This is a genomic window from Filifactor villosus, assembly GCF_042652965.1.
GTDB lineage: Bacteria > Bacillota > Clostridia > Peptostreptococcales > Filifactoraceae > Filifactor > Filifactor villosus.
Genome location: NZ_JBHSHL010000021.1, coordinates 1 through 50,120 on the forward strand (window position 1 = coordinate 1; position 50,120 = coordinate 50,120).

Genomic DNA, 50,120 nt, shown 5'->3' on the forward strand with positions numbered 1-50,120 from the left:
CTCCTCTGTTTTATACGAGTATCTCATATTTTTTACGTTTTGTAAAGTATTGCGTAGACACGCTCTAGGAAGCTCCTCTTCTTTTTTTGAGAAAGGACCTGTTCCATATCAAAACATACACAACTGGTTGGTTTCAGGCAGTCCCGCCAGGCACCCGTGGTTCAAAAGCGTTTCAACAACGGTCTTACTCGCCTTCGTCCTCTTACGAAAGTCCTCCAACGAGATAAATTCCGCTTTCTTTGCCTCTTCCTGTATCTTTTCGGCGACCGTCATCCCAAGACCTTGGATACTCATCAGTGGAGGAAGTATCATCCCGTCCTCCAAATGGAACTTCTGTGCATGAGAATGATAGATATCCACCTTCTTGAGTTTCACTCCCCTTCGGTACATTTCGTAGGCGAGCTCCAATACCGTCATCATATCTTTCTCCTTGGTCGTAAGAGTATTCTCTTCCTTCTTCAGTTCCAAGAACTTCTTCAACACCGCCTCTTCTCCGCCTGAGATCAATTCGATATCGAAGTCTGCGACCTTAGTCGTAAAGGTCGCGGCATAGAAGGCTTCCTTCTGATAGACTTTAAAGTAGGCGATCCGAAACGACATCATAACGTAGGCGGCAGCGTGTGCCTTGGGAAACATATACTTGATCTTTTTGCAGGAGTTGATGTACCAGGAGGGCACGTTGTTTTCAAACATCGCCTCTTCCCATTCATCGGTGATACCCTTGCCTTTACGAACGCTCTCCATGATCTTAAAGGACATCTTCGATGGCAGTCCCTTTTGGATAAGGTAGTTCATAATGTCATCCCTTGTGGAAATCACTTCCTTGAGGGTAGCAACATTGCCTCTGACAAGGTCTTGGGCGTTATTGACCCAAACGTCGGTCCCATGGGAGAGCCCCGAGATACGGACCAGCTCCGCCAAGGTGTGAGGCTGCGTATCCATAAGCATCTGTCGTACAAATCTGGTCCCGAACTCCGGGATACCGAGACTTCCCGTTTCACAATCGATCTTGGACAGGTCGCAGCCCAAGGCTTCCGTAGAGGTAAAGATAGACATCGTTCTCTGATCATCCAAAGGAAGCTCGGTCGCCACAAGCCCCGTCATATCTTCCAAGTGTCGAATGATCGAAGGGCCGTCGTGTCCGAGAATGTCGAGTTTCAATATCCTTCCGCTGATGGAGTGATAGTCGAAGTGGGTCGTGATGACACCGCTCTTGGAATCATTGGCGGGATATTGTATCGGCGTAAAATCATAGATATCCTTATTTTTCGGGCATACCATTACTCCTCCGGGATGCTGACCCGATGTTCTTTTAATCCCTGTACATCCCAATTGGAGTTTTTGAAGCTGTGCACTTCCTGCACGGATTCCGTTCTCTTCGAGATACTTTGCAACATAACCGAAGGCCGTCTTTTCAGCGATGGTTCCGATCGTTCCTGCACGGAAGACATAGCCTTCCCCGAACAACTCTTCCACATATCTGTGCGCATTAGGCTGGTACTCTCCCGCAAAGTTAAGGTCGATATCGGGCTCCTTGTCCCCCTCAAAACCCAAGAAGACTTCGAAGGGGATGTCAAACCCTTCTTTGGTCAACTTGTGACCGCATTTGGGACAAGACTTGTCGGGCATATCTGCCCCCGAACCTATGGAACCATCCAGGAGAAACTCGGAATACTTACATTCTTCATTAGGACAAATATAGTGAGGAGGTAGAGGGTTTACCTCCGTGATATCGCTCATCGTCGCTGCAAAGGAGGAGCCTACCGAACCTCTGGAACCTACGAGATATCCGTCCCTCAAAGATTTTGTGACCAACTTTTGAGCTATGATGTACATCACCGCATATCCGTTTCCTATGATGGAGTTGAGCTCTCTTTCCAGCCTCTTCTCCACCAGTTCGGGCAAGTTCTCTCCATATATCCTCTTCGCCTTCTCATAACACATATTGCGCAGATCCTCTTTGGCTCCTTCGATCTCGGGAGGAAAGGTGCCATCAGGAACGGGAAGCAAATCCTCGATCATATCCGCAACCAGATGGGTATTGTCTATGACAACCTGTTTTGCGACCTCTTCACCCAAGTAGGAAAACTCATCCAACATCTCCCTTGTCGTTCGGTAGTACAGGGCCTTGTCTATATGTTCATCCTTCTTCTTTTGACCGTGCCTCAAGATATGGCGATAGATTCCATCCTCTTCATCCAAATAATGAACATTTCCCACAGCAACTGTAGGAAGCCCCGCCTCGGATGCCGCCTCCCATATCCTCTTGTTGATTTTTTCCAAGAGCTGAGTAGGAAGATCATACCTCGCACTGAAGAAACTTCGGTAAGTACTCGTCGGCATAATTTCGGCGAAATCATAGAACTGAAGTAACTTCTCGACGATCTGTGTCGAAGTCCCTCTCTGGAACTCATCTCTCACTGCCGAGAATACCTCTCCGGATTCTCCTCCGGTTCCCAAGAGAAGACCTTGCCTATATTTCAGAAGCTCGCTCTTAAGGATTCTTGGAACTCGGTAGAAATGTTTGATGTGTGAAAAAGATACAAGGCGATACAAATTTTTTAGTCCCGTCAGATCCTTTGCAAACATCGTAATAGAAGTATCTCTTATCGCCTGAATATTCGTCTTGGTTATCTTCTCGTTGACCTGACTTAAACGCTCTACTCCCCTGTCTTCCAGCATCGATACAAACTTCAGGAAGATCTGAGCAGTAGCTTCGGCATCGTCGACTGCCCTATGGTGATTCTCAAGGGAGATTCCGAGTTTTTTCGCTACCACATCGAGCTTGTGACGCTTCAGATCCGTAAGCAAGGCTCTGGAAAGTTCTACCGTATCAACGGCAATATGATCGTAGTCCAGACCTTGATTTTTGCATTTCTCTCGAATAAAGGAAGTATCAAAGTCGCTGTTGTGAGCGACAAAAACGCAACCTTTGCTAAACTCCATAAACTTGGGCAGAACAATCTCTATGGGGTCCTTATCGTAGACCATAGTGTTCGTGATTCCTGTAAGTTCGGTAATAACCGGAGGAATGTCCCTATTGGGATTGATCAATTCACTGAAATGATCAACGATCTGTTTTTCTTTGATCTTGACCGCTCCTATTTCTATAATGGAGTCCTCCGTGCTCGAAAAACCGGTCGTCTCTATATCAAAGACAACGAACTCCTGGTCCATATCCTCTTCATTTACTTCCTTCAAAACCTGCGCCATATCATCGACCAGGTGAGCCTCCAAACCGTAGAGTACCTTTACTCCCGACTTTTTGGCCTCATCCATCGCATCGGGGAAGGCTTGAACCACACCGTCATCCGTGATCCCTATCGCCTTATGCCCCCACTGTGCAGCCTTTTTGATGAGATCCTTGACATTGACGATGCCTTCCATACTCGTCATCGTCGTGTGAGCATGCAGCTCGATCCGCTTGATTTCTTCCTCATCCATTCTCAATTCTTCTTTGGCAAGAGAAATGTCGTTTACAAGGCAGATATCTTCCTTCGCGTAAGTATCGTATTCCATCCTGCCCCTGAGCTTGATATAGTCTCCTTTTTTGAGCGCAAAGTCCTCATTGGAGACAAAGGCCTTACAGGACAAAGCACTTGTTTTGTCCTTAATGTTGAAGGTATAGATATACTTGTTTGACTTTGTAATCCTCTTGTCGAGAGAAAACACCCTTCCTTGCGTGACAAAGATATCTCCCTCACCTTTGATGTATTCTATCGACAGAGACTCGCCCGCTATCTTCCTACCCAAAATGATATCGCCCTTAGACTGTTCTTTTTTTACACTCGGTTTTTTGTCCTTCTCTCCTGTAGGAACATCCATAGATTTGATCAGAGAATCGAGATTTTCCTCCCTCTGCTTTTCAAAAAAACTCATGTCCTCCATCTCTTCAGCAAGGTGGAACACAAAGTTTTTTTCTCTACCCGTTTGACTCTTTACCCTATCACGAAGGAGCAGCGGCACTCCCATCTTCTCTATACTTTTGTGGATCAGCGGATTTGCTATCTCACAGAAATAGGTCTCATCCTCCTGCCTGTATACAAAACCCTCTCCTCCTTTGAGCCCTTTGAGACCCGGGCATAGAGAAAGAAGAAAGTTCCATATCTCTTGTGCATAGTTGGTCCAAAAATCCTCCGTCAAGAGATCTTCTTCGTATTCCAATCGAAGATGCAGCGTCAAATTTCTCCCTTCCGCCTGAAAAGAATCTTCGATCTCTTTGACTTCAGAATCGGAAAACAAACGACCTGCCTTCATAAACAACACGAGCTGTGAACTCTGCCTGATATATTCCATTTTGATCGGCTTTAAATACTCTTCATCAAACCCTATCTTTATAGCCATCCCGTGCATCAGTCCTTCCATTTAGAAGAGGGCCGAATACCGGCCCCTTCTCATATCCTGTCTATTTCCTTCAACAGTTCCGCTTCTATTTCACTCTCTTTGATCTTGCGGATGATCTCTCCTTTTTTGAAGAGGATTGCTTCTCCCACTCCGCCCGCGATACCGATATCGGCCTCCCTGGCCTCTCCCGGTCCGTTGACTGCACAACCCATAATGGCGAGGGTGATCGGTTTTCGGATCCCTTTGACGGCTTTTTCCACCCTTTCCGCCAGAGGGATCAAGTCTATCTTCGTCCGTCCGCAGGTAGGACAGGAGATGATCTTGATCTCCTTGTCATACAGATTCAACGATTTCAGGATATCCTTGGCGATGACGATCTCTTCCACGGGACTTGCTGTCAAAGATACTCGGATCGTATCTCCGATTCCCTTCATCAAGAGATGACCGATCCCGATCGAAGACTTCACCGCTCCGCTCCTCGCTCCTCCGGATTCGGTAATCCCCAGGTGAAGAGGATAGTCCGAAACCTCGGAAAATCTTTCGTAGGCCGCGATTGTACGAAAAATGTCGCTGGCCTTGAGCGAAACCACGATGTCTTCAAAGTCGAGTCGTTCAAGGATCCGTATATGCTCCATTGCACTTTCGACCATCCTATCTTCGAACGAAAGATCCTGTTTTCTGATCTTCGGATCAAGGGAACCTCCGTTCACCCCGATACGAATGGGAAGTCGATTTTGCTTTGCCTTTTTTACCACAGCCTCGACCCGATCCTCTCCCCCGATATTACCGGGATTGATCCTTAGCGCGTCAATCCCGTTCTCTATCGAAAGAAGAGCTAAGCGGTAATCAAAGTGGATGTCGGCGACCAAGGGGAGGTTTGTCTTTTTTTTGATCTCCCTGATCGCCTCCGCCGCCTGTGTGTTGGGAACTGCCAAACGCACAATCTGACAACCTTCCTCTTCCAATTCTCTGATCTGAGACACCGTCGCCTCTACATCCTCGGTGGCGGTATTGGTCATCGATTGAATGACTATGGGCTCCATTCCTCCCAGCTTCACTCCTCCGACATTGACCATCTTTGTTTTCTTTCGTTCTATCATTCTTTTCTATCTCCTAAAACTCCTGTAAAAATTCTTCTTTTCCAAGGCTGTGTCAGATGCGGGCAACAAAGATCCACACCTTCTGTCTAAGAACGTATCATCAATCTCATCGCATCTTTATAGGTCAAAAATATCATCAGTCCCATCAGAAACACAAAGCCCGCCATATTGATACGGTTCTCCCATTCCACCGGGATCCTCTTTCCTCTTCGAAGCAACTCTACAAGCGAAAAGATGATGCGACTTCCATCCAAAGCGGGGATCGGAAGAAGGTTGATGATCGCAAGGTTCAAACTGATCACTCCTGCCACAAACAAAAGTTCTGCCGCTCCCTCTTTTGCCGAATCGGAGACGATGCGAACAATGCCTATCGGGCCGGACAATTCCTGAGTGCCCGCTCTTCCCGAAAACAGTTTCTTCACAAACAAAAGCATCTCCCCGGAAACCCTCCACGTAAGCTCAAAGCCGTTGGAGACTGCCTTACTGAAATTTCTTGTAACCGCAGGAGTAATTCCTATCAAGACCCTTCCGTCTTTTTCGATCGGCTCGATCAGAAGAATCTTTTCCTGTTCTTCTCCCTTCGAGATCACCTTAAACTCAATCGGCGTACCGGTTTCGGACTTCGATATTTGTGTAATGACCTCCTGCCAACTACCGACTTCCACCGAGTTGACTTCAACAATGGTATCCCCCGACTTCAAGCCTGCCGCCTGTGCAGGATATCCATCTATCACCTCATTGATCCGATTGACGGGAGTACCTAAAATCCCCGCCCACAAAATAAACAGAAGAAGTGCCAAAAGGATATTCATCGCCGGTCCGGCAAGTGCTACCGCAATTTTTTGAAGGGGTTTTTTGTTGAGAAAGTCTTCTTCCGGGCAAGTCTCCTCCTCATCCTCCAACGGACTCATACGAACATACCCTCCCATAGGGATAAGATTCAACGAGTACTTCGTATCATGGTACATCTTTTTGTAAAGAGAAGGCCCCATCCCGACCGCAAACTCATATACACGCACTTTGTTTTTCTTTGCCACAATAAAATGCCCTAATTCATGAAAAAACACTAAACCTCCGAACACAAGCATTGCTGCAATGATATTCGTTATACTCATACTGCATGACCTCCATTTTTATCTGTTCTTATTATAGTTTACTCTTCAATAACTTCTTGTGTATTTTGAATGAATTTTGAAAAGGAAGCATCCTTTCTCCTCTACTATAATACCCGAATAAAGCAGAATCACACATACCCCTGTTCATTTTATTTTGGCAAAGAAAAATCAACTCGAACTCATTCCTCAACATCCCGTAGTGCTGTTAGCATGTAAAACTGTTGTCACATCTGCTTTTTAACCACAAAATTTCGTTTCCTCTTCTACAAAGTACAAATTTCCGATATCAACAATGTGATCGATCCGGGTATAAAGCAGGCAACAGAAGTATCCTTCTTATAAAAGTTCTTGGATCAATCGAATAAGAAAGAAGGCATAATAAGTAAGGGGAGCCGTAAACAACACACTGTCTACCCGATCCAAAACTCCTCCGTGCCCCGGTATCAGTTTCCCATAATCCTTTACTTTGAAATGTCTCTTCATCGTTGAAGCAAAAAGATCCCCGAGCTGGGATGCCACACTCCCCAAAAGAGCAAGGATCACGATGCCAACGTAGTGAGAGTCTTCTCCGAAGTATTTTTCAAACAGGAGGCAACACAGGACTGCCCCCACAACTCCTCCGACCGCTCCTTCAACCGTTTTCTTCGGACTCACCGAGGGAATCAGCTTATGTTTTCCAAACGCTCTTCCCACAAAATAAGCAAACGTGTCCGTGATATAGGCCAAGAGAAAGACCAGCCACACATAGTTTCCCTGCTGCATTCTCAGAGAGTAGATATAGCTTAGGGAGATCGGGATATAAAGGTAGGCCATGACACTGAGAGCCAGTTCTTCCGAAGATAGTTTTCCTCGGATTGCATAGGCCGTGCCGATTACGATCAAAATAGGCGTAAGGTGAAACAGAAGCCCGTGTTTGTAGTAGATGAGAATGTAGGTCAGGACAGTTACCACATAGACCGTAATCTTTATAAGCTTATAACCGCCGGTCTCGAAGACCCGAAACAGTTCAAATAAAGATGCCAATGAGATAGCCAACAGGAAGAACAGTAGTGCGAGGTGTCCTGTTTGAACACAGAAAAGCAACAAGGGTATTAAGACCAACGCCGAAGCAATACGAACAAACATAAGCAATCCTCCTCATTTATTTTGCCGCACCGAACCTTCTGTCTCTATTTTGGTAGTCCCAAATCGCTTGATGAAGATCCGAGATTTTAAAGTCCGGCCAATTGATGCTCGCATACCAAAACTCGCTATAGGCCGCTTCCCACATCAGGAAGTTCGACAACCTCTGTTCTCCGCTCGGTCTGATAATCAGATCCGGATCGGGAAGAAAGGCCGTATCCATAAACTGTCTCAAAAATTCTTCGTCGACATCCTCCAAGTCGATCCCTCGCTGTCTCTCCATCTCGATGATTCTTCGGATGGCATTGGAGATATCCCGCCTGCTTCCATAGTTCAAAGCAAGGTTAAGTACAAGCCCCGTGTTGTTCCGAGTCAATTCTTTAGACTCCAAAAGTTTTTGATAGGCCTTGACAGGGAGTTTATCGATCTCTCCTATCGTAGTGAGTCTAACGTTTTTTTCGTGGAGTTTTTGCAATTCCCTGCTCAGGTATTCCACCAACAAGTTCATAATACCGCTGACCTCAAGCGCCGACCTCTTCCAGTTCTCCGTGGAAAACGCATAGGCAGTGAGATATTTTATGCCCAAACGATCACATTCCTCCGCTATGGTCCTGAGTGTTTCAACCCCTTGTTTGTGCCCGAAGTTTCTGGGCATATTCCTCTTCTTGGCCCATCTTCCGTTTCCGTCCATAATGATACCTATATGTTTGGGCATCTTCGTTTTATCGAGTTCCATCTCTATCCTGTCTCCCCCGTTTTCCCTCTATACGAAAGAAGTAGTTTCTTACATCACTGTGTAAGAAACTACTTGCCTCAATGTTCTTTAATTTTCGTCAAAAAATAACTCACAAGAATCACCGGTGTCGAAGCTTCACGTACGGCTATCACATACGGTTCTTTAAGCAGATCCTTGTCCTTAAATCCCTTTGTTTCTTTCACTTCATAGATAATGCCTTCACTATCCAAGAGAAACTTCGCTTCTTCCAGCGACCTACCTATCAATGTGTTATAGTTCATCTATACTTCCATGATTTCTTTTTCTTTTTTTGCGATGATGGCATCGACTTCTTTCACGCAGTTGTCAAGCATTTTTTGAACTTCATCCAGTGCTTTTTTGGAATCGTCCTCACTGAGCTCTCCTTCTTTTTCCATCTTCTTGATCTTATCGTTCGCCTCGCGTCTCTCGTTTCGAAGAGCGACCTTGGACTGCTCGCCCGTCTTGGTAGCCAGCTTTACCAGTTCTTTTCTTCTCTCCTCGGTCAACTGAGGAATGTTGATACGAATGACCTCTCCGTCATTGGATGGATTCAGACCCAAATCGGAGGTCAAGATCGCTTTTTCGATATCCTTAAGTACCGTCTTATCCCAAGGTTGGATCATAATGGTCCTGGGATCGGGAGAAGAGACCCCCGCCATCTGTTTCAGCGGTGTTGTCGTTCCGTAGTAATCCACACTTACCTTGTCCAACATCGCCGGATTTGCTCTGCCTGCACGAATAACACTCAACTCTTCTTTCAAAACGGAAAGAGTTTTGCCCATTTTTTCTTCAAATTGAACATGTACATCCAGTTTCATCTTCTTATTCTCCCTTCACAATCGTTCCGATATCCTCACCGTTTACAACGCGCAATATATTATTCGGATCCTCTAAAGAAAATACCCTGATCGGTATATTGTTATCCATACATAGAGATGTGGCGGTTGAATCCATAACTTTAAGGTTTCGACTCAGCACATCCAAATAGGTCAAACGATCAAACTTGACAGCACTCGGATCCTCGGAAGGATCTTTGTCATAGACTCCGTCAACCTTCTTTGCCAAAAGAATGATCTCAGCATCGACCTCGGCAGCTCGAAGCGCTGCAGCCGTATCGGTTGAAAAATAAGGATTTCCCGTTCCGGCTCCAAAGATCACAACTCTCCCCTTCTCCAAATGCCGCATAGCACGAAGCCTTATGTAAGTCTCCGTGATCGCCTTCATTTCAATTGCCGTTTGCACCCGGGTATCGACACCGACATCTTCCAAGGCGGAACGCATTGCCAGCGAGTTGATCACCGTTGCAAGCATTCCCATATGATCGGCAGTCGTCCTGTCCATGCCCTCTCCGGTCCGTCCCCGAAAAATGTTTCCTCCTCCGACAACGATGGCGGCCTGAACCCCCCTGTCACTGATCTTTTTTATGGCCTGTGCAATGTCAGAGACCACTCCATTGTCAATTCCGAAGCCCTTCTTGCCTGCAAGCGCCTCACCACTCAATTTCAGCAATACTCTTTTGTACTGTGGTGCTTCCATATTTTCCCCTCCACTTTGTATATCTGATGAATTCGTATCATCTCTGTACTTATTATATCGTAAATCGCTTTATGAAACAATATGAAGACCCAATTATTCAAGCTGAAAGTTCTCGCTTTGTACTTATGTAAGGATCAGTCCTTATTTTCATCCGTCAAATAGCCTTCGCTGAGATATCTCTCAAACTTTCTCTTTGAGCGTTGCAGAGCATTGTCTATGGTCTTGATGTTATAGCCTAATATGGTTGCGGTTTCTTGATAAGAGACCCCTTGCAGATACATGGTGATTACCTTCTTCTCCAAAGGAGTCAGAAGTTCTTCAATCATTTTTTTTACGATCTCCGACTTTTCCTTATGCAAGATGATCTCCTCCGGATCCGAAAACACATCGTTCGCAACCAGATCCATCAAAGTCATCTCCGAGTCCTCTTCAAAAACAGGTTTATTCAAGGAAATATACGAATTTAACGGGATATGTTTCTGTCTTGTGCTTCCCTTTACCGCCGTAATCAACTGGCGATTTACACACAGTTCCGCAAAATATCGAAAAAGGATGTTCTTGTCCTTATCAAAGTCCCTGATCGCCTTATGAAGACCTATCATCCCCTCCTGAACAAGGTCCTCCTTGTCCGCTCCTGCAATAAAGTACGTCTTTGCCCTGTTGAAGACCAAGGCCCTGTATTTTTTGAAAATGTATTCGATGACTATCTCATCCCCCTGTTGGGCAAGGGTGACAAGGTAGACTTCCACCGTTTCCTGTTCAAGAATATCACGCTTCAACACTGCCTCGTTCTCCAACAAACCGCAGTCCTTGAGCCTTGTTTCGAGATATTCCGTTGTCCTTCTGTCCATAGGAACTCCTTTTTACCTTTAAGTGCAAGGTTCTTCCACCCTACTGATTCTTTCTCATTCTATTTAATTTCTCCATTACACTTTCATCGACAATCGCATCTAAGGTGCTTTTCTTATCTTTTTTGGAAGCGAGTTCACAGCGGACTTCTTTTTTTGCCTTCATCATATCAAGCTCCAATTCTCTGGCGGTCATCCTGCCCGCACCCTTGCCCAATATATGTTGCTGCTCTGCCATGTCATTGGTTACGACCTTCAGTACATAGTGGCGTTTGTTTTTGTATTCGGAGATAAACTTTTCAATAAAGGAGTCCGCTGTTTGGTTTTCCTTGGTGAAAATAATATTCAGCCTACCCCTGACCTCATGGCGCTGTTCCTTCGTCCGCACATTGTAGGCGTCATAGACGACATAACCTTCCATATTGTGATAGGAAAGATATTCTTCCAACTTAAAGTTCAATTCTTCCCTGGCAGCACCCAGATTCACTTTCGACATATCGCTCAGAGACTTCCAGGCATTGATGATGTTATAGCCGTCTACCACCAAAACATAACGTTTTTTTATCTGTGTCTTCATGATCGTTCTCTCTGCTTACTCGCTTCAAACATAACAACCGAACCTGCTACGGAAGCATTGAGCGAGTTTATCTCTCCTTTCATGGGGATCGAAAGGATGAAATCGCACTTCTCCTTCACCAAACGTCCCAGACCTCTTCCCTCATTGCCCACAACGAGGGCGATGTTTCCGCTCATTTGCACCTGATGATAGACCTGACCTTCCATATCCAGACCGTAGATCCAATAGTTATGCTTCTTGAGTTCTTCCATCGTCTGTGCCAAATTGGTGACCCTTGCCACCTTCATATAGTTCACTGCCCCCGCCGAGGTCTTGACTACCGTCGTATTCACCGCAGCCGCCCTGCGCTTGGGAATAATAACGGCATCTGCCCCCGCACACTCGGCGCTGCGAATAAGAGCACCCAGGTTGTGAGGATCTTCGATCTCATCCAAGATCAACAACATTCCCGGTTTTCCGCTTTTCTCAATCTCCGAGAGTACCTGCTGAAGATCCGCATATCCGTACTCTGCGCTCTGCGCGATCACTCCCTGATGATTTTTGAGTTCGCTCAACCTGTCCAGACTCTGTTTGTCCACATACTTTATCACGCAATCGGTATCCTTTGCCATGGCGATGAGTTTCTTGATCCCGGCATCCTTGCTGTCCTTCCATACAAAGAGGGTATCGATACCAACCTTGTTTTTTAACGCTTCCAAAACGGCATTTTTACCTTCTATATTCATCTTCTTCCTCTTTCTTTAGCTCTATTTTTCTTTTCATTATCTCATAAAAGACATTTTTTATCAATCACGACAGGATACGAAAATCTAAGAAGATACCGCATAATTGGAAAAATCAGAATAAAACCAATTCTATACAAAGGATGAAGTTCTTAAAAATATTGATAAGAAAGACTTTCGTATCTTATAAAACCGGATGAAAATCAAAAACTTGCCTTTATGCGGTGTTTCCCTAAAAGGAATACGAGGTCTTTTTAAAGCTTTCCCCTACCTTCCTTCCGAGTAAGGAAGAAGGGGCAAACGATATAAGATCATTAGTATTTCAGCTTTGTACATCTTCGTAAATCGCCATATATCCAAAACTGCAATCCACATCAACTTTTTGACCTTTTTCCAAATTGTACGGAAAATTTGTAGTTTTTCGATTTAAAACAAATTTCTTCTTGACAAGGTGTATAAGTTGTACTATAATAACTCTCAAATCAAAATTTTTAGAAAATTCAAGGACGCAGAGAGTAGATCATAACCTTTATTTCAGCGAGTTGATCCAGAGTGTGAGTTCAACAATGAAGTATGTTCGAAGAGAGCTGCCGAGGAGGATATCGGAAAAATCAAGTATGATATCTCGTAAGATATGCGTTAAATTCTTTGAGTGAACGGCAACCTGCCGTTAATTAGAGTGGTAACGCGGATATCTTCGTCTCTTTGAGAGACGGAGTTTTTTTATTTTGACTGTTATGTTGCTATCGACATAATATATAATTTATATTTACAAAGGAGAGTGTTTTTTATGTTGTTTAAGTATCATTTTATTATGGAAGAATTGGAAAAAAACTTCTCAGATGTGGAAAACTCTTTTATGAGCCACCTTCAAGAGTTTACCTTCATCGATTCGGTCGACTATGACGGAGAATTTATCACTCTCTTGGTTTCCGAAAAGAACAAAAAGGACGCTGAACAAAAGGAATCCGAACTCAATGCAAAGATGAAGTCTCTCATGAAGTCCTATTGCGCCGCTTAAGTCATGAATACTGTTATCCGATCAAAACCTGGAAATGTACCGCCTGTGATGAAGAAAGTATTTTGGTATTTTGGAGTACAAACGATGGAACTAAATAAGTTTATGCGGATAATAAAATAGTATGAAATTCTAACAGAGCGAGCCGAGGAGCACAAATCTTATGTGAACCGTAAATCTACGGTCGGAAAGGAGTCGATATGGACGAATACAGGAGGCGGATGAACCATCTTGCCCGTCAAATTACCGGTAACTAAAAAACCGCAATGTCACAAGAGACCATTGCGGTTTTTTATTGATTCTGTTCTTCCATAGCAATATGGATATATCCGTTTTTTGACCATGAAAAATTGTTTTATCTTCTATAGCTCACAGATTGTTTATATCCACAATTCAAAGGAATACCCGTATGAGTATTTTGACAGTCACATTGTTTCTATTGACGGGACTTTGATCTAATCACAATATCGTCCTCAATACGAATATCGAGTTCTCTCTAAACATCCGACTCCAACATCACTTCTGAACGTATTTCCCTCTTGTAAAAATCACAGTGAGCATAAACAGCGGCAAAGACATCATTCTGCCGATCCTCCAAGGTTCTTTGATTAGTCGGTAGAACCACTCCAAGCCGTATTTTCTATAGAACTGTGGAGCTCTCTGCACCTCTCCCGAAAGAACGTCGAAACTTCCTCCAACGCCCATGAGAAGACCCGCATGAAGCCTATCCTTGTAGGTGTCGATAAAATACTCCTGTCCCGGTGCTCCCAAAGCGACAAAGAGAAGATCCGGTTTGGCTTCAGCCACCTGAGACACGGTGTTCTCCTCTTCCTGATGTCCCTTATTTCCCGTATGAATACCCTTAAAATAACCGTGCCCGGTTCCCACGATCTTCAGGGCAGGGTACTGAGATTGCACCTTATCCGCCGCCTTCTGTGCAATCCCCGGCTTACCGCCTAAGAAATAAACCGTCTTGTCATTGTCGCTTGCCCATCGAAGGAGATTCTGCATCAGATCGATGCCTGTTACCCTCTCTTTCAACGGTCTCTTCAAAATCTTCGAAGCAAGGACGAGGCCGATCCCGTCAGGAACAACGAGGTCCGCCCCCTCTATAATGGAAAAGAGTGCGGCGTTATCCTTCGCCTTCATGACAATCTCGCTGTTGGGCGTTATGACAACAAAGGCCTTCTTTCCTTGCACCCCTTGTTGAGCAAGTCTGCATGCAGTCTGCATATCAACACGGTCAACCCTTACTCCCAATACATTCATCGCTTCCATCTCACACCTACTTCATCAATAATTCTTTCAATCGAACATTTGACACATCGGCCACTTCTCTCAAGGCTTGCCTTTGGGTGCGAATATGTTCTTTTTCCTTTGACAGATTCTGTGTCTTATAAAGGATCCTCTCGTATAAATCCTCGGAGGTAACGTGTTCCACAGAAACAACATCCTTGCTATCGATCTCCTGCAAAAAACTGTCCACCTTCGGATCATAAGAGATTCCGATCGGCACCGCTCCCATCAAGGTCGAAAAAATCAAACCGTGCAACCGCATTGCTACAACAATATCCATATTTCCCATAAAAGAGAGATACTCATCGACATACAGATCCTGAGTAATGACATACACCTGCTTCTTTTTCTCCAAATTTGAATGGATCTTTGAAATCAGCTTCATATCCTCGTTGAAGTGGAAGGGAAGAAGGAAGATATTGTATGTCCCGGTCTCCAAAAGCTTCTCGATCAAAAGACCGATCTCCTTCTCGATATGAGCATCCCTATCCTTCCATGTCCTCAGAGAGATCGCAAGATTGGTACGACCTTCAACCACACCCATATCGGACAGAAGCTTCTTTCCTCTTTCCTTGGAGGGAGGTGTCATCCCGAGCACCGTATCGGCGGTAACGAGGATGTCTCGATTAATGCCGATGTCTTCAAGGGTCTTTTTCGAATTTTTGTCTCTCACATTGATAAGATCGACCTTGCTTAGGATTCTTTTCACCCAAGTCTTGTTTGCCTCCTTATTGACAGGACCGATCCCCTGCGAATAGATCATCGTCTTCTTCTTATACACGCTCTTTGCAAGACTCAACAAGCCCAAATAGTAGAGGAGGGAACGTGAAGAAGTGACATCCTGCAGAAGACTTCCTCCACCGCTAACAAAAAGATCCATATCCTTCATCTCCTTGCCGATTTTGACAGGATCCATCCTGTTGATAGCCTTGACAGGGTAGCCTTCGTACTTTTTCTGTGTAAATTCCGGATTTGAAGATAAAACAACGATCTCAGGAGCTTCGACCTCACGAAGGATACCGTCGATCAATCCCTTTAATATCGCTTCATCTCCCATATTGTTAAATCCGAAATAACCTGATAAAAGAAGTTTATTCATATGCGTTCCTTTCCCGCTTTTTCTTCCTGTAGCGAAGCTTTAACAACGTCGAACATACGAACACCAAGATTCCTCCGGTGAACAGAGAAACGAGGTATTCGCCTCCAACCCTCCCGATCGACAAGTAGATGGGGGTTCTGATATGTGAGAATGTATTTTGAATGTTGCTCTGACCGACAGCTACAGCAATAGCCAAAATCGCATACAGACCTTGCCACTTTCGATATCTCGCCAAATACACAAACAAAATCACCGCCGGGAAACCCAGCATAATCGACTTGGTCCTGGGGCGTGCGATAAATACATTCTCCATAAAATTCCTCATCAGGAGTTCCAAAGTTGCGGGCTTCACTTCACTCGTATTGCCTGAGCGTGCCATAAAGACAAGGCCTGCTGCTCCGAGTATCCCCAACAGAAGGACCTGCCATATCTTAATGTTTTTGTTGAGAAGTCTCTTTGTATCGTCCAAATTTAGACGATGGTCACTCATCTCCTTGATCTGACCGAACCCGAAATAAGCCATATAGATGATCAGTGTCAAAAGGATCGGCGTCAACTGCGATATCTTCACTCCTTTAAACGTAAGGATGTCCAGCATATACTCACTGTTTGACAAAAGAGCCACCTCGAAAAAGGCTCCCAATATGCTCAAAAGCACCGAAATACTAAGCACCTTTACTCCTGTGATATAAGCGGCGAGAGGTTTTATCCCCCTATTCTCATCAAAGATCCCTCTTGCACTTGCAATCACATAGGTCGTAGCCAAAGAGGCAACACCTATTGTTCCAAGTAAGGCCCAAAGCGGGGTAAGTGCTCCCAGTCCCCTATCCAGAACAAAGGGCAAAGTTCCAACTGCCATCCCGAGCCCCTGAAGGATATACAGTCCCGTCCTTTTTATAGGTACGATATTTTGGAACAGAATCAGGAAGATTGCCACGATCGCCCACACAACGGGCAGTTTTTTCAGAGGATTTACCGCCCAGTTTCTCAGCGATTCCACCTTGCCTCCGATTCGAATCGAATGTTTGTTGAGTCTGGACTGTAAGCTCGGCACCAAGTTTTCGTAGGCGGATACATCCGTCACATACCTTCCCTCCGGCATCAAAAAAGGCTTGAGATAAATCAGACGGATATTTCGGTCGATAATGCCTCTATAGTAGGTGTTTACAATCTCTTCTCCGTTATGATGAAAGGGGATCTCGTAATCGTAGCGTTTTTGAATGTAATCCCAGGTGGTAAACACCTTAATCGCTCTGTAGTGCACATCTTTCGTCAGCGAGTTCTGTCCCTTCGCTTTGAGATTTTTGCCTTTAACATTACTCTCCACCAAACCGATGTACATCTCATACTGCTTGAGTTTTTCATACATATAAGGTCCTTCATCATAACCGAGGAACTCGTCTCCCGAAAATACAATGACATTGCCTGCTTCTTTATATTCTTCAGGCAATTTGTCAATATATGAAAAATAACGATCCACCGTCTTCTTGGCATCCTGATATTCATGGTTGTAGGTAGGTCTTAAAAGGGGGACCATCCCCGCATCCAACACCTTCTGTATCTTCTCTTCACTGAAACCCAGTCCCAATGTCTCCAACTTCAAACCGTCCCAAATTTTGGAAAACGCTTCCTTATTTGCCCTTGTATCGGCAATGTTCGTCATCGTATGGATGTAATCCTTAGGAACTCCATGAATAACCAGCGTGTTTGAACCTCGCCATTCAATGACCCGGGTTTCTTTCAATGTTCTTTCCAACCCCCTCTTGATAAACTCCAGATCCTTAGTATCACCTTCGACGATAAGGTCCAAGCCTTCCAGACGAGTCCCGATATGACAGTGCGGATTGCCTCGAAGGCTCTGTATCGTTTCCTCTTGGATTGCCACACTCCTGATTCCCGCCTCTCTCATCCTCTTAAGATACTCTTCAAAGCTCATATCTGAATCCAGAGACATATGGAAGAAATCTTGATAGTCCGCCGTAATTTGAACATTTTTAAAATCGTTCTCCAGACCAAAACGTTCATATCCTATCCATAGGGATGTCAGCATCCCCAATACAATAAAACACATCAATATTCTGTCAAGTTTCATACTCGTTTTCCTTTCCGGTACAATATTGTATTACTTTAAGATACAGTATTGTTCTGTTTGCACCTTGCATTTGAAACACAAAACAACTTATGTAGAATGTATCCTTTCCTATCGAAACCCTTGTATACCCTTCCCCTGCACAAAAACAGGGGCTTCTTATGATGCTCGAAAGACAGGTTCTGAATCTCGTCCTCAAGCACTACCGAACGGCAAAACATAGAGAGCGAGGAATATCCGCGTGTCACTAGACAGACACAACCCTTATTTTTTGCCCGTTGTCCGGCCGGGAAATCCTAATTAAGAAGTTCGCCTACATCATCAGGTTATCGATAACAATTTATTATAGCACAAAACCTACCTATTATTTGTTCCAAGTTGTAAAAAAAGATTAAAAAAGCAATCCATACTATTGTTATCCGATTGAAATAAACCTCGTGGAGATGGTACGGTCAAAGCATTCAACCTGTCCATATTAATATCACAGTGTCCATCAAATCTCAGCGGCTTCTCTTGCCCTTCAAAACAAAACCGCCTCATACAAAAATTCTTCCGTATGCCATATATTCCCGACCTTGTATTCCATAGCGTTATTCATTCGGATTATGAATATCGCGGATTTGTCCTTTGCAGAAGAGAAAACGAAGGTTCATGGGTGCAACATAACTGCAATCGTTCTGTCGGAGAACCGCATCACATCTTACCTCCCGTAATCAAATGCGATGTTCCAACTCTTTTATCATACACAGTTCCCTATGGTTTGTCCATTCGTATTCTCAAAGCTCTCACAAATATCTATTTTGAAATTTTTCAAAATAGATATTGATTTTTCCCGAAATATATCGTACAATTCTATTTAGAAATATTTCTAAATAGAATTGAGGCGATAACCTTGGCTTTTGCACAAACATTCAAAGCCCTCTCCGATCCTCTAAGGCGTGAGATTCTTACCCTTCTTAAAGACGGCAGGAAATCTGCCGGTGAGATCGTACGCCTGTTCGATGTGAGCGGCGCAACGATCTCCTACCATCTGAGTATTTTGAAAAAGGCGGAGTTGGTCAAGGAGACGAAGGTAAAGAACTATGTCTACTATGAGCTCAATGCCTCCGTAGTAGAAGAAATCATGCTCTGGCTGTCCGATTTAAAAGGAGGAAAAAACAATGATTAAAAAGTATACACCCACACTCATCATCACTTTGATCGTTATACTCTTTCCCATGCTTGTAGGTATCTTACTTTGGGATCGGCTCCCTATGGAAATGGCAACCCACTTCCAATTTGACGGAACCGCCGATAAATTCAATTCCAAAACCTTTGTCGTATTTATCATGCCGTTGATGATGAGCTTCTTACAGCTTGTCGCCATGTATTTTACCCTTAACGATCCCAAAAAGAAAAATATGGGAGAAAAGATGCTGAAAGTTGTTTTTTGGATCATCCCCCTTGTAACCTTGTTTACCCATCTGAGTATCTACGCAAATGCCATGGAGATCGGAATGGATATATCCGCTGTCTCCCAGCTTGCAATCGGAGTCATTCTCGTCCTTATGGGCAACTACCTTCCCAAAACCAAACAAAACTACACTGTGGGAATTCGAACTCCATGGACCTTGAACGATGAAGAAAACTGGAACAAAACCCACCGTGTCGGTGCATGGACCTTTGTGATCTGCGGTCTGTTGATGATCGTCAACATCTTTATCAAATCACAGCCTCTGATGTTTGTAGCACTCGCTCTGTTGATGATTCCGGTACTCTATTCCTTCCTTCTCTACAAGAAGAACAAATAAAACTCGATGGAATAACCTCTATTGCCAAAACTCATTTTTTGAATTGTGCGATAGAATATTCTTTGTACAAAACCAAACACGGCATAAAAGCAAATAAGGAGTTTTGTCCTCCCTATTTGCTTTTTTTATATAAAATTTAAGTGTAAATCTCATTTAAATAATGCTACAATGAGATATCGGTCGAATTTTTAAACTCTCTTGCAAGTCGAAAACCTCGAAACGCTTGAACTCGAAAAAGAATTTGTGCCAACAAGTTGGAAGATGATTTCTTCGCTTTCAGGAAAGACAAAACAGGAAGATTGAGACTGCATTGTTTGCTTTCGGCACCGATTTATCTTCTTGGTTGCCTGTATGTTACAATACGGACTCACCCAATTCGACTGTTCTTGCAATCGAAGACAGTATTTCTAACAATTCTATCTATACACTTAAGGAGGACTTTTATGAAACAAACAAAGACGTATTACGATTTTTTTAAGGAGTTGTCGACAATTCCACGTGCTTCAGGAAATGAACAGGGTATTCAAAACTACCTTCTGAATTTTGCCAAAGAGAGAAATCTCCAAGTATGTAAAGAGGACGAATCCGGAAACATCATCATAAAAAAACCTGCAACAAAGGGCTATGAGCACATCTCTCCCGTGATCCTGCAAAGCCATATGGATATGGTGGCGGAAAAATCTCCCGAATCCCCTCACAACTTTGATACGGATCCGATCGAATTGATTGAAGAGGGAGGCTTCCTTCATGCAAACCAAACGACCTTGGGTGCAGACAACGGAATCGGTGTTGCCTATTCCCTGGCTCTCCTCTTCGATGACACAATCGAACACCCTGCCTTGGAAGCCATCTTTACGACCGAAGAAGAAACCACTATGAAGGGTGCGGAACTTCTAAAAAGCGAGAGTCTGAGCGGAACATATATGCTCAACCTCGATTCCGAGGAAGAAGGAGTCTTCTGTGTTTCTTCCGCAGGAGGTTTGGACTTTATAGGAAAACTTCCCCTTCGCTATGTAACCTCCATGCAGGACACCACTTATAAGCTTGTTGTTTCCGACCTGAAAGGCGGCCACTCCGGAATGAATATCAATTCGGGACGTGAAAATGCAAATAAACTTCTCGCAAGACTGTTGAATCGTATTGCGAAAGCTCTTCCTGATATGGAGCTGGTATCTATAGACGGGGGCTCCAAAATGAATGCCATACCCAGAGATGCACACGCTCGATTTAATCTCTCCAAAAAAGATGAAAGTACACTCCATAAGATGGTAGAGCTTATGCAAACCGAAGTTCGCAACGAGCTTCAACCGACAGACAAGGTTTCTCTGTATCTTGAAACATCCGACTTTGTTTCCGAAGTGATGGAAAAGCAAAACAGGGATGATATCATCTCCTTCCTCGTCCTCGTTCCCAATGGTGTCAATACCATGAGCAAAAATATCCACGGTCTTGTAGAAAGTTCCCAAAACTTGGGTATTGTGACAACGGAAGAAAACGAAATCGGTTTCTATATCTCCGCCCGAAGCTCCGTGGACAGCCTTCTTGAACTGATCTGCGAGCGAAACCTTACTCTGTCCAAACTATGCAAGGTCGATATGCTCACGGGAAGAGGCTATCCGGCTTGGGAGTATAAGGCGGATTCGCCTCTTCGGGACTTGGCTATTGAAACCTACAAAACCTTTTTTAACAAGGAGCCTAAGTTGGAAGCCATCCATGCCGGTCTGGAGTGTGGATATTTTGCAAAAAAAATCCCCGGTATCGATATTATCTCACTGGGACCCAACATCTATGATGTCCACTCTCCGAAGGAAAAGATGCAGCTTGACTCCGCCGACAGAATGTATGACTATGTAGTAGCTCTTCTAAAAGAAATGATACGGTTTTCGTAAACGGCTCCAATACTGAAATGAACCGAAGAATGGAACTACCCGATCTGTATGTTTCACTTGTGTGAAGCACGGAATTTGAGCATTAGGCAATTCAAGCAGACAAACATATACCGTCCTTTTGATATTTAGTCGAATGGAAATAGAATATGGACCTCATGATACTAACACCTGTTTGAATTGCCTAGTTATCTGTATGAGCATGTTTCAATCACAGGACCGGGGTATGAAAGTGAAAAACAAAGAACGATAACTCTTTTTCTTGAGAGCAAGCAAAGCTTGAAATCAGATGAAAAAGCGGACAGAGGAGCATCGCCCAGAAGAGAAGGGTGAACGCAGCGAATGACGAAGTTTGCCGAACTGATCCAAATGAGTGCAACATATAAATCAGCTGTTTGAGCCTTAGCGAGTTCTGATGTTATGGTTCACGACTTCGTTTTCAGCTCCAAACACGTAGTATCGGTTTCGTTTGCACTTTCATTTCCTATAAATGACGATTCATGGTTACCCCTTCCATAAACCTGATGATTTAATTGGATTTTATACTATTTTTCAATAGAAGTATGGATATATCTGTTTTTCAACCCACGAAAAATCATTTTATTTTCTATGGGTCACAGATTGTTTATATCCATAACTCAAAGGAAGAGCGGTATCAACAATCATTTACTCTATTTGCTCGGATTTCAAGCATCAAACAGTATCCGATTTGAACAGGAAGCAGTATCAGAGATTGTTAGGCCCTGACATTGCATGAATCAAAAAAAGAAACTGCATACCGACGGTATCTCAGTTTCTTTATCTTCAATAAAATGGTCGGAGTGACAGGACTTGAACCTGCGACCTTCCGGTCCCGAACCGGACGCACTACCAAACTGTGCCACACCCCGATAGACAGTATTGTACAACTTCTTTGACAAAAAATCAAGATAAATTTTCATCTTTTATTATTTTTTTATCCGTGATAGAAACATTGGCCAAAACGATCGCTTCTTTTGTGACGAACACGGAAAAAACCTCTTTTCATACTATTACCTGTTGCATTGTCCGGTTATCTGTATGAGTATGTTTCAACACAGGACTCGGATATGAAAGTGAAAAACAAAGAACGATAACTCTGCTCTCGAGAACAGGCAAAGCTTGTGATCGATTGAAAAAGCGGACAGCGGAGCAACGCGTAGAAGAGAAGGATGAACGCAGCGAATGACGAAGTTTGCTAAGCCGATCCGAACGAGTGATACTACTATTCCTTTGAATAATGGATATCAACGATTTGCACTCCATAGAAGAGAGCACGAATTTTCGTGGTTGCAAAACAGATATAACCATGCTTCTATCGAAGAATAGTATGAAACATATAAATCAGCTGTTTGAGCCTCCGCAGTTCCGATGCTATGGTTCACGACTTGGTTTTCAGCTCCAAAAACGTAGTATTGGTTCCGTTTGCACTTTCCATTTACTGTAAATTCCGATTTATCTCTATACCTCACATTTTAATTGGGTTTTAGTATCAAAGGAAGAGGGGATGTCTTCTGTTTGGGAAAACATCCCCTGTAACCTTCATTCTATTCGATTACGATCAAACTTCCCTGCCCTTTTTTCTCAAAAGAAACCTTATTTCCAAAAGCTTCTCCTATGAAACGAAGCGGAACATAGGTTCTTCCACCCTGCTCGAGTCCCGCAGGAACATCCAACTCGACCGTCTGCATTTTACCGTTCTCACTTATGGTTGCCTGTTTTTTGTTTAAAGTTAATACAACCGTTCTTCCCTCTTTGACTGCGGTAATCTTTTTGGTTGACGCCTCCCATTTTACCTGTGCATTTAGGGCCTCAAAAATCGCACGAAGAGGAACTAGAGTCCTTCCACCCTTCGCAACAGGCGGAGTGTCAAAGTTGACAAGAGCTCCGTTGATCTGAACTCCTATCCCGCTTTTCGGCACCTCTACCTTTACTGTCTCCTTTTTTTCGGGCACGGCAGGTACAGTTCCTTCTTCTTTCTCGGGTACTGTCGGTGCAGGTGCAGGCGTTTTTTCTTCTTTCTTTTCTCCTTCTTTTACTTCCATCGATTTGGACCAGTCAAGGGACAAAAAGACCTTTTGTTCTCCGGAACCGTCTCCTCCGCCTTTGATTTTGTCCATGGCATCTACCCAAACCGCCGCTTCCAACTCGGCGGGCTTTTGAGCAGTACTCTTTAATTCCACTTTGATGTTGTAGGGATTCTCTCCGGTTTCACTCTTTATTCCTTCAATCTTTTTTCCGTTTTCTACCAAAAACATCTTTTTGATATTTTCTTGAGTTCCTCCAAATTCCAGCGGTTTCAGATAGATGTTTATTGCCGTTCCGTTTTCATCCACGAGAACGTCCGCTTCACTCTTCAATGCTTTGTTCGCCATAGAAGGCTTATCTTTTTGATACGCATTGATCAACTTGACCGGAACACTGAAACGTGCCGTTTCAGCAAATGCCGTAACTCCTGTCAATGCAACCATTGTTGCACATAGGATCCCAATTATCGTCTTTTTCATAGTTTTTCCTTTCTCAAAATAAAACAAGTGGTTTCCCCTTATCCGACATATACATTGCCTGTGGCCTCACCTGATCATGTAGTGTGTATTACCAAATCCCTCAAACGGTTTTTGGCAGTTATACATCCCGTATTCGTGTGGCACAAGCCAATAACGGTAATTATGCAGACTTCGAGGTTGTATCGAAATTCTTTTCAAAAAAGGCACACAAAGACATACGGATATCCGTATGTCTTTGCTGCTCTGATAATGCTTATTTTCTTGCAGCTACAATGACATCGTAGGCCCAGTGACCTTCCTGTACATCGCTGTAAGGTGTTTTTGCTTTGACATCCTTCTTGGTATTAAAGGTACGTTGAATCATAGAAACCGCTTCCGCACGCGTGATCGGTTGATCCGGACGAACCGTTCCGTCATCGTATCCGGAGATAATCCCCGCTTCAACACAAGCAGCGATCGCCTCCGCCGCCCAATGTTCTTTAGGTACATCTCTCATAATTCGATTTGCTGTCGGTAGATTTCTTAGTTTTGCAAGAATATACGCATATTCCGCACGTGTGATCTCCTCGTTCGGATGTATATTTCCGTCTTCTCTTGCTCTGAGATATCCGGTCGAAGAAAGTTTCACAACCGCCGCAGTATACCAAACATCTTTCTTTACATCAGACAAGACGATCTGTTTGGTTTCTTCTTCTTCAATCAGATCCGCAAACAATATGGATGCTTCCGCACGCGTGATGTGATTGTCAGGTTTGAACTTGTTTCCTTCGTATCCTTGCATATACCCTTGCTCCAAGGTGTAGGTGATTTTTTCCACCCTTGCGTTTTCCAAGACCTTATCCAAGGCTTGATGACCCGCTTTTTCATCTTTTGCAAGAAGCTTCACTGCCTCTTCCAGAGCCTTGAGAGTTTGGGAAGAATAGATCTTGGTGTCTTTCCGGATTTGATCTATCTTTGCTTTTGTCTTCTCAGGAATTTTTGAGATGATACTTGAAACCTGTTTGGGAGCAGCTACGGTCGGGGCACTTCCACCGCCGCCTCCGCCTCCACCGCCTCCGCCACCGGAGTTTCCACCGGGATTTGGAATCGGTTTTACTTTTTCTTTCAACGTTGCCAAGATTTCCACATCGCTTGCAGGCATCACAAATTTATGACTTGCATCGACAGGGACTTGATTTTCCTGCTCATCTACAACTTTTAATGTGTCCAACTCATACTTATTTGGATCTTCTATCGTAAAGATGATTTGAACCTCTTCTCCCTGTTTTGCTTTGTCTGCGGGAAGAGTTTCTATTGTAATTCCTGAAGTCGTTGTGATCACGATCGCAAAGCTTTCGTTCACATCACCCTCGCCGTCTTTCTTTTCCAAAGCATTTTTCTTTTCTACCAAAGCTTGGAGAGCGGCATCTACCTCTTCCTGCGTCACTCTCTTATCGTCAAGAATTCTCTTAGCTTCACGCAATGCCTTACGCAATTCTCGTCTTCCTTCGATCTTATATTGTCTAAGATCCAATCCCGAGATCTCATCTACCAAATTGCGCAATTCATCTTTATTTGCCTTGGATTCAACCAAAGCCAAATAGCCTTTGAAAATGGCAATGATATCTTTGACATCTTGATCTGAAGCATCTTCATCCTCAAAAACATCTTTTGCATTTTGATAGACATCCTTAAGAGCCCCTATACTCTCCTCTGTAAAGGATGCTTCGTTTGCAATAAGTTCATCTGCTTCTTTGAGGAGGATACCCAATTCGCTCTTATCGACTTTTCCGTCTATACGCTTCAAGTTTTTGATTGCTCTATCAAGCATGTCAATGGTCGCCTGAATATGCTCGGGAGTATTGTGCTCAGGTTCCTTAGATCTAAGCGTCATCTTTGCCCCTTCAATAGCAATAACCAAAAACTCTTTAGAGTCTTGCGTATAGTTTTCATCGAGGGAAGCATAAATATCCTCAGCTTCTCTGATTTTTTCTTCCAGTCTCTTTTTATCACTTTCTCGAGAACTGCTGATCAATTGATTCATCGCATCAGAAAGTTTTTCTCTGGCACCGTCGATTTGATCTTGAGTTGCGCTCGGATCTGCAAGTACCTTCTCCGCTTCTTCAAGAACGACTTCAAAGACTTCCCATTCTTCCAGATCAAAATTCTCTTCTTTCAGCTGTTTTGCCTGATTAATCTTCAAAATCAAAGCTTCCTTATCTACCGGAACGGGAACAACAGTCGCATCTTTGATCAGTTCTACCGTAAGGTTATACTTTCTCAATACCGGTTTGTAAGTCAAAACAGGAGATCCATAACCTGTTCCTTCAAGATTCGGCATATAGATGTTGAACTCAAGCTTATTGGGTAACATCACTTTCTTTTCAACTTCTCCTTCGCCGAAACTAAGCTCATATCTCGACTTAATATGATCCTTTCCTCTGAATATCATATCTACCGGGCCTTGATATCCGTTACGGACTAAGGTAACGGTCACTTCCTTCATTCTCTTCTCATTTACTTCTACAGAGAGAAGAACCGAACCGGTTCCACCCTTTTCTACAGTAACAGTATCGATCGGAATCATCGCATAGTAGTTCTCATCCAAATCTCTTACCGTCAACTTGTATTCTCCATTGGGTATGTTTGCTGTATAGATTCCAAGTCCAACCTTTGGAGTAAGTTCATACTCCGTGCCGTTCTGTCTGTCGATCATAAACAGCTTCAAAGATGCTTCTCTCGGTTTTGCAACGGAGACAAAGACTTCTGATCTATCCTTGTAACTGAAGTTAACGTCGATAACTTTTACATAATCCGGATCGTTTGCTCTGATTTCAAAAGGAATTCTGTCCGAACCTACAAGCTCATACATCTCATCTACATCGGAAATAACCAAGGTATAGTTTCCGACCTCAAGATTATAAGGATCAGCTTCCGCTCCGTTGCTGTCCAACACGATCCACTTAAACTTATCTTTCGGAACGGAGCCCGATGAGATCTTTGCATTTACAATAATACTTCTCTCTGTTCCTTTTCGAACCGATTTATCCAAAGGAAGCTCAAGAGTGTTGTATGCATAGTCGGAGATGACCAGGGTTGCATTAGAACTATCAAGATCTGTCGGCAAGGTAAATCTGCCATCGCTATCAGGGAGGTACACCTTGTCTTCATCGTTATAACGCGCTTTAATAACTTGTTTTCTAATACCGGAGCCCTTCTCCTCGACTTGTTCTAAGTGATATATTCCCGTCGATCTTTCGTAACTACTCTTGACGATTCGCGGAAAGACTGTATCGACAGTAACAGGGAAGACCAAGGTCTGTTTATTATTAAACTTACCGTCCGGTTTCGCCTCTACAACAATTCGATAATGCCCATCTTGAACCAACTCATCGGAAGCATTCTTTCCTTCCCATTTCCAATGTCTTTGGTTTGTATTCAAGTTGGGTCCTCCAAAGCCGGGAATAAAGTAGTTTTTCCTTCCTTTATCATCTTTTTGAGATACGGAATAGATTGGGTTGCTATTTTGAACATCACTTGCATAATAAACATTCAACTGAAAATCTTTATAGTTTCTCAAGAAAGTTGCAAAAAAGGCTGCATAATCACCACTTCCATCTCCGTTCGGAGAAAAAGCAATCTTGTCTTTTTCATACTTAGGATCTGCAAAGGTGCTGTCCGCTAACTCTCCAAGTGCGACCAACTTGTTTCCTTCCTTGGAGGAAAGATAGGTGAAGGGATATTCTACCCTGTCTGCCAATTCATAATAGTACGGTTTTCTGTTCTGATCCAACAAGTCATAGATACTAGGTTCGATCACATCGAGGTTTTCCCAATTTCCACGGAAACCTACATAGGGAAGGTTTACACTTTCTCCGGCATCCGTAGCTTCAAAGAAAACATATCCTTCCAAGAAGAAACCGTTGGGCATATCATTTTTTAATTGAGCGATCCTGTCTTCCGACAATGTGAAAACAACAGAAAATTCCGCTTCGGAATTTGCTCCCACTTCAATCGTTTTCTTGGAGGAGGCTGTTGTATCCAATTGGTAGGGCTTCAATAGAGCCTTTCCGTTCTCCACCGTATCCGTGTTCAAAACAGCATAGTAGCTGAATGTACGCGGGGTTGCTCCGTAATTTTTTAACCTTCCTTTGATTTCGACAGTATTTCCTTCGATATTTCTCAAGTTAACACTGGACACACCATTAGTTCCGATAGCGACGACACTTGAACGCAGAGCTCTTTGAAGGTTCATCAAACCTGCACCCTGTCCTCTTGGAGAACCGTAGGCCTGTGTATTTGCATCCTTATAAGGAGAGGCTGTACTCATAAGCAGGTTCTTTACTAAAGCGTGTTTTTCTTCACCTTGAACCGAAGGAAATTTGGCTTCCACATACTGTTTTACAACCGCAATACCTCCCGCAACGTGAGGAGTAGCCATGGATGTACCGCTCAACACTTCATAGTAATTGTTATTGATGGAAGAGTAGATATTTCCTCCCGGAGCTGAGATATCGGGCTTGAGGTTTCCTTCCTGTGTCATTCCCCAACTGGAAAAAGCGGAAAGTTTGTATCCGTTGGGATTAGCAATAAAGGACTCTTCATTTGAAAATTCAATCTCATCTTGCGGATGATTTTTCAAAAACTCTCCGGATTCCTTACTGATAAAACAAGATGGAATCGTAATCTCTTCCTTATCAAGCCCGGCCATTCTTGTCAATTGATCTTCATCCAGATGGTTGTAAACAATAGCTGCTACTGCTCCGTTTTCTTGAGCGATCTTGACCTTATCATAAAATGTGAAATCTCCCTTCTCGGGATCCTTGCCTCTTTCGATCAGCGCAACTTTATCTCTTACACTTTTACCTGTGTAATCTTCTTTGTAACCCTTACCCACTTCAACGAAATTCATCTTTCCGGACGGGAAAGGCTTGTTGTCGGTTGCAGCATACAGAATGCTCTTCACAGGACTTGTATGCACGATCATTCCCTTTTGTTTTATCTTAGTATTCTCAACGGAAGCGACCGAAAATGAGATATCAGCGACAGAAGGTGAGTTGATGGTTCCATAATCGGGTTGTGTAGAAGGTACACTGTCCAAAGGACCGAACCCCATAAAACCGTCATTTCCTGCTGCAATCGCCACTACAATACCCGCTTTCTGAGCATCCTGTAGAGCTTTTATCGTCGTCGGTTCCATTCTGCTGTCAGTAGCGGAAGTGGAACCCAAACTCATATTAATGCTGTCCACACCCATTTTCACGGCATCGTCGATTGCTTTATTGTAGATTTCAGGCGTCGTTCCTCCACCAAACAAACCTCCACCAAACACACGCATAACCGCAAGCTGTGCATCGGGGGCAACGCCTTTCAAAGTTTGCCCGTTCGCAGCAATGATTCCTGCAACGTGCATTCCGTGAGAGGACTGGGTTCTTTCTTTGATTTCTGTATTTCTCTCCGCGTAGTTGAACCCGAAAGGAATTTTCGCATTGTAATATTTTCCTGCACTCAATTGTTTTTCAGAAATCAATTGATTCGTCTCTTCCATGCTTCTGATACGAAGAGAATCCTCATCGACCCTCTGAAAAATCTCATGGTTCGGGTCAGCTCCGGAGTCGATCACGGCTATCAACTGTCTCTTTCCTGTATATTTACTATCCCAAGCACTTTGTGCGTGGATCATCTCATTGCTCGCAGCATCTTTGAGACGCAACACGTCGATCTCCTTTAATTCGGGAGCCGGTATAACACGGTTGATTTGAACGGAAGCAACCTCGGGAAGAACTGCAATCTCCTTTGCTTCTCCAAAACTTGTCTTGAGTGAAAAACCGTTCAATACCGTTTCATAGCGTTCCGTTATTACATACGAAATCTGTTTTTCGTCCATAATATCTCTCAACTTATCTTGAGATTCCTTCGCATATTGTATCTGTGCTTCCAATCCTTCGGCAGTCTTTACCAAAGCAATGTCGGGAACATCCATTCCATGAACTTCCTTCATTGTTTTATCGTTCACTTCCACAATAAAACTTATCTCGTCCTCTTCTTGATACTCATTTTTCGCTTGACGTAACAAATCGGACAAGACCCAATTCTTTTCTTGAGTCACAGTATCTTGGACCATATCAACTGCTTGAGCTTCCATATTTTGAAGCTCATAATGCTCTGCATATACCGCCCCCGGTAAAACAAGGGTGGAACATAGCAAACTCAACGATAGTACAATCGATGACAGTCTTGCTTTCATACACTTCCTCCTAAATATCATTCTTTCCCACATCGATCCCTTATGTTTCTGTATAAGGATTAAGGTCCTCTTCGATGCGGTTTGTCCATACCTCTATACAAATTCGAAACTCCCGTCACTGAAAAAGATTTCATACAAAAACGAAATCTTGATTACCTGTTGCAATGAAAGTTGGAATAGATATCCATCCTTACTCCTTTGCACAGAGGTATAACACATCCTTATACACAAAAGCTTCTGTTTCTTTTTCCAAGAACCCTGCAGAAACAGCCGAAGCTGTTTTCTGCACATGGTTCAAAAAATTCTTTCTTTTTGTTTCTTATTTCTTACTTGCCGTCATGATTGCATTATATGCCCAGTGATCCTTGGGTACATCGTTAAATGCTTCTTTCAATCCTTCTTTCGCTTTTACGTTGAAGGTCGATTGGATCATTACAACTGCTTCCGCACGAGTGATCTCTCCATCAGGCTTAAAGCTTCCGTCTGCATATCCGACAATGATTCCCGCTTCTTTACAAGCAGCAATCGCATCATATGCCCAGTGGTCTTTTGCGACATCACCGAAGGATTGATTTCCTACCGGAAGATTTCTAAGTTTCGCCAAAAGGAAGGCATATTCCGCTCTTGTTATTTTTCCTTCCGGATTGTATTTTCCGTCCTCTATCGCCTTCAGATAACCGAGAGATGCCAGTTTGTTTACGGAATCGCTGTACCATACGCCATCTTTGATATCGGTTTTTTCCATCTTAGCCGCTTCATCTTCAATCAGTTTTGCAAACATGATGGATGCTTCCGCTCTGGACATCGTTCCGTTGGGCTTAAATTCCTTATTCGGATAACCTGTCATATATCCCTCTTCAAGGATGGAGGTAATCCGTTCTATTCTGGCTTCTTCCAATACAGTTTCCAACTGCTTCAGGGCACCTTCTTCGCCTTTCTTTTGAGCTTCCAAAGCTGCCTCAATCTTCTTCAATGTCTTAGCAGAATAATATTTTTTCTCTTGCACGGGAAGTGCAAGGATCTTAGCTGCCTTATTCAAAGCCTGTTCCGCAGTTACCGCAGGTTGATTCGGTGTCAAAACCGGTTTTACGGGAGCTGCAGGACCTGCACCTCCACCGCCTCCGAAAGAAGGTCCGGGGCTTTCTCCGCTCGGTTTGGAATTGCTGCCGTCCCAATTAAAGACAATATAGGCATCCTTGGAACCTACTCCCAACTCTTCCATAACATCGACAACGAAGGACACTTCAAGTTCGTTTACCTTTTCATCCAATTCAAAGGTATACGCGTTTCCATTCGGCTCGATCTCCTGACCCCTTACGCTGAAGGAGGTAATCGTTCCTCTCAGAGTTTTGCCGTTCATATCGAGATCGATGGGATTCAACCAAATCGTATAGCGGTAGTTACTTCCGTTTTTCACTACCTTTGCAGTAGAACTCAGTGCTTTGTTTCCTACAGAAACACCACCGTCCGTACTCTTCATCCAGACATCTACACTGTACTCTTCTTGTGATCCGGAGTTGTCTCCCGGTGAAGGCGTCGGAGGTTTCATGTTGGAATCCGGGAATTTGAAATCGCCGTTCCAGTCCAGAACCATCCATACATCATACGGTTTCTCGTGACCCGGCATCTTGGGATACGTTGTCATCTCAAGGTTTAATTCCGTATCCCTTGTCGAATTCGGTTTCAAAACAAGATGTTTCGGAAGCTTAAAGGTAAACATACCCTTCTTGCCTTCAACCTTTGTTGCAGGAACTTTTTGTCCCATTGTTTTTATTGAGAAACTCTCGACTCCGGAAGTGATTCCTTGAATCGTCATTTCCTTAAATTCCACAACGACATCGTACATCGAACCGCCGTCTACAGGTGTAAGTGTTACTTCTCTTACCAAAGCTCCATCCGCCATGGACGGTTTCTTCTTGTCGGCAGAAAGAATATATGCCTTAACCGTTCTTACGCCGTCGGGTTCAGGAGTGGAAGGTTTGTCGCTGAATACAAGGTCCGCCATCACTTCCCGACCTTCCATCGCATCTACCTTGAAAGAAACCTGTACTTTATCAACTTTTTGATCCAATTCAAAGGTATAAGCCTTGGGATACTGTCCGCCTACTTCAACGGGTTCAATCGTTGTCTTTACTCCGTTTTTGAATACGTTGAACTCGGTTACCCTTCCTTCAATCGGACCCATTCTCATAGGTTTAAGCTGAATGGTGTACTTGAATTTACCGTTTTCTTTTACCAGTTTTGCGACCGGATTGATCGCAGAGTTTGCTACGGAAAGTTCATCTTTCCCTTGCTGATTAATCTTAACGGAGAGTTCCAAAACATCTCCCTCGTTTATTTGAGCATCTGTACTTGCAACACCTGTTGTTACAATTTCAAGTGCACGAATCCATCCGTAGATATTTTTCGCATACATGGTTTTTGTCACAGAGTAACGATCCCCTGTTTTCATATTCGGATCCATAAATGATTGATTCTGAACGTCTTTGGGATTTCCTTCCAACAACTCTCTGAAAAGCTCTTGTCCATCGTTTTTGGTAACTACCGTCTCCAGCTTCCAAGACAGCCCTTTCTTGCTCAGTATCTTTTGGATTGCTTCATCACGAGGAACAGACTTATCTATATCGTGCATGCTTCTACCTTTGCCCAAGAGATAACGCTTGAACTCTTCACCCGTTTCAAATACGTTTTCTCCTCCATAGTAAGTGCTGTCTCCAAGATCCCAGTAGGACAGTTCCAAAATGTCAAACTCACGATTTAATTTGATTTCTCCGTTAGAAGCTGTTACCGTAGCCATGGAGTTTCCGTTTTGCGGGAAGTAAGTTTCCACGTAATCGGTAAACTTGATACCCAGAGCTTCATACTTCGCCTTTTCCTCTTGAGAAAGTTTTGAGGGAAGGTCATTTTTATTTACTTCAAACTTCGCTAATTTTTTCCCTTCACCAAGAGCTGCCGTCATTGCATCCAAAGGAAGACTTGTCAGACGGTTCAATGTAAGGTCAACCCTCACTCCGTTGGGAGCTACCTTTGAATACTTGATCAGGTTTACAAGAAAATCTGCAGGAATCTCTCTTATATTGTTGTCTTCAAGATCGATCGTCTGCAAAGTCTTCATCTTAACAAAAGATACAGGAATCTCTTCAATACGGTTGTGGCTTGCTTCCAAGCTGGTCAGCAATTTTACATCCGCTAAACTCGAAGGCAGATTCTTCAATTGGTTTGAAGTCAAAACAACTCTCTTCAGTTTTGAAGAACGCGAACCTTCCAACTCAAAGAAATCATCCGCCAATTCGGTCAAACTGTTTTCGGACAAATATAACTCGGTAAGATTAGGATTATGCTTGATCAAATCTCCGGGAACGGAAGTAACATTTGCATTCATAAGAGAAAGTACTTTGAGTCTCGGGTTTTGAGAGAAGATACCCTGAGGAACATCTCCCAAATAACTTCCGTCAAAGTCAATGTACTCCAGTCTTGCCATAGCGGAGAACGTGTCCGGTTTCAGGTTTCTGATCTCGTTTCCTCCCAAGAACATATGGGTCACGCCTGTAGCATGAGTAAATACAGGAAGTTCTTCAATATCATTTCCATCAAGGTTGATCGCCATCACATCCGGACCAAGATCTTTCAGGATACTGATATCTGTAAGCTTAAGTCCTTCCAAATCCAATACGTTATTCAAACGATAGTCTGCAACAACCTTGGGTTGTCCCTTTGCTTTTCTGAGCTCTTCTTGACTGATGTCACCGCTGTTATCAGTGTCCAGTCCGTTCGCTATCAAAGCAGTCGTCAGTTTTTCCGCGTTCTTTTTCTTCTTAGTTTCAATATCTTCAATCACCTTGTAGTTCTTCCATCCAGCCGTTACGGCATCTTCAAAAACAAGCTCGGATCTCTTGTAGTTTCCGCCGTCAAAATGACCTTTATCCGGCTCGCTTCCACCCATTGGGCCGCTACCTAGTACAGCTACATTCTTAACACCTTTTAGGTCATCAAGTTCGATGGAATACTCCACATACTTGGGCTCGTTCTTCGGTGTGTTTTCAAGAACATGTCTGTTCAAAGAAACAAAGCCGTTGTTTTTTTCCATAGCCAGATCGATGATAAGGCTGGCAAACTTATGGTTCAAGAAGGTAACGGTTTTCTTTCCGCCTTCAACATGAAGTTTTGCCCTCTCGTCAAAGTAGTGAGAAAGTGTAGACTCTTCGGTCTGACCCTTTCCTGCAACATAAGTTTTGAAGGTAAGGGTATAGTCTCCATCCTGAAGGACCGAATCCAAGGTCAAGCCGGGCTGCGGAGGAGCATCGACAACATTTTTCTTAAGCTGAGAATTGTCGGAGAAGGTAATGATCACTCGAATCGGATCCGCCTTCTTCGCTTCTTCCAAAATGCCCTCTACATTGAATCTCAAAAGTTTGTTAAAAGCAGTTACTTTACTTTCATTAACATCAAAATCTCTTCCGTTTACTTGTATCTTGGTTATCATCTTGAGGTGGAAAGCTGCAAACTCTTTGTCAAGATGCACTTTAAGCGCTTGCGGCTCATCCTGATCCGGAAGTTGTACCTCTTGGATCACATAGCCTCCCGCGATTCCTTCTCCCGGAGGTTGAACATCCGGCGGTTCCGGTGCCGGTGGGGGCTGTACTGCCCCTTCTGTCTGAAGGCTGCTTCCATCCTTGAAGTATACTGCTACACTAATCGGTGTTTTCTCTTCTGCCTTTGCGATCAGTTCAGCCTTTTTCGAAAAATCATACAAGGTTCCTTCACGGCTTTGTCCAAATTCTTCCTTACTTACAGGAAACTCCTGTTGATTTACAACGATTTTTTCGATTTTCTCAACATCCACCCGTTCAAAGCTCTTTTCAAATACGATGTGGAATTCTTTTCTGTCAAAGTAATCTTTTCTGATCTCAGCTCTAAGAACCTTTTGGTACTTTTGAGCAAGGGTTTGTTGAGCTCCCGGGTCGGAAGGACCGGGAACAGTATCTTCTTGAATACTGACAATAGGTGTAAGGTTCTTCTCCAACTTGGAATTGTCGGTAAACATAACAACGACTCTTACAGGCGTTTTTCCCTTAGTCTTTACAGCTTCGAAGAGATCCGTTTCTTCCAAAAGGATCTTTCCTTGATGGAATTTGAAGGTGTGATCACTATATTGCTTCGTTATGGTATCAACCGTGATCTCTTTTATCTTCTTCTTCGCATCGCTCTCACTGATCGTATCTACTTCAAGAAGAAGTCCTTTACGCTCGCTGTTCTTGACGATCTCCAGGCTCTCCAAGGTATAACTCTTCGCTATTTCAACAACCGGCGGGGGCACTATAGCATCAGACGCTTGATATTCAAGGATAGAACCGTCTTTAAACTCAAGAATAACCGAGTACTCCTTACCATTTTCTACACCCTCACTGATTTTAGGATCCACAGGTTCCATTTCACCCATCCAAGTAACAGTCATTTCAGGATTCTCAAAGACTTTACCGTTTACCGTTATCTTCTTGACCTGATCCGCATACTTTCTAGGAAGTTCCTTATCAAAGGTGATCTTAAGAGTTCCATATTTTCCTTCTACTTTTTTGATCTTGTACGTTTTTTGGATCTCTTGGCTACCTCCATCTTGCGGCGGCTGTGGAGGTTGAGGCGGTTGCGGTGTTCCCGGATCTTCCTCTTCGGTGTCTACATAGTTGGGGTCTTTATAAACCAATTCCTGATTGTTATCAAATCTTACAACCACCTTGTGTGGTTGATTTTCTTTGAAATCCTTCAGGACCTTTATGCCCTCCGGATATTTATCATAGACTGCCAGGTCGCCTTCGACCAAAAGAATATTCGGACGTCCGCCTTCATCTCTTCCTTGATAAGTTTTTCCATCGATACTGAAATTTGTGATCCTCTTGGAGATCTCATACAGATCACTGTTCTCTCCTTCATAATCCAAGTCGATGATCACACTGTTAGCTGTTCCGGGAACTATCTCTCCCGTAATCGGATTTACAATATCCTGACCCGCCTGAGACTTGAATACGCCCAAAATCTTAAGGCCATCCAAAAGATTCTCTTGGCTCTCCGCAGCCAACAACACATCTGTCAAGGGCTTTGCAACAAAGTCCTCAACTGCAATTTCCGCTGCTTGAGCAGCGACGGGCTCTTGCGGAAGCACAGCCTCTTGTGCATAAACAGGCAATGTGTTTGTGCACAGCAAAGAGAGCAATACTATTCCGGAGAGTCCTTTCTTCCTTCTTTCCTTCATAACTTCCTCCTTCGTAAATATACTTACATTAAAACACATTTTTTGTATAAATCTGTTTTTGCTTTTTGTGACGCCTTTGTACTCAACTTCTATTCTTTTCCAAAGATCATTAAAAAGCAAAAGATCTATCAATAAAATAGACAAACTATTTATACCCTTACTCTTAACAAATCGGTAACAACTGTCGGTGAGCTGTAGAGTAACAGATTCACCTTCCGATGTTCGCAAAAAAATGCAGATCCATCCTTCCCGGAAATCACATCAAGCCTTATCGCTTCGGCGTTTCAAACGGCAATAATGAGACTGACTTCAACTCGAGGCGATAAATACAATAGATTGAGATTGATAATGCTTATCTCACTCATCTCAAAAAACGAATATCTTCTGAAGACATCTCTTTTTATCTCTTCTTATACTATATAGCTTTGTTCTCAGCCAATCTCCCTCTTCCGTAAAGAGGATTGAGACTTCTGTTATTGCTTTTCTTTAATCGTCTTTATCCTAAAGATAAAATAATAGTATTTAAACAAAATTACCAAGGCTATGGTAATCCTTGCATAAATCACATTGACCCTCCAAAAAGCAATCAGCAACATAACCGATGCCACAGCCAAGATCTTGATTTTGGTCTGCAAGGTCATGGATCTGCTTTTTTCAAAATCGGCCAGATGTTTTTCGTACATGGAAGTCGATCTGAACCACGTGTGAAACCTGTCCGAACCCTTTGCAAAACAAATCGAGGTCAAAATCAAAAAAGGCGCGGTGGGCAATACGGGGATCACAACTCCCGCCATTCCGATCGCAAGGAAGAAAAACCCTGCAATTACATAAAATGTTTTCATAAACTTTCGATTGGCGGCAGTTTATACCGTCAATACAAACTTCCCTCCTCCCTCATTTACAATGGGCAAATCGATAGAGTACAACTCGGAAATAAATTCGGAGCTGACCACTTCGTTGGGCCTTCCCTCGAAGAGAATCCTTCCCTCCTTCATCCCAAGAATGACATCACTGTAATGAATAGCCTGGTTGATATCGTGGAGTACCATTACAATCGTCATATCCTTCTCTCGATTCAACCTCTGTATCAATCTTAATATCTCAATTTGATAGCGAATATCCAAGTAAGTCGTGGGCTCATCCAAAAACAGAATCTCCGTACTTTGAGCCAAAGCCATCGCAATCCACACCCTCTGACGTTGCCCTCCGGACAACTGTCCCACTGTATAGTCTTTAAACTCGGTCAATCCGGTAATCGCAAGAGCCTCGTTGATGATTTTTTCATCCTCGTCACGAAGACTCATTCGATAGTGCAAAAAAGGAATCCTCCCATAAGAAACCAAAGTCGATACCTTCAAGTCCGCAGGCGCGGAATTATTCTGATGCACGATAGCGACATTCCTAGCAAACTCCTTCATCTTATATTGTGAAACTTCTTTGCCTTCCAGTAGCACCTTCCCCTTCTGAGGAGTCAGAGTCTTGGTCAACAGATGAAAAAGTGTGGATTTTCCACATCCGTTTGCACCCATAAGTGTTGTAATCTTGTTTCTTTCGAGAGTAAAGGAGACATCCTTGATAATATCCTTTTTTCCGTCATAGGAAAAAGAAATATGATTAGCTTCCATAAGTCTCTTCACTCCTTCTAAGCAAGAATATAAAGAACGGTCCTCCAAGCACCGCCATGCTCACAGCAACAGGTATTTCATAAGGAGCTGCAATCACGCGTCCCAAGGTATCACACAAAAGCATCAAAAAACCTCCCGATAGAACCGAAAAGGGGATCAGCAACTTGTGATCGGAGCCTACAAGCAACCTTCCGATGTGGGGAACGATCAATCCCAGAAATCCTATGACTCCCACGATTGCAGTCGTAATACTCGCCAAAAGAACCGCAATAAAGGAAACAAAAATCCTCAAACGATCCACATTGATTCCCAGCGCCCGTATCGTTTTGTCCTCCAAAGCCAAGAGGTTACAATATTTTGCTATACCTACTGCAATAATCAGACCGATGACGACATAAACAGTAAGCAGTCCGACATCGGACCATGTCTTTTGAGCAATGTTGGCATTTACGATCGAAGCGACACCTACCTGTCTTGCGCCTACCATAACCGCGATTGAATCCATAATTCCGGTAAAAACCGCATTGATGGCAATACCGACAAGAATGACCCTTAGAGGATTCAAACCCGATTTCCACGATAAGAGATAGATGAGCAGGCAGGACAACAGACCGCCGACAAAGGCGAAGATCGGGGTCAACACATACATCTGCGGAAACAACATCAGCAGAAAAACCGCCGTGAAACTCGCTCCCGAAGATACCCCTATGATCCCCGGATCGGCAAGCGGATTTTTCATTACCGCCTGAAACATCACTCCCGATACCGCAAGGGAAGCTCCCGCCAACATCGCCACCATAATCCTGGGAAACCTCAAATCGTAGATCATCGCGAAATGTTCATCGTATTCGACAAACAGCCCTCTAAAAATCTGACTGTACGTTACATCTATGGTTCCGGCACGTATCGAATAAAAGAATAATACGACATAGGCCAAAATAAGAATTACAAAAACCGCCGTCTTTTTTTTCAATCATCCACCCTCTCTCTTCACTCCAAAACTTGTCACATAGTCGGAAACCGACCGATACCGGGCAGCCAAAACCGCCTGTATCCACCCGCCCTTACAATCGTCCGATCACATCGGAAAAATGTAAGAGCATATGCCTCCTAATACCAAACAACATTTACTATTCAAGGTTCAACTCATCTTCAATAGACAAGACGGCATCCTTCCACTTAAAATCGGCAGACATGTGAAAAAGATTGTGATCCAAATAATAGATCCTCCCTTCTTGGACCGCACGAAAATGTTGCCAAATATCATTGGTTGCAAACTCGTTTTTCATCTCCGCGATCACCTCATCGGGCATCGCATGTACCGTGCAGAAAATCAAATCGGGATCCTGTTGAAGCAAGTCTTCCGTATTGACATTCAAAAATTCATCCGTATCGTGTCTATAGACGTTTTCTCCTCCTGCCATCTGAACGATATTACCCACATAAGACTTGTCGCTGGCTATCACATAAGAACCGGGAAGACCCATCAAAATCAGTACCTTGGGTGCAGTCTTTCCCTCCCTCTTCTTCTTGACCTCCTCTAAAGTATTGTGGTAATCATCCAACAATTCTTTTGCCACATCCTGTTTTCCATACTTCTCCCCGAGCAACTCCACCGACTGATACAATCCCTCTATACTTGACACATCGACAAAGGTATAGGGCAACCCCGCCTGTTCGTAACGCGATTTCAAATCGGGTTCTAAAGTCTTGGGACTTAGTATATCCGTAGGTTTCAAAGACTTGATCAGTTCCATATCCGGATTCATGGGAGCACCGATCTCGGCTGCATCCTTGTATCTCTCAGGAATTTCAAACGCCTTTGTTTTGGGAATTCCTACCAAATCCAAATCCATCTTTTCAGCCAATTCGGCAGTAGCGACTGAAGTAGCGATAATTCTTGCTTCCTGTATTTTTTGTGAACCGGCTTGTGCTTGCGGATGTTGATTGACACATCCGCAAAGGATCGATACCAAAGCCAAACACACAACAACTGTCTTCTTCAACTGTATCCACTTCCATTTCCATTTTGTTTATGCTCTCGCCCCAACAAAAAGACTACTTTCCGGCAGGAGTACTTAATTTTGTTGACAACTTCGTTTTTTCAAAGGTTTCCTTTCCTTTTTTGACTTCTTTTTCCAAGCCTTTTGCAAAGAAAATGACATCTCTTTCCATAGGTTCCACATAGGCCTTGATCTTCAATTCGGGGTAATCGGAAGAGATCCCGAACTTATAGTCCCTGGTATCATTCTTCTTGTCATAGGCCTTTTCCTTGATTTTGACCTCTTTGTATTCTCCCTTGCTGTTTTTGACATACACCTTGATCTCGCTTACATACTTCTGAAGTCCGACTCTTATCGTCATATACTTCTGTTTCTTACTCTTTACATCGACAAGAAAGTATTCTCCGAGCAGAGAACGACTCATTGAATCTCCCAAAGCGATCTGTGTTCCCCCGTCTTCCGCTTTGCCCGTCTTGGGATTTGCATAGCTGGTTTCATTCTTTACGCTGTAGCTTCCCTTCTCCAATCCGAACGAAAACGACGGAATCATAAGTGCGAGGATACACATCAACACAACTGCCTTAAAACGATACTGCTTCATTTGAACTCTCCTTTCAACATCGGTATGAACTCGGCACCGCAATGCCGTCCTCCTTAAAAAAACAATCTGTAGGGAGAATCGTTTTGTCCCCCCATTTTTTAATACAACAAGCTTTTAACATAAGTCGTTGAAACTTATCATCCCTCATGAAAACACCCACTTCACCTTCGGTCTTCCACGACGGACAATTCCCATTTTTTAACTTATCCTGCCCGACTCCATCGATATACAGTTATCCGCAATCGCTGTCGTCGAATCTCTGTGAGAGACAATAACTACCGTCTTGCCCTTTGCCGAAGCCCTGAGAGATTTGAGAATAACCCCTTCATTCAAACTGTCGAGATTGCTGGTGGGCTCATCGAGGAACATAATGGGGGCATCGTGCAGAAACGCTCGTGCAAGCCCGATCCTCTGCTTCTCTCCTCCCGACAAGCTGTCTCCGAGCTCCTTCACTTCCGTGTCATATCCTTTAGGCAGGGAGAGAATCAAATCATGGATCGAAGCCTTCTTTGCCGCTTCAACCAATTCTTCTCTGCTCGCCTCCGGTTTGGAGATCGCTATATTATTGGCTATGGTATCCTGAAACAGGAAGGTCTCCTGTGTCATATAACTTTGATTTCTTCTTAACGAGCTTGTATTGATCTGCCCTACCGGTTTGTCCGAAAAACGAACCTCCCCTTCAGACACATCCCAAAACCTCATAAAGAGCTTAAGCAGAGTCGACTTTCCGCTTCCGCTTTTTCCCACGATTGCATGAACCTTGTTTTTCTGTATATCCAAATTCAGGTTTTTCAATATCCATTCATCCCGATATTTAAATGAAACATCATCGGAAACGATATTGCCTTCTTTCATCTCGGAACCGTCTGTAATATCCTCGGTCTGTGGAATCTCATCCAAAAGCGCAATGACCCTTTCCCCGCTGGCAAAGGTAATCAAAAGATTGTTCGCCAGATTGCTCAGGGCAACCACAGGTCCATAGGAACTCATCGCCGCAAAAAGCGAGAGCAATAGTTGCGGGAAGGTAATGAACGAATTGGAAAACAAATAGCCTCCAACCGCAATCTGCAACAGCGAGAAGAACAGGATGGTAAGCTCCGTAAGAGAAGTCGAGATCGCCTCATAATCCTTGAGCGTTTTGTTCAGACCTTCCATCTCCTGTGTCTGACGGTCAATCTGCTTCAAACGCACTTCCTGCTGACGAAACTGCAGAACCTCCTTAATGCCTCGAATACTTTCCAGAAAATACGTATTCATCTTTGCAAACTTTCTTCTCTGTTCGTTTCCGGTTTCTCTTCCCAGACGAGATATATAAAGCGGTATCCATCCGCCTATGACCAAATAACTCAAAAGAGCGACACCGGCCATTACAATCGAATGATAACCGATATAGACAATCATAATCAGCGAGGTAAGAACAGCGATGGCGACCGGAGAAATAGTATGTGCATAGAAAACTTCCAACAACTCCACATCCGATGTGATCAAAGCGATCAGATCCCCCTTGTCCTTCCCTTCCAGCTTTGCCGGAGAAAGCTTTCGAAGAACCCCGAAAATTCGATCTCGAATCAAAGCAAGGGTCAGGAAGGCCAAAAGATGGTTGCTGTACTGTTCCGCATACCTCAAAATCCCTCTCAATGCACCCAGCAACGGAAGAAGAATCAATATTGTCTTCCACGAGATAACTCGAGGGAAACCCGCTACCTCCAGTATGCCATAGCCTCCCAATACGGGAATGAAAATTGAACAGAGAAACCCTGCAACTCCGAACAGGATCGCCGGTATGATGATTTTGAGAAGAGGCTTCACCAAATCGAGCAGACGCTTGATTAACCGATATCGACTCATCCTATTCATAGCAAACACCTCCATCTATCTTTTCCATATTCTTTTGTGTTCGATACAACCTTTCATATACGCCTTTCTTCTTGAGAAGATCGTTGTGACTTCCCTGCTCTTCAACAACACCCTGATCCAACACATAAATCCGGTCGGAGTCTACAACGTTTTCCAAACGATGAGAAATCAAAAGAACGGTCTTCTCCTTCGCCAAAGACTTTATAACATCCATGATATACTCTTCACTTTCGGAGTCGATATTGGATGTAGCTTCATCGAAGATATACATCGGGGTATTGTGAAGGATGGCTCTGGCCAAAGCCAAACGCTGCCTCTGTCCTCCCGAAAAGTTGCTTCCTCCCTCGGACAACAGGGTGTCCAAACCCTCCTGTTCCATAAGGAACTCATATAGACGAACCTGCTTCAACACACGGTACATCTCCTCATCCGTCACTGCCGGAGAACTCATCAGAAGATTCTCCCGAACCGTGCCCGAAAACAGATAACTGTCATGACCGATTATGGTAATATATTGTGCAATGCTGTCGGCGGAAAGCCGCTTCTGCTCAAAACCGTTGATTTCCAAATTCCCTTCGTAATCCCAATACCTTCCCGTAATAAGAGAGGCAATGGTACTTTTGCCCGAACCGGAACCTCCCACTATGGATACAAAAGACTTATTCTCAAGCCGTATGGATACATCCTTAAGGATCTCTCTGTTCTCATCATATGAAAAAGCGAGATTTTTCATCGAAATGTCAATATTCTCCCCTTGCAGATCCAAGTCGCCCCGCTGCGGAGAAGAGAGATCCAAAAGAGCAAATATCTTCTTTTTCGCCGACATTCCGTTCATTGCAATATGGAAGAAAGAACCCAACCTTCTCAAAGGAATAAAAAATTCCGCCGATAACATAATGATGACAAAACTCTGTGCAATTCCTATCGTTCCTTTTTGAAGCTCCAAAAGAGTAAACAAAGCACCCAAACCCGCTCCGCCGAAAGCTATAAAGTCCATAATCGTCGTGGAATTCAGTTGCATTGTCAAAACCTTCATCGTAATCACACGGAAATGCTCGGCGTTATCATTCATTTCCTTGTGCTTACGCTCATCGGCAAGATAGGTTTTCAAGGTAGTTAAACCTCGGATATTATCCAAAAACCCGTTTCCCATATTCACATACAGACCCCAGTATTTCTTGAACAGCTTTCCCGCTATCTTGTAGACCGCCATAATCGAAATCGGTATCAGAGGAACACATGCCAGAAGCACAATGGCAGGTTTTGCACTGATAGGAAAAATCAGAACAAACAGGAAGATCGGTGCCAAAAAACTGTAAAACAGTTGGGGAAGGTATCGACTGAAATAAATCTCCAGTTGCTCCACTCCCTCAAGGGAAGTCTGAATCAAATCTGACGTTGAAATCTTCTCATTGTAAGCAGTTCCGAGAACCAAGACCTTCTGATAGATCTGTCTACGCAGAATACTCTTTACCTTCGATGAAGCCAAGTAAGAATACTTGGTCGACATCAATGTTGCAATATAACGCAGAAGAAAAACTCCTGCCATCAATAAGAACGACAGCCAAATCGAAGTCATCCATCTCCCCTGCTCAAAAAGACTGTTTAAGCCGTTGCCTATAAAAAAGATAAATATCACATTTGCAACCAAACTCAAAAGATAGCATAAGACAGTCAAAGCAATATACTTCTTTGAAGAAGGTACCAAACTCAAAAGACGTTTATCAATCAAAATAAAACTCTCCTTTGCCTCAATATGTTTTATTCGGGGAAACCTCCCCACAACCGGATTATTCTGAAATCGATACAAACTATTTTCGGCCTCATCCGTTTATATGCATAAAAAAACACGAAGAAATCAAAAATCTATGTTGTCTTAACCTGTATGCAATCCATCCCCTTCTCCCTTTCCCGAAAAAAGCGACGAATACCTTCCCTCCATTTTTGTATCCTCTGTCCATGTTTTGTTTTATGCTCGAAAACCCTCTATATGTTTAGAGAAAACTCTCACCTCGTTTTAACACAAGCGATTATCTATAATAACTAGCACTGCCTTTAAATATGTATCAATAATCATTGTCATCAGTATACAATATTTTGGAACTAAAATCAATATACATTTATGACATGTTGGGTCCGGATTGTCTGCTAGTTGTTGAAATTTCAGTTTGGTAATCTATACAAAAAAAATTGTCCCCTCATTGAGAAGATCATTTCGTCTGATTTTTTCGAATTTTCAACCCTTAACGTTGCACCTCATCTTCAAAAAAGTATAACCGGATGTCAAGTTCTCACTTGATATCCGGCTATAAAATCCATTCCTGTTATTCTCCAAAAAACACTCATCTCCACAATCCGAACATCATATCGAGATCTATGGAGTGTATCTCTCGCAGTCCGTCGTTGTTTATCAACACCCATTCATTACTATTATACGTTCGAACAGTTCATACTACTCTTCCTTTGAACGATGGATATAACTAATCTTGTAATCCATAGAAGATAAAACAATGTTTCATGGTTTGAAAAATAGATATATCCATACTTCTATTGAAAAATAGTATCATACTATTGCTTCAACAGAAGCTGGGCATTATCCATTGTTCAAATGATGAATAGTATCATGTCGAAACCCTTTAAATGTTCAGACCTGAAAAACTCCGTTTTGACAGCCAAGACCGACATAACCATACTTCCGGTATCAACCGACGGGAGCATCGAACATATCGATACGAATCCATAAGTTCCTATGAACACAAACGAATCTTTTCGTTGTTTGACAACATACTCCCCCCCTTCTCAAGAGAGTACATTTGAAAGACTTTCTATCTTGGAACAACTGTATTTTATCTGTTATTTTGAATAATGCGAACGTTTTAACCTCTTCTGGTATCGATAACCATCATTTTTCCGTTCCATTCCACATCGAAGCCTAAAATCCACCCCAAGTCACGCAGCTTGAAATACGTACTTCCACCCAAGTTGTAGGTCTTTACATCAATCTGATTTCCATCACGACTCAAATCGATGGAAGTGATATATGCAGCTGATTTTTCCGGAGAAGAAAGAACAAGTTCCGTCCCAATACTCTCATACTCCTTGTTTGAAACCAAGTCCACTTTAGAACCCTTCCAATCGATTCCGAACTTCTTCGAGGTCCCCTTCAATGCCTGAGCGACATCACGCAACTTGAAATAATTGTTTCCGTTGATGTTATAGACCATAAAAGAAACCTCTTCCCCGTCGACCATAACACGCGTATTCTTCGACACAAAACTTTGAGCGACAAAAGGGATTCCTTTGGGAAATCCCGGAACACTCTCTCCTGTGTAAGGTTGTCTATAAGCCTCTTTAGCAAAATTATGCGCATACGAATTGTTGATCCCGATAATCTTTACCTTGTCCGCACCGTAGAAGGCGTCGTTGCTTATATACTCCACGCTCTCCGGAATTTTAACCGTCTCCAGTGAACTGCATTTATAGAATGCTTCGGAATTGATTTTGGTGAGACCTTGAGGCAGATCCAATCGTTTGAGTTTCAAACAGCCGTAGAAAGTCATAGGCTTGATCTCCTTTATGCCGGAAGGGATATCTACACTTTCAAGTTTTTCGCATAGGCCGAAGGCATCTCCCATCTCCTTGAGATTCTCGGGCAATTCCATCTTCGTTATTGCCGTAGCCGAGAAAGTCGCACTTCCTATCCTCGTTACCGTCGAAGGAAGACTTATCTTCGACAGGTTTGAACATTCGGAAAAAGCCCGGTCGCCGATATCGACAACCCCCGCGGGAACAACGACCGAAACCGCCTTTTTATTTTCGGCAAAGGCCTCGGCTCCGATTGTATGGATTCCAAGTGTTGCAGGGATTTCCACCTCCTTGGCATTCCCGTTATACTTGAGAAGAACGCCGTCTTTTACCACAAAATCCGAATTTCCCTGTGCATAAACCGCAATGGAAGGTACTGCACAGATCAAAGATGTCAATATGATGGATACAAGCCTCTTCAAACTCCGTTTCGTGTTCATAATCATTTCTCTCCTGTTCATTAATTTTCAAGTTTCTTCATTTCCGATCCTCGATTTCAAAAAAACCGCCTTAAACCGACGGAATCTCACCCCTTACAAAAATTGCACCTCCCAAAAACGATGAGTGTCGAATGACCCCAAGCCGATCATTCGTAGGTTCAAACAACCTCCTTCACATAAGAACCCTTTCAGCTATATGGGAAGAAATACAGACGAATCTCCCCTTCGTTTTGTTCTCCCCCTTCTTCAAAAAGCTTCTCTACATGGAAAAAGCGGTTCGCACACCTTACGCACAAAACGTACCGAAGACCTCTTAGATCCAAAAAACACCCCTTACATCTATCGAGGTCATATGTGTTTCTCTACAGAATGGTTCTCATTACAAATCGCAACATGATTCTTTTTGTTTTTTTCATTATAACATACCTGTTTAAGATTATTCAATAATTCTGTTAACTTGTTTTCATTTTTTTGAATTTTAAGACAATCATGTTTTTTCACTTTCCTACTGACTTTCAGCTACGTTTACAAACTTGATACGTGATGAAAATGTCATGCCCTACGAAGCCTCTTTTTGACAGTACATACAGCACCTTGTACTATTCTCCAATAGAAGTGTGGTTATATCTACTTTATGACTACGAACATCCATGTTATCTTCTCTTGAGTACAGGTTGATGATATCCATAACTCAAATCAATCCCGGTGGAGCGGCACGTTGAAATTCACGGTAATTTCGACTTTAATATGAATTCTTTCGGTTTATAAGCGAGATAAGAAATAAAGCTAAATATCAATATGTCAGCACACTAGTACTATATGAAACTGCGACACGATGTGTGTTTTCCTTTGTTTTGTCCGGTATGGAACCCTTCTCAACAAAGCTTTTCGAACGCTTCATTTTTTGTATGAACATCACTATGCCGCTATGCCAAGATTACTTCGTCCATGACAAGGTCTCCGCATTTGGCAAAACCATAATGACGACACGACATCCCATTGCTTGCACGATTGCTATCCGAGATACTTTCAAGATTATTTTTCTTTTTTTGATTAACATAAGTTTTGGCGGGTAATATACCAAATACGAAATACATTCTATTTTGTGCCGTTAAGCGATCCCGCTTAGCAAACTAATTTCAGGAGGGATATCAATGGAAGATTATATCATTGCCGAGGTACCGGGACTATACCGTGTTGTCAAACTAAAAGAGTTCCGAAAAACAGAAGGAGTAAACTTCGATGTTATGCTTAAGAGCATGGTACCGAAGGTTGATGCGGTAGACCGTGTTCTTCACCAAAAGAGTGCTGTTTCTCCGGGTCCTGTGGGAGATGTTGAAAGACCTTGGTATATGCATACCTGTCAAGATGACAACCTGATCGTACTTCAGGGAACACGTTATGTGGAAGTATATAACAAAGCTCATGGAAAAGTTGAGAAATTTGTTGTTGAACCCAATAAGATTATGCACAACGGCGAACTTCTATTCGAAGGCGGTGCAGTTCTTGTATGGCCGGCAGGAGTATTCCACAGAATCGTCAGCGGAGAAGAGGGTTCCGCATCGGTAAACCTTGCAACACACTATGACAACTTCGATATTAAGACAAACTTTAATATCTATGATCTGAACACCGAAACAGGAGAATATGTATGTATCCGTGAAGGGTTCAAGGATCAAAACGACTAAAAAACTCAGTTTGTAACCCTTGTAGAAAAGTTGACACAACGTTTTATCTAAGCGTTCTGTCAACTTTCCTCTATGTTGGGATGTATTTTAATGTTTTTCGCCTTGTAAGTATGATATAATATACGAGAAAGAACTTATCTGTACCGACCTTGCCGTTATTTATGCGGTATGGAAGTTCGGAGAACCGACATGCAAAAAGAGGTTCATTCCTTTGTGTAGCGACAAGGGCGGAACTCGCATACGACAAAGAACTTCCTGCATTTTGTTTTCGGGCAAAAGATAGATAACCACTTGTTTGTCGGTTTATACGACGGTTTTGTGGAATCTCTTTTGCTTCTCCATTTCCCGCTGTCTCTTGCGAACCCGGATAAAACCGGCACCAAACGAGGATTTTCAACCTCGATATATCGATACACAAGTTCCGGGAAGGCACCAAGACCTTTTCGAGTACAAGGGCTTAAGGATAAAAAACGAAGAGGGCTACGTTTTTGAAATACCTACGCTCTTTTCAGCTGCATGGAGCGCTTTGTACATGAATAAAACAAGCGGAAATGAGTTTATGCCTTAGATTTTATTAGTATGTATTATACGAGTTGTTAATAAATGAAGAGTAAAATTTATATTTTAAGGAGAACCTATGGACTATTCAAAACAAGCTCTTGAACAACATAAGAAGTGGAAAGGGAAGATCGAAGTTACTCTGAAGGCTCCTATCGATTCCAAAGAAGACCTTTCCGTAGCCTACACCCCGGGAGTGGCAGCTCCCTGTTTGGAAATTTCAGAAAACGAAGACCTGTCCTACGACTATACTCTAAAGTCAAACCTCGTAGCAGTCATTACAGACGGTACGGCCGTCTTGGGACTTGGCGATATCGGCCCTTCCGCGGCAATGCCTGTGATGGAAGGCAAATGTGCACTGTTTAAACGCTTTGCGGGAATCGACGCCATTCCTCTCTGCATCGATTCCAAAGATCCCAAGGTCATCATTGAAACCGTGAAGAACATCTCCAAAAGTTTTGGCGGGATCAATCTCGAAGATATCAGTGCTCCAAGATGTTTTGAAATCGAACAGACCCTTATCGAGGAATGTGACATCCCCGTATTCCACGACGATCAACATGGAACAGCAATCGTAACCGCTGCCGCTCTACTTAATGCCGTTCGCTACACAAAAAAACCGATGGGCGAACTCAACATCGTCATTTCCGGTGCAGGTGCTGCAGGGATTTCCATTGCAAAACTTCTTCTCCAAATGAAGTTCGGAAACATCATCCTCTGCTCCAGCAAAGGAACCGTATACGATGGAGCACCTTACATCAATGAAGAACAGCAACGCATGGCCGAGATTACCAATTCTCGCCAAATCAAAGGTTCTTTGGCGGATGCCCTTGTAGGTGCCGATGTACTGATCGGAGTATCCAAACCCGGAATCGTAAGCACACAGATGGTCTCCAAGATGGCAAAAGACTCCATCATCTTCGCCCTGGCGAACCCCACCCCTGAAATCATGCCTGAAGATGCAAAGGCTTCGGGAGCTGCCGTAGTAGGAACCGGTCGCTCGGACTTTCCGAACCAAATCAACAACATCCTTGCCTTCCCCGGCATTTTTAAGGGTGCCTTGGCTTGCAGGGCTAGAAAGATCACCAACGGTATGAAGGAAGCTGCTGCCAGGGCGATCGCACTTTCCATCACGGACGAAGAACTCTCAGCGGACTACGTACTCCCCGACCCCTTCCATCCCGGTGTCGTGGACAACGTTGCCAACGCCGTGATAGAAGAAGCGAAAAAAAACGGACTGAACCGTATTTAGGGCAATCACATGTTCACATTCCCGGCGATTTTGACTTTGATGTAAACTTTTTTTGATCCATAGTGAAGATACTATATTCTTCGTTTAAAATGTCGGAGGTAAGAATAGATAATTACTGAAAAACAATTTGAATGATCCTATGTTTCCTGAGTTTCTGAGTTAAAAACAGAAAGAATGCCCGTTTTAGTTGGAATTTCAATAAAATCGGGATATT

General features: G+C 43.3%; 31 protein-coding genes, 1 tRNA gene and 1 other annotated feature. Of the genes, 6 read left to right on the forward strand and 26 right to left on the reverse strand.

Annotated elements, in window-relative coordinates; all coding sequences use genetic code 11:
- Positions 1-108: 108 nt before the first annotated feature.
- From ACFO4R_RS05900 to rlmB, 11 genes are all read right to left on the reverse strand, one after another.
- Positions 109-4,344, reverse strand: coding sequence for a PolC-type DNA polymerase III (locus ACFO4R_RS05900; RefSeq protein ID WP_379788127.1), 4,236 nt, complete (start codon positions 4,342-4,344; stop codon positions 109-111).
- Between the two features lie 50 nt (positions 4,345-4,394).
- Positions 4,395-5,444, reverse strand: coding sequence for a flavodoxin-dependent (E)-4-hydroxy-3-methylbut-2-enyl-diphosphate synthase (gene ispG / locus ACFO4R_RS05905; RefSeq protein WP_379788128.1), 1,050 nt, complete (start codon positions 5,442-5,444; stop codon positions 4,395-4,397).
- A gap of 86 nt (positions 5,445-5,530) precedes the next feature.
- Positions 5,531-6,559 (reverse strand): RIP metalloprotease RseP, encoded by a 1,029-nt coding sequence (gene rseP / locus ACFO4R_RS05910; protein WP_379788129.1) that lies wholly within the window; start codon positions 6,557-6,559, stop codon positions 5,531-5,533.
- A 336-nt stretch (positions 6,560-6,895) separates the two neighbouring features.
- Entirely contained in the window at positions 6,896-7,684 is a 789-nt protein-coding gene (locus ACFO4R_RS05915) for a phosphatidate cytidylyltransferase (RefSeq protein ID WP_379788130.1), read from the reverse strand.
- Between the two features lie 16 nt (positions 7,685-7,700).
- On the reverse strand, positions 7,701-8,417 hold the full coding sequence (locus tag ACFO4R_RS05920) for an isoprenyl transferase (RefSeq protein WP_379788131.1): 717 nt from the start codon (positions 8,415-8,417) through the stop codon (positions 7,701-7,703).
- Between the two features lie 77 nt (positions 8,418-8,494).
- Positions 8,495-8,698 carry a hypothetical protein gene (locus ACFO4R_RS05925; RefSeq protein ID WP_379788132.1) on the reverse strand — a complete coding sequence of 68 codons (204 nt, stop codon included), beginning with the start codon at positions 8,696-8,698 and terminating at the stop codon, positions 8,495-8,497.
- Positions 8,699-9,256 carry a ribosome recycling factor gene (gene frr / locus ACFO4R_RS05930; protein WP_379788133.1) on the reverse strand — a complete coding sequence of 186 codons (558 nt, stop codon included), beginning with the start codon at positions 9,254-9,256 and terminating at the stop codon, positions 8,699-8,701.
- Between the two features lie 4 nt (positions 9,257-9,260).
- Complete coding sequence (pyrH, locus tag ACFO4R_RS05935; protein WP_379788134.1) at positions 9,261-9,974, reverse strand: UMP kinase; 714 nt, start codon at positions 9,972-9,974, stop codon at positions 9,261-9,263.
- A 134-nt stretch (positions 9,975-10,108) separates the two neighbouring features.
- Positions 10,109-10,825, reverse strand: a complete 717-nt coding sequence (gene sigH, locus ACFO4R_RS05940; protein WP_379788135.1) for an RNA polymerase sporulation sigma factor SigH — start codon at positions 10,823-10,825, stop codon at positions 10,109-10,111.
- Between the two features lie 40 nt (positions 10,826-10,865).
- Positions 10,866-11,399, reverse strand: a complete 534-nt coding sequence (locus ACFO4R_RS05945) for an NYN domain-containing protein (RefSeq protein WP_379788136.1) — start codon at positions 11,397-11,399, stop codon at positions 10,866-10,868.
- Positions 11,396-12,124, reverse strand: coding sequence for a 23S rRNA (guanosine(2251)-2'-O)-methyltransferase RlmB (gene rlmB / locus ACFO4R_RS05950; protein WP_379788137.1), 729 nt, complete (start codon positions 12,122-12,124; stop codon positions 11,396-11,398). The genes ACFO4R_RS05945 and rlmB overlap by 4 nt, the downstream gene beginning before the upstream one ends.
- A 491-nt stretch (positions 12,125-12,615) precedes the next feature.
- Positions 12,616-12,829, forward strand: a binding site (T-box leader).
- An 82-nt stretch (positions 12,830-12,911) separates the two neighbouring features.
- Here rlmB and ACFO4R_RS05955 point away from each other — a divergent pair.
- Complete coding sequence (locus ACFO4R_RS05955) at positions 12,912-13,142, forward strand: hypothetical protein (protein ID WP_379788138.1); 231 nt, start codon at positions 12,912-12,914, stop codon at positions 13,140-13,142.
- A 513-nt stretch (positions 13,143-13,655) separates the two neighbouring features.
- Here ACFO4R_RS05955 and ACFO4R_RS05960 read toward each other — a convergent pair.
- Genes ACFO4R_RS05960 through ACFO4R_RS05970 form a run of 3 tightly spaced genes read right to left on the reverse strand, consistent with a single transcriptional unit; the run spans position 13,656 to position 17,626 of the window.
- Positions 13,656-14,417, reverse strand: a complete 762-nt coding sequence (locus ACFO4R_RS05960) for a WecB/TagA/CpsF family glycosyltransferase (protein ID WP_379788139.1) — start codon at positions 14,415-14,417, stop codon at positions 13,656-13,658.
- Between the two features lie 7 nt (positions 14,418-14,424).
- The gene (gene csaB, locus ACFO4R_RS05965; RefSeq protein WP_379788140.1) at positions 14,425-15,534 is read right to left on the reverse strand and encodes a polysaccharide pyruvyl transferase CsaB; all 1,110 of its coding nucleotides are present in this window, start codon (positions 15,532-15,534) and stop codon (positions 14,425-14,427) included.
- Positions 15,527-17,626, reverse strand: a complete 2,100-nt coding sequence (locus ACFO4R_RS05970) for a DUF5693 family protein (protein WP_379788141.1) — start codon at positions 17,624-17,626, stop codon at positions 15,527-15,529. Before ACFO4R_RS05970 ends, csaB begins: the two co-directional genes overlap by 8 nt.
- 889 nt (positions 17,627-18,515) lie before the next feature.
- On the opposite strand from ACFO4R_RS05970, the gene ACFO4R_RS05975 reads away from it, so the two are divergent.
- The 3 genes from ACFO4R_RS05975 to ACFO4R_RS05985 all read left to right on the forward strand — a co-directional run bounded on the left by ACFO4R_RS05975 (position 18,516) and on the right by ACFO4R_RS05985 (position 21,302).
- Positions 18,516-18,791: an autorepressor SdpR family transcription factor gene (locus ACFO4R_RS05975; protein ID WP_379788142.1), complete on the forward strand. Its 276-nt coding sequence runs from the start codon at positions 18,516-18,518 to the stop codon at positions 18,789-18,791.
- Positions 18,784-19,413 (forward strand): SdpI family protein, encoded by a 630-nt coding sequence (locus tag ACFO4R_RS05980; RefSeq protein ID WP_379788143.1) that lies wholly within the window; start codon positions 18,784-18,786, stop codon positions 19,411-19,413. The genes ACFO4R_RS05975 and ACFO4R_RS05980 overlap by 8 nt, the downstream gene beginning before the upstream one ends.
- Positions 19,414-19,856: 443 nt before the next feature.
- A complete protein-coding gene (locus ACFO4R_RS05985; RefSeq protein WP_379788144.1) occupies positions 19,857-21,302 on the forward strand; it encodes an aminoacyl-histidine dipeptidase in 1,446 nt (481 codons plus the stop codon).
- An 810-nt stretch (positions 21,303-22,112) separates the two neighbouring features.
- On the opposite strand, the gene ACFO4R_RS05990 is transcribed toward ACFO4R_RS05985, so the two are convergent.
- The 12 genes from ACFO4R_RS05990 to ACFO4R_RS06045 all read right to left on the reverse strand — a co-directional run bounded on the left by ACFO4R_RS05990 (position 22,113) and on the right by ACFO4R_RS06045 (position 46,408).
- Positions 22,113-22,189: transfer RNA gene (locus tag ACFO4R_RS05990), tRNA-Pro, on the reverse strand.
- A gap of 675 nt (positions 22,190-22,864) precedes the next feature.
- A complete protein-coding gene (locus tag ACFO4R_RS05995; protein WP_379788145.1) occupies positions 22,865-23,824 on the reverse strand; it encodes a copper amine oxidase N-terminal domain-containing protein in 960 nt (319 codons plus the stop codon).
- 253 nt (positions 23,825-24,077) lie between these two features.
- Positions 24,078-30,050 carry a S8 family serine peptidase gene (locus tag ACFO4R_RS06000; RefSeq protein WP_379788146.1) on the reverse strand — a complete coding sequence of 1,991 codons (5,973 nt, stop codon included), beginning with the start codon at positions 30,048-30,050 and terminating at the stop codon, positions 24,078-24,080.
- A gap of 319 nt (positions 30,051-30,369) precedes the next feature.
- Positions 30,370-36,297 carry an S-layer homology domain-containing protein gene (locus tag ACFO4R_RS06005; RefSeq protein ID WP_379788147.1) on the reverse strand — a complete coding sequence of 1,976 codons (5,928 nt, stop codon included), beginning with the start codon at positions 36,295-36,297 and terminating at the stop codon, positions 30,370-30,372.
- Positions 36,298-36,770: 473 nt separating this feature from the next.
- Entirely contained in the window at positions 36,771-37,139 is a 369-nt protein-coding gene (locus ACFO4R_RS06010) for a YbaN family protein (protein WP_379788148.1), read from the reverse strand.
- Between the two features lie 21 nt (positions 37,140-37,160).
- Positions 37,161-37,922: an ABC transporter ATP-binding protein gene (locus ACFO4R_RS06015; RefSeq protein WP_379788149.1), complete on the reverse strand. Its 762-nt coding sequence runs from the start codon at positions 37,920-37,922 to the stop codon at positions 37,161-37,163.
- Positions 37,912-38,895: a FecCD family ABC transporter permease gene (locus ACFO4R_RS06020; RefSeq protein WP_379788150.1), complete on the reverse strand. Its 984-nt coding sequence runs from the start codon at positions 38,893-38,895 to the stop codon at positions 37,912-37,914. The genes ACFO4R_RS06015 and ACFO4R_RS06020 overlap by 11 nt, the downstream gene beginning before the upstream one ends.
- A 157-nt stretch (positions 38,896-39,052) precedes the next feature.
- Positions 39,053-39,928, reverse strand: coding sequence for a heme ABC transporter substrate-binding protein IsdE (gene isdE, locus ACFO4R_RS06025; RefSeq protein WP_379788151.1), 876 nt, complete (start codon positions 39,926-39,928; stop codon positions 39,053-39,055).
- Between the two features lie 52 nt (positions 39,929-39,980).
- Positions 39,981-40,526, reverse strand: a complete 546-nt coding sequence (locus tag ACFO4R_RS06030; protein ID WP_379788152.1) for a heme-binding Shp domain-containing protein — start codon at positions 40,524-40,526, stop codon at positions 39,981-39,983.
- Between the two features lie 198 nt (positions 40,527-40,724).
- Positions 40,725-42,383, reverse strand: coding sequence for an ABC transporter ATP-binding protein (locus ACFO4R_RS06035; RefSeq protein WP_379788153.1), 1,659 nt, complete (start codon positions 42,381-42,383; stop codon positions 40,725-40,727).
- A complete protein-coding gene (locus ACFO4R_RS06040; protein WP_379788154.1) occupies positions 42,376-44,115 on the reverse strand; it encodes an ABC transporter ATP-binding protein/permease in 1,740 nt (579 codons plus the stop codon). The genes ACFO4R_RS06035 and ACFO4R_RS06040 overlap by 8 nt, the downstream gene beginning before the upstream one ends.
- 1,144 nt (positions 44,116-45,259) lie before the next feature.
- Entirely contained in the window at positions 45,260-46,408 is a 1,149-nt protein-coding gene (locus ACFO4R_RS06045; protein WP_379788155.1) for a leucine-rich repeat domain-containing protein, read from the reverse strand.
- A 1,154-nt stretch (positions 46,409-47,562) separates the two neighbouring features.
- On the opposite strand from ACFO4R_RS06045, the gene ACFO4R_RS06050 reads away from it, so the two are divergent.
- Both ACFO4R_RS06050 and ACFO4R_RS06055 read left to right on the forward strand, forming a co-directional pair.
- Complete coding sequence (locus ACFO4R_RS06050; RefSeq protein ID WP_379788156.1) at positions 47,563-48,096, forward strand: hypothetical protein; 534 nt, start codon at positions 47,563-47,565, stop codon at positions 48,094-48,096.
- 637 nt (positions 48,097-48,733) lie between these two features.
- A complete protein-coding gene (locus ACFO4R_RS06055) occupies positions 48,734-49,906 on the forward strand; it encodes an NAD(P)-dependent malic enzyme (RefSeq protein ID WP_379788157.1) in 1,173 nt (390 codons plus the stop codon).
- The last annotated feature ends 214 nt before the right edge of the window (positions 49,907-50,120 follow it).

What these genes read in the sequence shown, in the direction of transcription:
- ACFO4R_RS05900 (WP_379788127.1), bottom strand. Translation starts at nt 4,344, where the DNA reads ATGGCTATAAAGATAGGGTTTGATGAAGAGTATTTAAAGCCGATCAAA.
- ACFO4R_RS06045 (WP_379788155.1), bottom strand. Translation starts at nt 46,408, where the DNA reads ATGAACACGAAACGGAGTTTGAAGAGGCTTGTATCCATCATATTGACA.
- ACFO4R_RS05925 (WP_379788132.1), bottom strand. Translation starts at nt 8,698, where the DNA reads ATGAACTATAACACATTGATAGGTAGGTCGCTGGAAGAAGCGAAGTTT.
- ACFO4R_RS06050 (WP_379788156.1), top strand. Translation starts at nt 47,563, where the DNA reads ATGGAAGATTATATCATTGCCGAGGTACCGGGACTATACCGTGTTGTC.
- ACFO4R_RS06005 (WP_379788147.1), bottom strand. Translation starts at nt 36,297, where the DNA reads ATGAAGGAAAGAAGGAAGAAAGGACTCTCCGGAATAGTATTGCTCTCT.
- sigH (WP_379788135.1), bottom strand. Translation starts at nt 10,825, where the DNA reads ATGGACAGAAGGACAACGGAATATCTCGAAACAAGGCTCAAGGACTGC.
- ACFO4R_RS05920 (WP_379788131.1), bottom strand. Translation starts at nt 8,417, where the DNA reads ATGGAACTCGATAAAACGAAGATGCCCAAACATATAGGTATCATTATG.
- ACFO4R_RS06035 (WP_379788153.1), bottom strand. Translation starts at nt 42,383, where the DNA reads ATGAATAGGATGAGTCGATATCGGTTAATCAAGCGTCTGCTCGATTTG.
- ACFO4R_RS06000 (WP_379788146.1), bottom strand. Translation starts at nt 30,050, where the DNA reads ATGAAAGCAAGACTGTCATCGATTGTACTATCGTTGAGTTTGCTATGT.
- ACFO4R_RS05980 (WP_379788143.1), top strand. Translation starts at nt 18,784, where the DNA reads ATGATTAAAAAGTATACACCCACACTCATCATCACTTTGATCGTTATA.
- ispG (WP_379788128.1), bottom strand. Translation starts at nt 5,444, where the DNA reads ATGATAGAACGAAAGAAAACAAAGATGGTCAATGTCGGAGGAGTGAAG.
- ACFO4R_RS05995 (WP_379788145.1), bottom strand. Translation starts at nt 23,824, where the DNA reads ATGAAAAAGACGATAATTGGGATCCTATGTGCAACAATGGTTGCATTG.
- rseP (WP_379788129.1), bottom strand. Translation starts at nt 6,559, where the DNA reads ATGAGTATAACGAATATCATTGCAGCAATGCTTGTGTTCGGAGGTTTA.
- ACFO4R_RS06055 (WP_379788157.1), top strand. Translation starts at nt 48,734, where the DNA reads ATGGACTATTCAAAACAAGCTCTTGAACAACATAAGAAGTGGAAAGGG.
- ACFO4R_RS06030 (WP_379788152.1), bottom strand. Translation starts at nt 40,526, where the DNA reads ATGAAGCAGTATCGTTTTAAGGCAGTTGTGTTGATGTGTATCCTCGCA.
- ACFO4R_RS05985 (WP_379788144.1), top strand. Translation starts at nt 19,857, where the DNA reads ATGAAACAAACAAAGACGTATTACGATTTTTTTAAGGAGTTGTCGACA.
- csaB (WP_379788140.1), bottom strand. Translation starts at nt 15,534, where the DNA reads ATGAATAAACTTCTTTTATCAGGTTATTTCGGATTTAACAATATGGGA.
- ACFO4R_RS05970 (WP_379788141.1), bottom strand. Translation starts at nt 17,626, where the DNA reads ATGAAACTTGACAGAATATTGATGTGTTTTATTGTATTGGGGATGCTG.
- rlmB (WP_379788137.1), bottom strand. Translation starts at nt 12,124, where the DNA reads ATGAATATAGAAGGTAAAAATGCCGTTTTGGAAGCGTTAAAAAACAAG.
- ACFO4R_RS06015 (WP_379788149.1), bottom strand. Translation starts at nt 37,922, where the DNA reads ATGGAAGCTAATCATATTTCTTTTTCCTATGACGGAAAAAAGGATATT.
- ACFO4R_RS05915 (WP_379788130.1), bottom strand. Translation starts at nt 7,684, where the DNA reads ATGTTTGTTCGTATTGCTTCGGCGTTGGTCTTAATACCCTTGTTGCTT.
- ACFO4R_RS05945 (WP_379788136.1), bottom strand. Translation starts at nt 11,399, where the DNA reads ATGAAGACACAGATAAAAAAACGTTATGTTTTGGTGGTAGACGGCTAT.
- ACFO4R_RS05955 (WP_379788138.1), top strand. Translation starts at nt 12,912, where the DNA reads ATGTTGTTTAAGTATCATTTTATTATGGAAGAATTGGAAAAAAACTTC.
- frr (WP_379788133.1), bottom strand. Translation starts at nt 9,256, where the DNA reads ATGAAACTGGATGTACATGTTCAATTTGAAGAAAAAATGGGCAAAACT.
- ACFO4R_RS05960 (WP_379788139.1), bottom strand. Translation starts at nt 14,417, where the DNA reads ATGGAAGCGATGAATGTATTGGGAGTAAGGGTTGACCGTGTTGATATG.
- ACFO4R_RS06010 (WP_379788148.1), bottom strand. Translation starts at nt 37,139, where the DNA reads ATGAAAACATTTTATGTAATTGCAGGGTTTTTCTTCCTTGCGATCGGA.
- pyrH (WP_379788134.1), bottom strand. Translation starts at nt 9,974, where the DNA reads ATGGAAGCACCACAGTACAAAAGAGTATTGCTGAAATTGAGTGGTGAG.